60 protein-coding genes (2 of these 60 running past the window's edge) are annotated in these 55,763 nt (G+C 60.9%); 29 read left to right on the plus strand and 31 right to left on the minus strand.

Going from position 1 to position 55,763, the window contains the following annotated elements:
- A protein-coding gene (locus tag GJ699_RS11425) for a flagellar basal body rod C-terminal domain-containing protein (protein WP_154376218.1) crosses the window boundary here: on the minus strand, positions 1–44 show its 5' end (the start). Its footprint begins 283 nt before the window's first position; 44 of the gene's 327 nt are visible here — the first part of the coding sequence; it begins with the start codon at positions 42–44; its stop codon lies off the left edge, out of view.
- 168 nt (positions 45–212) lie between these two features.
- Here GJ699_RS11425 and GJ699_RS11430 point away from each other — a divergent pair, with 168 nt between their 5' ends.
- From GJ699_RS11430 to trxC, 6 genes are all read left to right on the plus strand, one after another.
- Positions 213–1,076, plus strand: a complete 864-nt coding sequence (locus tag GJ699_RS11430) for a substrate-binding periplasmic protein (protein ID WP_229262065.1) — start codon at positions 213–215, stop codon at positions 1,074–1,076.
- A gap of 68 nt (positions 1,077–1,144) precedes the next feature.
- Positions 1,145–2,776, plus strand: a complete 1,632-nt coding sequence (locus GJ699_RS11435) for an OFA family MFS transporter (protein ID WP_154376220.1) — start codon at positions 1,145–1,147, stop codon at positions 2,774–2,776.
- A gap of 65 nt (positions 2,777–2,841) precedes the next feature.
- Positions 2,842–3,720 (plus strand): ABC transporter ATP-binding protein, encoded by an 879-nt coding sequence (locus GJ699_RS11440; protein WP_154376222.1) that lies wholly within the window; start codon positions 2,842–2,844, stop codon positions 3,718–3,720.
- Positions 3,717–5,285: a hypothetical protein gene (locus GJ699_RS11445; protein WP_154376224.1), complete on the plus strand. Its 1,569-nt coding sequence runs from the start codon at positions 3,717–3,719 to the stop codon at positions 5,283–5,285. The genes GJ699_RS11440 and GJ699_RS11445 overlap by 4 nt, the downstream gene beginning before the upstream one ends.
- Positions 5,286–5,402: 117 nt before the next feature.
- The gene (locus tag GJ699_RS11450; RefSeq protein ID WP_154376227.1) at positions 5,403–6,038 is read left to right on the plus strand and encodes a phasin family protein; all 636 of its coding nucleotides are present in this window, start codon (positions 5,403–5,405) and stop codon (positions 6,036–6,038) included.
- 111 nt (positions 6,039–6,149) lie between these two features.
- A complete protein-coding gene (gene trxC / locus GJ699_RS11455; protein ID WP_154376668.1) occupies positions 6,150–6,608 on the plus strand; it encodes a thioredoxin TrxC in 459 nt (152 codons plus the stop codon).
- Here trxC and GJ699_RS11460 read toward each other — a convergent pair whose 3' ends face one another.
- Genes GJ699_RS11460 through dctP form a run of 10 tightly spaced genes read right to left on the minus strand, consistent with a single transcriptional unit; the run spans position 6,609 to position 15,898 of the window.
- Positions 6,609–7,511, minus strand: a complete 903-nt coding sequence (locus GJ699_RS11460) for an ACP S-malonyltransferase (protein WP_154376229.1) — start codon at positions 7,509–7,511, stop codon at positions 6,609–6,611.
- Complete coding sequence (locus GJ699_RS11465; protein ID WP_371867547.1) at positions 7,508–8,632, minus strand: triphosphoribosyl-dephospho-CoA synthase; 1,125 nt, start codon at positions 8,630–8,632, stop codon at positions 7,508–7,510. The genes GJ699_RS11460 and GJ699_RS11465 overlap by 4 nt, the downstream gene beginning before the upstream one ends.
- A gap of 8 nt (positions 8,633–8,640) precedes the next feature.
- Complete coding sequence (gene mdcG / locus GJ699_RS11470) at positions 8,641–9,396, minus strand: malonate decarboxylase holo-[acyl-carrier-protein] synthase (RefSeq protein ID WP_154376233.1); 756 nt, start codon at positions 9,394–9,396, stop codon at positions 8,641–8,643.
- Positions 9,380–10,096, minus strand: a complete 717-nt coding sequence (gene mdcE / locus GJ699_RS11475) for a biotin-independent malonate decarboxylase subunit gamma (protein WP_154376235.1) — start codon at positions 10,094–10,096, stop codon at positions 9,380–9,382. Before mdcE ends, mdcG begins: the two co-directional genes overlap by 17 nt.
- A 1-nt stretch (position 10,097) precedes the next feature.
- The gene (locus GJ699_RS11480) at positions 10,098–11,000 is read right to left on the minus strand and encodes a biotin-independent malonate decarboxylase subunit beta (protein WP_154376237.1); all 903 of its coding nucleotides are present in this window, start codon (positions 10,998–11,000) and stop codon (positions 10,098–10,100) included.
- Positions 10,997–11,311 (minus strand): malonate decarboxylase acyl carrier protein, encoded by a 315-nt coding sequence (gene mdcC / locus GJ699_RS11485; RefSeq protein ID WP_154376239.1) that lies wholly within the window; start codon positions 11,309–11,311, stop codon positions 10,997–10,999. Before mdcC ends, GJ699_RS11480 begins: the two co-directional genes overlap by 4 nt.
- Before the next feature lie 11 nt (positions 11,312–11,322).
- Positions 11,323–12,975 carry a malonate decarboxylase subunit alpha gene (mdcA, locus tag GJ699_RS11490; RefSeq protein ID WP_154376241.1) on the minus strand — a complete coding sequence of 551 codons (1,653 nt, stop codon included), beginning with the start codon at positions 12,973–12,975 and terminating at the stop codon, positions 11,323–11,325.
- The gene (locus GJ699_RS11495) at positions 12,976–14,325 is read right to left on the minus strand and encodes a TRAP transporter large permease (protein ID WP_154376243.1); all 1,350 of its coding nucleotides are present in this window, start codon (positions 14,323–14,325) and stop codon (positions 12,976–12,978) included.
- Entirely contained in the window at positions 14,322–14,879 is a 558-nt protein-coding gene (locus GJ699_RS11500) for a TRAP transporter small permease (RefSeq protein WP_371867534.1), read from the minus strand. Before GJ699_RS11500 ends, GJ699_RS11495 begins: the two co-directional genes overlap by 4 nt.
- On the minus strand, positions 14,876–15,898 hold the full coding sequence (gene dctP / locus GJ699_RS11505) for a TRAP transporter substrate-binding protein DctP (protein ID WP_154376245.1): 1,023 nt from the start codon (positions 15,896–15,898) through the stop codon (positions 14,876–14,878). Before dctP ends, GJ699_RS11500 begins: the two co-directional genes overlap by 4 nt.
- A gap of 122 nt (positions 15,899–16,020) precedes the next feature.
- Between dctP and GJ699_RS11510 the strand changes: the two genes are divergently transcribed.
- Entirely contained in the window at positions 16,021–16,683 is a 663-nt protein-coding gene (locus GJ699_RS11510) for a GntR family transcriptional regulator (RefSeq protein WP_154376247.1), read from the plus strand.
- Between the two features lie 3 nt (positions 16,684–16,686).
- Here GJ699_RS11510 and GJ699_RS11515 read toward each other — a convergent pair whose 3' ends face one another.
- From GJ699_RS11515 to GJ699_RS11525, 3 genes are read right to left on the minus strand one after another with little or no spacing between them, the layout of a single operon-like run.
- Positions 16,687–17,262 (minus strand): cytochrome c, encoded by a 576-nt coding sequence (locus tag GJ699_RS11515; RefSeq protein ID WP_154376248.1) that lies wholly within the window; start codon positions 17,260–17,262, stop codon positions 16,687–16,689.
- Complete coding sequence (locus tag GJ699_RS11520; protein WP_154376250.1) at positions 17,259–18,173, minus strand: hypothetical protein; 915 nt, start codon at positions 18,171–18,173, stop codon at positions 17,259–17,261. Before GJ699_RS11520 ends, GJ699_RS11515 begins: the two co-directional genes overlap by 4 nt.
- Before the next feature lie 26 nt (positions 18,174–18,199).
- Positions 18,200–19,183 (minus strand): hypothetical protein, encoded by a 984-nt coding sequence (locus tag GJ699_RS11525; RefSeq protein WP_154376253.1) that lies wholly within the window; start codon positions 19,181–19,183, stop codon positions 18,200–18,202.
- Between the two features lie 160 nt (positions 19,184–19,343).
- On the opposite strand from GJ699_RS11525, the gene GJ699_RS11530 reads away from it, so the two are divergent.
- From GJ699_RS11530 to GJ699_RS11550, 5 genes are all read left to right on the plus strand, one after another.
- Positions 19,344–19,787, plus strand: coding sequence for a DUF6152 family protein (locus GJ699_RS11530; RefSeq protein WP_154376255.1), 444 nt, complete (start codon positions 19,344–19,346; stop codon positions 19,785–19,787).
- Between the two features lie 132 nt (positions 19,788–19,919).
- Positions 19,920–22,547, plus strand: coding sequence for a TonB-dependent receptor plug domain-containing protein (locus tag GJ699_RS11535; RefSeq protein WP_195763522.1), 2,628 nt, complete (start codon positions 19,920–19,922; stop codon positions 22,545–22,547).
- Positions 22,548–22,558: 11 nt separating this feature from the next.
- Positions 22,559–23,047, plus strand: a complete 489-nt coding sequence (locus GJ699_RS11540; protein WP_154376259.1) for a hypothetical protein — start codon at positions 22,559–22,561, stop codon at positions 23,045–23,047.
- Between the two features lie 10 nt (positions 23,048–23,057).
- Positions 23,058–23,528 (plus strand): DUF6644 family protein, encoded by a 471-nt coding sequence (locus GJ699_RS11545; RefSeq protein WP_154376261.1) that lies wholly within the window; start codon positions 23,058–23,060, stop codon positions 23,526–23,528.
- Between the two features lie 12 nt (positions 23,529–23,540).
- Entirely contained in the window at positions 23,541–24,641 is a 1,101-nt protein-coding gene (locus GJ699_RS11550; protein ID WP_154376263.1) for a dipeptidase, read from the plus strand.
- On the opposite strand, the gene GJ699_RS11555 is transcribed toward GJ699_RS11550, so the two are convergent.
- A complete protein-coding gene (locus GJ699_RS11555; protein ID WP_154376265.1) occupies positions 24,642–25,088 on the minus strand; it encodes an RrF2 family transcriptional regulator in 447 nt (148 codons plus the stop codon).
- 109 nt (positions 25,089–25,197) lie between these two features.
- Here GJ699_RS11555 and GJ699_RS11560 point away from each other — a divergent pair, with 109 nt between their 5' ends.
- Positions 25,198–25,449 carry a hypothetical protein gene (locus GJ699_RS11560; RefSeq protein WP_154376267.1) on the plus strand — a complete coding sequence of 84 codons (252 nt, stop codon included), beginning with the start codon at positions 25,198–25,200 and terminating at the stop codon, positions 25,447–25,449.
- Position 25,450: 1 nt separating this feature from the next.
- On the opposite strand, the gene GJ699_RS11565 is transcribed toward GJ699_RS11560, so the two are convergent.
- Positions 25,451–26,635, minus strand: coding sequence for a multidrug effflux MFS transporter (locus GJ699_RS11565; protein WP_154376269.1), 1,185 nt, complete (start codon positions 26,633–26,635; stop codon positions 25,451–25,453).
- Between the two features lie 149 nt (positions 26,636–26,784).
- Between GJ699_RS11565 and epsC the strand changes: the two genes are divergently transcribed.
- The 3 genes from epsC (at position 26,785) to GJ699_RS11580 (ending at position 29,519) form a co-directional block, all read left to right on the plus strand.
- Positions 26,785–27,708, plus strand: coding sequence for a serine O-acetyltransferase EpsC (gene epsC, locus GJ699_RS11570; protein ID WP_154376271.1), 924 nt, complete (start codon positions 26,785–26,787; stop codon positions 27,706–27,708).
- A 49-nt stretch (positions 27,709–27,757) separates the two neighbouring features.
- Entirely contained in the window at positions 27,758–28,639 is an 882-nt protein-coding gene (locus GJ699_RS11575) for a phosphatase PAP2 family protein (RefSeq protein WP_154376273.1), read from the plus strand.
- A 583-nt stretch (positions 28,640–29,222) separates the two neighbouring features.
- Positions 29,223–29,519, plus strand: coding sequence for a hypothetical protein (locus tag GJ699_RS11580; RefSeq protein WP_154376274.1), 297 nt, complete (start codon positions 29,223–29,225; stop codon positions 29,517–29,519).
- Between the two features lie 3 nt (positions 29,520–29,522).
- Here the strand turns inward: GJ699_RS11580 and GJ699_RS11585 are convergent, their stop codons facing one another.
- The 5 genes from GJ699_RS11585 to GJ699_RS11605 are packed head-to-tail and all read right to left on the minus strand — an operon-like array spanning position 29,523 to position 34,371.
- A complete protein-coding gene (locus GJ699_RS11585) occupies positions 29,523–30,857 on the minus strand; it encodes an LLM class flavin-dependent oxidoreductase (RefSeq protein WP_154376276.1) in 1,335 nt (444 codons plus the stop codon).
- Positions 30,854–31,669, minus strand: coding sequence for a MetQ/NlpA family ABC transporter substrate-binding protein (locus tag GJ699_RS11590; protein WP_154376278.1), 816 nt, complete (start codon positions 31,667–31,669; stop codon positions 30,854–30,856). Before GJ699_RS11590 ends, GJ699_RS11585 begins: the two co-directional genes overlap by 4 nt.
- Positions 31,670–31,682: 13 nt before the next feature.
- Complete coding sequence (locus tag GJ699_RS11595) at positions 31,683–32,375, minus strand: methionine ABC transporter permease (RefSeq protein WP_154376280.1); 693 nt, start codon at positions 32,373–32,375, stop codon at positions 31,683–31,685.
- Positions 32,368–33,165, minus strand: coding sequence for a methionine ABC transporter ATP-binding protein (locus GJ699_RS11600; protein ID WP_154376282.1), 798 nt, complete (start codon positions 33,163–33,165; stop codon positions 32,368–32,370). The genes GJ699_RS11595 and GJ699_RS11600 overlap by 8 nt, the downstream gene beginning before the upstream one ends.
- Positions 33,166–33,174: 9 nt before the next feature.
- Entirely contained in the window at positions 33,175–34,371 is a 1,197-nt protein-coding gene (locus tag GJ699_RS11605; RefSeq protein ID WP_154376284.1) for an acyl-CoA dehydrogenase family protein, read from the minus strand.
- Positions 34,372–34,565: 194 nt separating this feature from the next.
- Here GJ699_RS11605 and ssuE point away from each other — a divergent pair, with 194 nt between their 5' ends.
- The 6 genes from ssuE (at position 34,566) to GJ699_RS11635 (ending at position 39,677) form a co-directional block, all read left to right on the plus strand.
- On the plus strand, positions 34,566–35,153 hold the full coding sequence (gene ssuE, locus GJ699_RS11610; RefSeq protein ID WP_154376286.1) for an NADPH-dependent FMN reductase: 588 nt from the start codon (positions 34,566–34,568) through the stop codon (positions 35,151–35,153).
- A 10-nt stretch (positions 35,154–35,163) separates the two neighbouring features.
- Positions 35,164–36,150, plus strand: coding sequence for a sulfonate ABC transporter substrate-binding protein (locus tag GJ699_RS11615; RefSeq protein WP_154376288.1), 987 nt, complete (start codon positions 35,164–35,166; stop codon positions 36,148–36,150).
- Positions 36,151–36,166: 16 nt separating this feature from the next.
- A complete protein-coding gene (ssuD, locus tag GJ699_RS11620) occupies positions 36,167–37,312 on the plus strand; it encodes an FMNH2-dependent alkanesulfonate monooxygenase (protein ID WP_195763533.1) in 1,146 nt (381 codons plus the stop codon).
- A 1-nt stretch (position 37,313) separates the two neighbouring features.
- Positions 37,314–38,075, plus strand: coding sequence for an aliphatic sulfonate ABC transporter permease SsuC (ssuC, locus tag GJ699_RS11625; RefSeq protein WP_154376292.1), 762 nt, complete (start codon positions 37,314–37,316; stop codon positions 38,073–38,075).
- Positions 38,076–38,084: 9 nt separating this feature from the next.
- Positions 38,085–38,903: an ATP-binding cassette domain-containing protein gene (locus GJ699_RS11630; protein WP_154376294.1), complete on the plus strand. Its 819-nt coding sequence runs from the start codon at positions 38,085–38,087 to the stop codon at positions 38,901–38,903.
- 207 nt (positions 38,904–39,110) lie between these two features.
- Positions 39,111–39,677, plus strand: a complete 567-nt coding sequence (locus GJ699_RS11635; RefSeq protein ID WP_154376296.1) for a YceI family protein — start codon at positions 39,111–39,113, stop codon at positions 39,675–39,677.
- A 36-nt stretch (positions 39,678–39,713) separates the two neighbouring features.
- Here the strand turns inward: GJ699_RS11635 and GJ699_RS11640 are convergent, their stop codons facing one another.
- Together GJ699_RS11640 and GJ699_RS11645 are read right to left on the minus strand one after the other, a co-directional pair.
- Entirely contained in the window at positions 39,714–40,727 is a 1,014-nt protein-coding gene (locus GJ699_RS11640; RefSeq protein WP_154376298.1) for an FUSC family protein, read from the minus strand.
- A complete protein-coding gene (locus GJ699_RS11645) occupies positions 40,727–41,305 on the minus strand; it encodes a hydrolase (RefSeq protein ID WP_229262066.1) in 579 nt (192 codons plus the stop codon). The genes GJ699_RS11640 and GJ699_RS11645 overlap by 1 nt, the downstream gene beginning before the upstream one ends.
- A 48-nt stretch (positions 41,306–41,353) precedes the next feature.
- Between GJ699_RS11645 and GJ699_RS11650 the strand changes: the two genes are divergently transcribed.
- The 3 genes from GJ699_RS11650 (at position 41,354) to GJ699_RS11660 (ending at position 45,682) form a co-directional block, all read left to right on the plus strand.
- Entirely contained in the window at positions 41,354–41,962 is a 609-nt protein-coding gene (locus tag GJ699_RS11650) for a TetR/AcrR family transcriptional regulator (protein WP_195763523.1), read from the plus strand.
- A gap of 74 nt (positions 41,963–42,036) precedes the next feature.
- On the plus strand, positions 42,037–42,555 hold the full coding sequence (locus tag GJ699_RS11655) for a GNAT family N-acetyltransferase (protein ID WP_195763524.1): 519 nt from the start codon (positions 42,037–42,039) through the stop codon (positions 42,553–42,555).
- Between the two features lie 133 nt (positions 42,556–42,688).
- Complete coding sequence (locus GJ699_RS11660; protein WP_195763525.1) at positions 42,689–45,682, plus strand: sensor histidine kinase; 2,994 nt, start codon at positions 42,689–42,691, stop codon at positions 45,680–45,682.
- 213 nt (positions 45,683–45,895) lie between these two features.
- Here GJ699_RS11660 and GJ699_RS34965 read toward each other — a convergent pair whose 3' ends face one another.
- Positions 45,896–46,024 carry a hypothetical protein gene (locus GJ699_RS34965; RefSeq protein WP_267877715.1) on the minus strand — a complete coding sequence of 43 codons (129 nt, stop codon included), beginning with the start codon at positions 46,022–46,024 and terminating at the stop codon, positions 45,896–45,898.
- Positions 46,025–46,148: 124 nt separating this feature from the next.
- Between GJ699_RS34965 and GJ699_RS11665 the strand changes: the two genes are divergently transcribed.
- Entirely contained in the window at positions 46,149–47,354 is a 1,206-nt protein-coding gene (locus tag GJ699_RS11665) for a tetratricopeptide repeat protein (protein ID WP_154376305.1), read from the plus strand.
- 191 nt (positions 47,355–47,545) lie between these two features.
- On the opposite strand, the gene GJ699_RS34535 is transcribed toward GJ699_RS11665, so the two are convergent.
- Positions 47,546–48,301 carry an HNH endonuclease gene (locus GJ699_RS34535; RefSeq protein WP_154376307.1) on the minus strand — a complete coding sequence of 252 codons (756 nt, stop codon included), beginning with the start codon at positions 48,299–48,301 and terminating at the stop codon, positions 47,546–47,548.
- A 692-nt stretch (positions 48,302–48,993) separates the two neighbouring features.
- Positions 48,994–50,181, minus strand: coding sequence for a hypothetical protein (locus tag GJ699_RS11675; protein WP_154376309.1), 1,188 nt, complete (start codon positions 50,179–50,181; stop codon positions 48,994–48,996).
- Between the two features lie 266 nt (positions 50,182–50,447).
- On the opposite strand from GJ699_RS11675, the gene GJ699_RS11680 reads away from it, so the two are divergent.
- The gene (locus GJ699_RS11680) at positions 50,448–51,188 is read left to right on the plus strand and encodes a hypothetical protein (protein ID WP_154376312.1); all 741 of its coding nucleotides are present in this window, start codon (positions 50,448–50,450) and stop codon (positions 51,186–51,188) included.
- 40 nt (positions 51,189–51,228) lie between these two features.
- On the opposite strand, the gene GJ699_RS11685 is transcribed toward GJ699_RS11680, so the two are convergent.
- Positions 51,229–51,768 (minus strand): DUF4431 domain-containing protein, encoded by a 540-nt coding sequence (locus GJ699_RS11685; RefSeq protein ID WP_154376314.1) that lies wholly within the window; start codon positions 51,766–51,768, stop codon positions 51,229–51,231.
- 52 nt (positions 51,769–51,820) lie between these two features.
- Here GJ699_RS11685 and GJ699_RS11690 point away from each other — a divergent pair, with 52 nt between their 5' ends.
- On the plus strand, positions 51,821–52,342 hold the full coding sequence (locus GJ699_RS11690; protein ID WP_154376316.1) for a DUF3592 domain-containing protein: 522 nt from the start codon (positions 51,821–51,823) through the stop codon (positions 52,340–52,342).
- Between the two features lie 9 nt (positions 52,343–52,351).
- Here the strand turns inward: GJ699_RS11690 and GJ699_RS11695 are convergent, their stop codons facing one another.
- The 4 genes from GJ699_RS11695 to GJ699_RS11710 all read right to left on the minus strand — a co-directional run bounded on the left by GJ699_RS11695 (position 52,352) and on the right by GJ699_RS11710 (position 55,349).
- Entirely contained in the window at positions 52,352–52,969 is a 618-nt protein-coding gene (locus tag GJ699_RS11695) for a pyridoxamine 5'-phosphate oxidase family protein (protein ID WP_154376318.1), read from the minus strand.
- A gap of 9 nt (positions 52,970–52,978) precedes the next feature.
- On the minus strand, positions 52,979–53,659 hold the full coding sequence (locus GJ699_RS11700; RefSeq protein WP_154376320.1) for an isochorismatase family protein: 681 nt from the start codon (positions 53,657–53,659) through the stop codon (positions 52,979–52,981).
- Between the two features lie 81 nt (positions 53,660–53,740).
- Positions 53,741–54,457, minus strand: coding sequence for an alpha/beta fold hydrolase (locus GJ699_RS11705; protein ID WP_154376322.1), 717 nt, complete (start codon positions 54,455–54,457; stop codon positions 53,741–53,743).
- A 1-nt stretch (position 54,458) separates the two neighbouring features.
- Entirely contained in the window at positions 54,459–55,349 is an 891-nt protein-coding gene (locus tag GJ699_RS11710; RefSeq protein ID WP_154376324.1) for a LysR family transcriptional regulator, read from the minus strand.
- A 192-nt stretch (positions 55,350–55,541) separates the two neighbouring features.
- On the opposite strand from GJ699_RS11710, the gene GJ699_RS11715 reads away from it, so the two are divergent.
- On the plus strand, positions 55,542–55,763 hold the beginning of the coding sequence (locus tag GJ699_RS11715; RefSeq protein WP_154376326.1) for a hypothetical protein. It continues 453 nt past the right edge of the window; only the first 222 of its 675 coding nucleotides appear in the window; the start codon lies at positions 55,542–55,544; the stop codon falls past the right edge of the window.

The raw sequence follows: 55,763 nt of genomic DNA on the forward strand, positions 1-55,763 counted from the left end.
GCGTTGAGACCGGTAACTCCAGAACTAAGGACGGCGATGGCCATGATTGATATTTCCACTCGGCAATATCGCTAGTTTACACGTTTGCCGGCCAAAATGCACGCGCTGATGAAAAATAAGGCAGATCCGTGGTGCAATCGTTCTTAATGCCTTGATAACGAGCAACATTTAGCGTACGATGAAAGTAGATTCATAAAAAGAAGTTACTTGCCATGTTATTGCCACGTCTCCTGCTGATCGCCTGCTTGTGCTGGTGTGGCGCGGCCGCCGCCACGCCACAGGCGGTGCATTACCCGCGCGTTGACGGTGACGGCGAACATGGCGATTACGGCATCGCGCTGCTGCAACTGGCGCTGGAAAAGGCTGGCGGCCATTACCGCGCCGAGCTGTCGCCGACGCGCATGCAGCAGAACCGCGCGCTGCTGGAGCTGCAGACCGGTGGCGGCCGCATCGACGTGGTCGGCACCATGACCTCGGCCGAGCGTGAAAGCAAGCTGCTGCCGGTGCGGATTCCCATGACGCGCGGCCTGATCGGCTGGCGCATCGGCCTGCTGCGCGCCGACCGCGCCGAGCTGCTGCAAGGCGTGCGCAATCTGGAAGACCTGCGACATTACGCCGCCGTCCAGGGGCACGACTGGCCGGATCTGCAAATCCTGCGCCGCAGCGGTTTGGCGGTGCAGCCGGTGACGGTCTACAACACCATGTTCGGCCTGCTGAGCGCCGGCCGCGTCGACTGGGCGCCGCGCTCGGTCAACGAGATCTGGCGCGAGGCGGCGCGCCATCCCGAACTGATCGTCGATCCCTATGTGGTGGTGCGCTATCCCACCGCCGACTATTTTTTCGTCAACCGCAGCAACCCGGCGCTGGCGGAGGAGATCCGGCGCGGACTGGAGGTCGCGTTGGTCGATGGCAGCTTTGAAAAGCTGTTCAGCTATCATTACGGCCCCCTGATTCGCCAGGCCCGGCTCGATAAACGGGTGGTTATCACCCTGCCCAATCCCTTGCTAACCCCGGAAACGCCGCTGAACCGCAAGGAATTATGGTTCACGCTGGACGACCTGAAACGGATGCCATAAAAGTTGCCCCTGTGCTATTCTTGCGCCCGGATGTTATTCGTAAGAAATACAACATGGGGAAAAAGTGAATGGCTTTGTTTGACTTTCTGGAGAAGGAACGCACCGTTGCCGGTGCCGGTTTCAATCGTTGGCTGGTGCCCCCGGCGGCGCTGGCGATCCATCTGTGCATAGGCATGGCCTATGGTTTCTCGGTGTTCTGGCTGCCGCTGTCGAAGGCGCTGGGCATCAAGGAATCGATCGCCTGCGCGGCCGATATCGGCCTGCTGGAGCGCATCCTGTCGAGCAGCTGCGACTGGCAGATTTCGATGCTGGGCTGGATGTACACCATGTTCTTCGTCTTCCTCGGCCTGGCGGCCTGGCTGTTCGGCGGCTGGCTGGAACACGCCGGTCCGCGCAAGGCCGGTGTGGTGTCGGCGGTATGCTGGTGCGGCGGCCTGGTGATCTCGGCGCTGGGCGTGTACCAGCATCAGATCTGGCTGATGTGGCTGGGGTCCGGCGTGATCGGCGGTATCGGTCTGGGCCTGGGCTATATCTCGCCGGTGTCGACCTTGATTAAATGGTTCCCGGACCGTCGCGGCATGGCGACCGGCATGGCCATCATGGGCTTTGGCGGCGGCGCCATGATCGGCGCGCCACTGGCCGACAAGCTGATGAAATTCTTCGCCACCCCGGATTCGGTGGGCGTGTGGCAAACCTTCCTGGTGATGGCCGCGATCTACTTCGTGTTCATGATGGCCGGCGCGCTGGCTTACCGCGTGCCGCCGACCGGCTGGAAACCGGCCGGCTGGACGCCGCCGGCCACCAATGCCAACACCATGATCACCACCCGCCACGTCCACGCCAGCAAGGTGTGGGGTATTCCGCAGTTCTGGCTGGTGTGGCTGGTGCTGTGCCTGAACGTGACGGCCGGTATCGGCATTCTGGGCATGGCTTCGCCACTGCTGCAGGAAATCTTCGGCGGCCAGCTGCTGGGCGTGGCCGTGGCCTTCAATGAGCTGACCACCGCGCAGAAGGCGCAGATCGCGGCGATCGCGGCCGGCTTCACCGGTCTGCTGTCGCTGTTCAATATCGGCGGCCGCTTTGTCTGGGCCTCGTGCTCGGACTTCCTGGGCCGCAAAGTCACCTACGGCATCTTCTTCGTGCTGGGCTTTGCGCTGTACGCGTCGATTCCATCGATGGCGCACGGTGGCCAACTGGCGCTGTTCGTCGGCTTCTTCTGCATCATCCTGTCGATGTATGGCGGCGGCTTCGCCACCGTGCCAGCCTACCTGGCCGACTTGTTCGGCACGCAGATGGTGGGCGCCATCCACGGTCGCCTGCTGACCGCGTGGTCGGCGGCCGGCGTGTTCGGTCCGCTGGTGGTCAACTACGTGCGCGAATATCAGATCGAACACGGCGTGCCGAAGGCGCAGGCGTACGACATCACCATGTACGTGCTGGCCGGCTTGCTGGTGGCGGGCCTGATCTGCAACCTGCTGGTGCGTCCAGTGGCCGACAAGCACTTCATGAGCGACAAGGAACTGGCGGACGAGAAGCGCCTGGCGCATGAGCGCGACGCGGCTGCCGCCAATGGCAACGTGGTGGCGTCGAACGGCGTCACCAGCCCGCTGACGGTGGCGCTGGCCTGGCTGGCGGTCGGCATCCCGCTGGCGATCGGCATCGTGCTGACCATCCAAAAGGCAGCTGTGCTTTTTAAATAACAAAGCTTAGAATAAGTTTCCAGCTTACGGGGCCGGTAGCGGCCCCGTTTTTATTTAGGGATGCCATGCTCGAATTACGCCATGTTGTGAAGACCTATGGGAAGAACGTCCGCGCGGTGGACGATGTCAGTGTGCAGCTGCCGGCCGGCGTGGTCGGGCTGGTCGGCCATAACGGCGCCGGCAAAACCACGCTGATGCAGATGATCGCCACCATCAGCAAGCCGACCAGCGGCCAGATCCTGCTGGACGACGTCGACATCGTACGCCAGCCGGAGGCGATGCGCGCGCGGCTGGGCTTTCTGCCGCAGGACTTTGGCGTGTATCCCAATTTGAGCGCGCTGGAATTCATGCAGTACTTCGCGGCGCTGAAGGGTGTACGCGACCCGGCCCGCATCCGCCGCCTGCTGGAACTGGTCAATCTGCACGATCACGCGCACAAGCAGGCGGCCGGTTTTTCCGGCGGCATGCGGCGCCGGCTCGGCATCGCGCAGGCGCTGCTCAACGATCCGGATGTGCTGATCGTTGACGAGCCGACCGCCGGCCTCGATCCGGAAGAGCGGCTGCGCTTCCGCCACCTGCTATCGGAAATCGGCTTCCGCAAGCTGGTGATGGTGTCGACCCATATCGTGTCCGATATTGAAAACATGGCGAGCCGGCTGGCCATCATGAACAACGGCCGTCTGGTGGCCTGCGACACGCCGGACAGCTTCGTGCAGCGCGCCCGTGGCCAGGTATGGTCGGTGACGGTAGCGCCGCAGGATTACGAGACGTTGCGCGCGCAGGTGCAGGTGCTGCAGGCGCAACACCATGCGCAAGGCATCACGCTGCGCATCGCCCATCCCACGCCGCCGCTGGCCGAGGCGGTGCCGGCCGAACCGACGCTGGAAGAAGCGCTGATGACGCAACGCTATGCGCTGCGCGAGCGCATGGACGCGGCGGCATGAGGGCGGCGGTCATCGGAACACTGCTGCTGACCGAGGTGCGGCTGCGCATGCGGCGCGGCGGCACGCTGGCGGCGGTGCTGGCGTTGATCGTGCTGACCTGGTTGATGGTGGGCGATCCGTCGCGCGGCCAGGCGATGATCGTCAGCGACGATGCGCGCGTGGCCTACACCAGCAGCGCGCTGGCGATCGGCAGCGCCGCGCTGACGGGCTTGTTCTTCGGCCTGGCCGGCTTTTATCTGGCACGCGGCCGCATGGGCGAGGACGTGCGCAGCGGTCTGGGCGCCGTCATGGCCGCCACGCCGCTCGGTTCCGCGACTTTTCTGCTGGCGCGCTGGCTGGGCAATGTGGCGTATCTGTGCGGCCTGCTGCTGATCTTCCTGGCCACCATGCTGGTGCTGCACGGCTTGCGCGGCGAAGGACCGGTGCGGTTGGGCGTCTACCTGCAAACCTATGCGCTGGTGCTGCTGCCGCTGGTGCTGTTCACCGCCTCGATGGTGCTGCTGTTTGAAGCGTGGTCGCCGCTGATGGGCAAGGGCGGCGACGTGCTGTATTTTGTGCTGAGCATGGCGCAGCTCAGCGCCGGCGCCGTCGCCACGGCAGGACACAGCGGCTGGACGCCGTGGCTCTTGCTGGACTTTTCCGGTATCGGCGCCGTCATTGGGGCGGTGCAGCGGGTGCTGCCATCGCAAGGCCTGGTGATCGGTGGCGGCGAGTTCGATCCAGCGCGCGCGGCGCTGCTGTTGCCGGACGGCTTATGGAGCGTGCAGACGGTCGCCACCCGGATCGGTTGCGCACTGATCGCCGTGCTGCCGTTGCTGCTGGCGCTGCCGTTGTTCCATCGCTTTTCGCCGGATAGGGTGAAGGCGCGCGCGGCCGGCCAGGGCTGGTCGCCGCTGGCGCTGCTGAACCGCTGGTTGCGTCCCTGCGCGCGGCTGGCGCGGCCGCTGTTGCCGCTGGCGGCGCGCGTGCCCGGCGTCGGTGGCCAGGCGCTGGCCTTGCTGGCGCTGGTGCTGCTGTCGAATCCGGCGGCGTCTCTGACGGCACTGGTGCTGCTGGCGCTGGGCTGCGGTGTGGCCGACGCGGCGCTCGGGCCGTTGCTGATCGCGGCGATGCTGGTCTGGGGCGTGCTGGTCAGCGAAATCAGCGTGCGCGATGGGCAGCACGATGTCGATGCGCTTAATGCGGCGGCGCCCGGCGGCCGACTGCGCGCGTATGTGGCGCAGTGGCTGGCGTCCTGCCTGCTGGCGCTGCTGTTCACCGCGCCGGTGCTGCTGCGCTGGCTGTTGCACGCGCCGTTACGCGCGGCCGCGCTGGTCTGCGGCGTGTGGGCGCTGGCGGCCGCAGCTGGCGTGCTCGGCGGCCTGACTCGCACCTCACGTGCCTTCCTCGCGCTGTTTCTATTTGCTATGTACGTGGCCACGCAGGCGCGCGGCGTGGCGGCGCTGGATGTGACCGGTTTCAATGGTGCGGCCACGCTGCCTTCGGTCACCGGCTATTTGCTGACGGCGTGCGCATTGCTGGCGCTCGGTGGCTGGCTGGAGCGGTGGCGACAGGTCGGAAAGTAGGTCACGTTTGACAAAGATCAAACGTGACAAATCGAGCTAACGTAGCCTTGACGTTCGCGCTGCTTTCGGCGGCGTGGACCCATTTACTCCCAAGGCACTTAACTTTCGAGGCAATCTATGTATCCATTTTCCCAAACTGTCAGCCCAGCAGCAAAGACCCATCTGGAAGCGCAACTGTCGTTCTTCAACGACTTGTCCAAGTCGCTGTTTCACACCGTTCAGCAATACAGCGACCTGAACATCCAATTGGCGCAGACCCTGCTGGAAGAAACTACGCAGGCTGGCCAGCAGGTCATCACCGCCCATCGCCCCACCGAGGCGATCGCTGCGGCCGCCGCGCATGCTCAGCCAACGGCTGAAAAACTGCGCGCCTATCAGCAGCATCTGTCGCGGATTGCCGCCGATACCCATGTCGATCTGTCCAAGGTGGCGGAAGAGCACGTGCAGGAAACCAGCCGCACCGCCAAGGCGTTGGCCGATGAGGTGGCGCGTGTGACGTCGGAAGAAACGGAAAAGACCTTGCGCAGCCACCAGGACGCGGTGGAGAAATTCACCGATCCCTTCCGCACCGATGGCGCCCGCCAGTCGCGCGGCAACGAAGTGCGCGGTAGCCAATCGCTGCAAAGCGGTCAGAACGGTTCCGAAGGCCGCGAAAGCGGCAACCTCCAAGGCGGCCAGGCCACCCAGGCCCAAACCGCCGCGCAAGCCGCCACCCAAGCCAGCAAGCAGACTGGCGCTCGTAAAGAGACCTGATCTCGATCATCCGTAGCGCCCACTTTTGCCGCGCCCGCGAAGTTGTTTCGCAAGGCGCGGCATTTTTTTTGTCGGTGGATTATCATGTCGAGCTTGTTGCAGGAGATGATGATGACCAATTCGACCAACCCGCAGCCAGAGTCGCTGCATATTGTGTGTCCGCATTGCGATGCGGTGAACCGGGTGCCGACGGCCAAGCTGGCGGCGCAGCCGGTGTGCGGCAAATGTCAAAAGGCGTTGTTCACCGGTGCGCCGGTGGACTTGAGCAGCGCGCGCTTCCTCAAGCAGATTGAGCGTAGCGATATTCCTGTGCTGGTGGATTTCTGGGCGCCGTGGTGCGGGCCGTGCCGGACCATGGCGCCGTTTTACGCGCAGGCCACGCAGCGGCTGGAGCCGCAGTTCCGTGTGGTGAAGGTGGATACCGAGCAGGCGCAGGATCTGGCGGCGCGTTATGCGATCCGCAGCATTCCGACGCTGGCGCTGTTCAAGCACGGGCGCGAGGTGGCGCGTCAGCCGGGCGCGATGGATGCGCAGAATATCGTCGCCTGGGCGCTGCAGAACAATCGCTGATTATTCTTCGCAGGCGCGTTCCAGCCATTTGCGGATGCCGTCCAGCGTGCGGAAATCGGCCACGGAGCGGGTCTGAATGTGTGGATGGCGGTTTTGCAGCATCTTGGCGAGAGCGCTGCCGGGACCGAGTTCAAGCGCGACCGTGATGCCGGCTTCGGCGGCGGCATCCATGCAGGCCAGCCAGTGGATGGTTTGCGCCAGCTGGCGCGAGAGGGTGTCGATGGCGGCGTCGCGGCTGCTCACCGGCGTAGCGCTGATGCCGGCCAGGACCGGGATGTCGATGTGGCCGAACGCGGCTGCGCTCAGCGCCTGCGCGAACGGCTGCACGGCGCTTTGCATGTAGGGCGTGTGCGATGCCACTTCCACCGGCAGGCGTTTGCTGCGCGCGCCGGCTGCTTCGATGGTCAGCTGCAGTGCGTCTGCCTGTGCGGCGGGACCGCCGGCAATGCAGGTGTCTTCGCCGGTTTCGATGCCGATGTGGTAGTCGTAGCTGGCAGCCATTGTGCTGGCGCTGGCGAGCGGCAGGCCGGTGATAGTCAGCAGGGTCTGGCCGGGGTGGGTTTGCTGGCATTGATCCATCAGCGCGGCGCGTTGGGCCGCCAGGGCAAGGGCATCGTCTGCGGTGATTGCGCCTGCAACCCCGTAAGCGGATAGTTCGCCGATGCTGTAGCCGGCCACCAGCGCAGGAGCCGGCGCGAAATCGCGGATGGCTTCCCACATGGCCAGCGTGGCCGCAACGATCAGTGGTTGGGCGATGCGGTTGGCATAGATGTCACCGCTGGTGCTGGTCGGCAGGCGGTCGAGCAGGACGCTGGCGGCGGGGCTGGTGCGGGCCAGGTCGAACATGGCCGGATGCTGGTCGCCCTGACCGGGGCACAGTAACAGCAGGCGTGCACGGCTCATGGCTGATCCAGTGTGGCCAGCGATTGCACGAAGCAGCAGGCGGCAAGCAGATCGGCCGCACCGCCGGGTGACAGCCGGTGCCGCATGAAGGTGTGATGGCCGGCGAGGGCGGTCGCGTGCCAGTTGGCGTGGGCGGTGCCGCCTTGGGCGAGAAAATGCGTCGCGTGTTCGCGGACGATTTGTGCGCCTTGCGGGCCGGCGCGGTGATAGACGTTGCTGTCGCTGATGTGTGCCATCAGCGCGTACAGCGTATCGATGCGCTGCTCAACGATGCCGGCGCCGCGCCGACGTGAAGCCAGCAGCGCCGGCATGCCGATCTCAAATACCGACGGCAACCCCAGCGCCCCTTCCTCGCGCGCGCCACTCACCGCATACCGCGCCGCCACCCGCAAGCCATTGCTCAGCGATGCTGAGCGCGCGAGACCGCCGCCCGCAACGTTACCCTCCGCGCGAGCCGGCTGCGCGTCCACGCCCCGAGCGGCGATGCCCCAAGCGAAGGCGGTTGCGATACCTGCCTCCGTCGCCGCAGGCCCGACGCCAACGGCCGTCGTTTGCGCCAGTGGCACAGCGGACGCGGCTCGCGTCGCCTCGGCGCTCGTGGCTGGCGCAGCGTGGTGGGCGAGTTCTTCGCCCCAGCGGATCAGCAGCGCGGCGCGCAGGGCGGCGGGCGTCATCGGTGTGCCTTGGGCGCGGGCGCGGCCGGCGGTGGCGCACAGCAGGCCGAGGCTGAAGATCGCGCCGCGATGCGTGTTGATGCCGCGCGTCGCGCGCAGCATTGCCGTCTCTGCCGCGATGCCCAACTGCTTGAGCTGCGCAAACGGCGCATCGTTCAATCCTGCCAAACAGATTTTTTTAAAGTAGTGCCGCAACGCGAACATGCTGCGCATGAAAGTACCCGCGTCCATATCGTCATGGCTACCCGTGTCCACCGGTGACACCAGTCCCGGCTTCGGATACAGGCACAACTCCGCGTGCAAACTACGCACCGCCAGTCGCGCCACCTCGCCCGCAAACACCAGCTTCGCGGCCTGATTCAGACGCGGTGCCAGCGCGCGCGCCACGCTTTTGGCGCCGCTGGCGGACTCGCGTCCTGGTGCCTGCCAGGATTCGTCCTGCATCATCCGTCGCATCAGCGATCCTCCAGCAGCGCGAGCAGCGACGCCGTATCGGCCAGCCGCACCGCCTGCATATCCTTGACCAGCACTTTTGCTGGATGCCGCATCGCCATCCGCCACTCCTTCCACGACACCGCCTGCCCGCCGGGGAACACGATCTCGCCATCCAGCGGTAAAAGTTCCTCATACCGCGTCAGCAGCGCCAGCGCGTGATCCAATTGCTGCCGGCCGGACGGCTCGAACAGCACATCAATATCCGAAGTTGGCGACACATACTGCAAGCCAGTCAGCGACTGCATCGCCAGCGAACCGTAAACGCGCAGCGACGGCACAGCGTCGCACAACGCCGCAAGACCATCACGCCACACACCAGCAGTGGACAGCGTGTCGCGCAGTGCGATCGGCGGCGTGCGGCGCACAACGTCCGCTGTGCGCGCGCGCAAGGCGATGCGCAGCTTTGTGCCGCTGACAGCATCCGGCGGCAGCGGCAGGCCGAGGCAGACTTCGTCGACGTCGGCGTCGGCGTCGGCGTCGGCAGCATCGGCAGCGGCAGCGGGGCCGGTGCCGGCCCCGGCCCCGGCCCCGGCGTTCGCATCGGCGTGGGCGTCATGACGACGCACCACCACCGGCCAGTCGTGACGACGCCACAAAGCCAGGCCGGCGAGATGCGCTGCCGGCGCGGCGTCGATGGCCGCTTGCCAGCCAGCGTCGCTCAGCCACACCAGCATGTGCCGCGCGATGGGCGTCAGACTGTCAGCCACGAACGACATCGCCACCCGACAGCACCGCATCGATCACCGGTTGCGCCAACCGCCGCCCGCCGCGCTGCAAGCCCAGCGCACTACGCTTATCGCCACTACGCTGCTGCGCCAGCGAAGCTCGCAACTGCGCCGCCAGATCACCCTCCCAGATCGACTCCACACCACCCATGCGCAGATAATTCTCCGGCCCTGGCGCAAACACCGGATTACTCTCCGCCAGCTCGGTCAGCAATTCTTCCGGCACCTTGGTGATGCGCGCCATCGCCGGCAATCCCATCACGCGTATCGTCGCATCAGGCAGTGCGTGACAGGCATCCGCCATCAAACCACTGGTGATAAAGCCGCCCGACAGAGCCTGGTCATAAACCAGACCGATGATCTTGTGCCCCTTGCGCCGCGCCAGATCCACGCACTTGCCCAGGTGCGCCATGTAGCTGTTAATGCCCAACATCTCATCGCGATGGCGCAGACGCTGGCCCTGTGTATCAATCAGCATCAGAATAGGCCGGCCTGGGAAATCCCGCACCGTGCCCAGAATCGCCTTGGCCTGCGCCAGCGCGATCTCCACGCCGATCGGCGTGTGACCGGTAGTGCCGATCACCGCCACCGTTTGCCCATCCACCTGGGCCGCGCCACTTAGAAAATCATCCCGCTCGACGATGGTATGCCCCTCGGGGAACAGCGTCTCTGCCAGTTTTTTCCAATCCATCTCAGACTCCCTGGCGGCGCGTTGCCGCCGCCGCGATAAAGCTGTCCACGTCCAGCATGGGGATATTGGCCGCATCCGGCATCTGCATCGTCGTCCAGATGTCGACCGGATCGGGCAGGGCGCCGTAATTCTGCAGGCGCGCTTCCAGCATGCGCTGCTCGGCTTCCAATGCTTCCAGTGTCAAACCGGTCGGCTGGCCGGCCAGCGTGGCCACCGCCTCTTGCGCGGCGATGCGGAAGGCTGCCACATCGTCGGCCACGATGCGCTGGCAGTCACCCAGCAGATAACGATGCTTGCCGCCCGAGGTGCGCCACACCAGCGCACGGTCGCGCGAATCGAATTCCTCCACGCCGTTGGCGGTTTCGATTACCTCCGGACCGGACATCGCGAGACGACCTTCCTCCGACATCACCACCACATTCGCGCAACGCGTGACGATACCCATGCCACCAAACGCGCCATTGGCGCCGCCCACCAGCGCGATCACCGGAATGCCGGCATCGCGCGCGTCGAGCAGGGCGCGCATCACCTCGGAGACGGCGATCAGGCCAGCATTGGCTTCGTGCAGCCGCACGCCGCCGGATTCCACCAACAGCACCACTGCGGCCACCCGGTCGGCAATCGCTTTGCGCAGCAGGCCAACCAGCTTGGCGCCATGTACCTCGCCGACCGCACCACCCATGAAAGCACCTTCCTGCGCCGCCACGTACACCGGAACGCCGCCCAGCAGCGCGCGGCCGATCGCCACGCCGTCGTCAAACGCCACCGGCGCGTTCAACTGCGCCAGATGCGGGCTGGTGACGCGCTTCGCCGGTGGGATGAATTCCTCAAAACTGCCGGCGTCGAACAAAAGCTGCAGGCGTTCGCGCGCAGTCGCTTCCTGATAGCTGACGGGGCGGCTCATGCGGCGTCTCCCAGCATGGTTTGCACCGCCTGGTCGAGGCGCAGGCTGACCACGGCCGGCGTCGCGCCCATGTCGTTGATCGAGATGCGGGTGTCGGCCAGCAGCCAACGCTGGTGGAAGTCGCTCATCACCGCTTCCCAGATCGCGCCAAAGCCGACGGCGGCGGTACTGATCTCGATGGTGCAGGCGCCGTCCAGCGCGGCCGGCTCGATCAGCACTTCCAGATTACCCGAGCCGACCACACCCACCACCTCCGGTGCTGCGTTCAGGCGGCGGGTGCCGTCTTCAAATCGATAGTTCAGAGTTTCCATGTTCGTGCTCCTTACCAGTTGCGGAAACGCTTGGGCGGGTTGTACAAACCGCCCGATGCGCGCACCAGGTCTTTCATATTGCGGGCCGCCAGCAGGTCGCGCGTGGCGAGCCGCTTGTCGATGCCCAGATCCTCGGCACGGGTGATGATGCCGCGGTCACGCAGATTCTCCACCATGCGCTTGTCGCGCCCCAGACCCACCGGCGTGTATCCGGCCACGCCGCGTATCGCCTGCTCGCGCTCCTCGTCGGTGCGGCACAGCAGCAGATTGGCGATGCCTTCCTCGGTCAGGATGTGGGTGACATCGTCACCATAGATCATCACCGGCGGAATCGCCATCTTGGCCTGCTCCATCAGCGTCCACGCATCCAGCTTCTCGACGAAGGCCGGTTGCATATGCTCGCGGAAGGTCTCCACCATCTGCACCACCAGCTTCTGGCCGCGAGGGATGGTGTTACGGCCGGCGCGCGCCTGTTCGCCCGCCTTGAGCCACGCAGGACTGGCATGACGCCGTCCACGCGCATCCGCCCCCATATTGGAAGCGCCGCCAAAGCCGGAGATGCGGCCCGCCGTCGCGGTCGACGAATTGCCTTGCAAATCGATCTGCAAAGTCGAGCCGATGAACATGTCGCAGGCATAGTGGCCAGCGGCCTGGCACATGGCGCGGTTGCTGCGCATGGTGCCATCGGGGCCGATCGCAAACACGTCCGGCCGCGCGTGGATGTATTCCTCCATGCCCAGCTCCGAACCGAACGAGTGCACCGAACTGACGAAGCCCGCCTCAATCGCCGGGATCAGCGCCGGATGCGGATTCAGCGCCCAATGCTTGCCGATCTTGCCGCGCAAGCCCAACGACTCCGCATAGGTCGGCAGCAGCAGCTCGATGGCCGCCGTGTCGAAGCCAATGCCGTGATTCAGGCGCTGCACCTCGTATTCAGCGTAGATGCCTTTGATGGCCATCATCGCCATCAGCACCTGAATCTCCGAAATCTGCGCCGGGTCGCGCGTGAACAGCGGTTCGATATAGTAGGGGCGTGGCGACTGCACCACGAAGTCGACCCAATCGCCCGGCACGTCGACGCGCGGCACCGTGTCCACCACTTTGTTCACCTGGACGATGACGATGCCCTGCTTGAACGCGGTCGCCTCCACGATGGCCGGCGTGTCCTCGGTGTTCGGGCCGGTGTACAGATTACCGTGACGGTCCGCCGCCTCCGCCGCGATCAAACAAACACGCGGCGGCAGATCGATGAAGTAGCGGCTGAACAGCTCCAGGTAAGTGTGGATGGCGCCGATATTCAGCTTGCCGGCTGACGCCAGCCGCGCCACCCGCGCCGCCTGCGGGCCGGAGAACGAGAAGTCCAGCTTGGAGGCGACGCCACGCTCGAAGACATCCAGATGCTCCGGCAGCGCCAGCACTGACTGCAGCATGTGCAGGTTGTTGACGCGCGCCGCATCGAGATTGGCCAGCGCATGGCCGAGGAAATCGGCCTGCTTCTGGTTATTCCCTTCGAGGCAAACGCGGTCGCCGCATTCGACGACCGCATGCAGCAGATCGGCGATGCGCACCGCCGGCAGGCTTTTGCCGTCCAGCGAGTTGCCTAGTGCCGCGCGGGCGCGCTGCAGTCGCGCATCGCGATTTTGCTGCAAGGTGTTCCAGGACATTTATTTAGCTCCCATAATCATGTCAGGCAGGCCGGTGGCGATGGACGGGAAGAAGCATAGCAGCAGCACCGCCAGCACCATCAGCAGCAGGAAGGGGAACACGCCCCAGATCACATCCTTCAAAGGAATGTCCGGCGCGATGTTCTTGATGACGAATATATTCAGTCCCACTGGCGGGTGGATCAACCCCATCTCCATCACCACCGTCATCACGATGCCGAACCAGATCAGGTCAAAGCCGGCTTCGCGCAGCGGCGGCAGGATAATCGGCGCCGTCATCAGGATGATGGAGACCGGCGGCAGGAAGAAGCCGAACACCACCACCATCAACAGTATCACCGCCAGCAGCACCCATTTCGACAGGTGCATGCTGACCACCCAGGCGGCGGCCGATTGGCTGATGTGCAGGTAGCTCATCACGTACGAATACAGCAGCGACATGCCGATAATCAGCAGCAGCATGGTGGATTCGCGGATTGACGAGCCGAGAATCGGCGACAGGTCTTTCGGCTTCCACACGCCGTAGATCACGGCCAGCAGGACCAACGCCAACAGCGCGCCCAGGCCGGCGGTTTCGGATGGCGTGGCGAAGCCGCCGTACAGCGCCACCATCACGCCGATCAGCAGCACGATGAAGGGCAGCACGCGCGGCAGCATTTCCACTTTTTCCTTCAGCGTGAAATGCTCGTCTTCCAGATAGGCCGATTTCTCGCCGCCTTTCTGGTAGATGTCCAGCGCCAGATGGTATTCCTTGCGGGCGCGGTAGACGGCGTAGCCGGCAAACAGCACCACCAACAGGATGCCTGGACCTATCCCGGCCAGGAACAAGCGGCCCAGCGACTGCTCGGCCGCCACCGCATACAGAATCATGGTGATCGATGGCGGCAGCAGAATGCCCAGCGTGCCGCCGGCCGCGATGATGCCGGCGGCGAAGCCCGGCGAGTAGCCGCGCTTGCGCATCTCAGGGATGCCGGCCGAGCCGATGGCCGAGCAGGTGGCCGGCGACGAACCGGCCATGGCGGCGAACAGCGCGCAGGCAAACACGTTGGCGATGCCGAGACCACCGGGGATCTTGTGCATCCAGGTGTGGATCGCCGAGTACAAGTCCTTGCCCGCCGGTGATTTGCCGATGGCCGCGCCCTTCAGAATAAACAGCGGAATCGACAGTAGTGTGATCGACGCCATCTCTTCGTAGACGTTCTGCGTGATCGTGTCCAGCGAGGAGGGCGGCATGAAGAAGTACATAAAGCCGGTGGCGACCACGCCCAGCGCGAATGCGATCGGCATCCCGGAGAACATCACCACCAGCGTTACGGCGCCGTACAGCGCGCCCAAGGTCAGATCGCTCATGCCGCACGCTCCGCTTTGTTGGTGAGACGGGCCAGGGTTTGCAGCAGCAGTTGCATTGTCAGCAGCGTCATGCCGGCGGCCATCATCGAGTAGGGTATCCACAGCGGTGGCGCAAACGTCGAGGAGGTGGTCTGGCCGTCGACCCAGGCTTCATGGAACAGCAGCCACGATTTCCAGGTGAAGAAGGCGACAAACAGCAGCGACACCAGGTCCACGATGAACAGGCGCACCGCGTTGACGCGGCGCGGCAGCAAGCCGGCCAGCGCCTCGATGCCGATGTGGCCACGGTGGTACTGCACGTAGGCGGTGCAGAAGAAGGTGACGCCGACCAGCATGAACACCGACGCTTCATCCTGCCAGTCGGTGGGCGCCTGGAAGAAGTAGCGCGACACCACCGAGTAAGTCAGCACCAGAGCGGTCAGCACCAGCGCGATCATCGATAGCGTCATCAGCAGGCGATTCAGCTTGTCCAGCGCCGCTGTCAGTGCCGCGACGATGGCATTGTCCGGCGGCGCCGGGCCGCGCGGCGGCTGCAGTTCTACGCCGTGGCTCACAGCGTTTTCTCCGCCAGTTTAAGCAGGTTGGCGCAGCTGGCGTTTTTCTCGCCGTAGTCCTTCCAGGCGGTGGCGCGGGCGATGGCCTGCCACTTTTTCAGCGCGGCGGGATTCATGTCAGCCACCTTGGCGCCGGCTTTCTGGTAGACGGTGGCGACTTGCTGGTCGTCTTCCTTCGACGATTTGAGCGCGAAGGCTTCCAGCTCGGCGCCCACGGTCAGGATCAACTGCTGCTGGTCTTTCGGCAGACGGTCGAATATGGCCTTGGACATCATCAGCGGCTCCAGCATGAACCAGTAGGAGCCGGCACGGCCGGTGGTCAGCGCCTTCGATACTTCTTCGAGGCGGAACGAGATCAGCGAGGTGGAGGAGGTCAGCGCCGCTTCCATCGCGCCGGTCTGCATGGCGGCGTAGATTTCATTCGACGGCAGCGTCACCACGGCGGCGCCAGCGGCCTTCAGCATCAGGTCCATTTCGCGCGAGCCGCCACGGATCTTCATGCCTTTGGCGTCTCCCGGATCGATCACCGGCTTGGTGCGCGAGGCCATGCCGCCGGCCTGCCAGATCCAGCTGACCATGATGATGCCTTTTTCGTTCAGGATGCGATTCAGCTCCTTGCCCACTTCCGCGTTCTTCCAGCTGTAGGCTTGGTCGTAGGAGGTGACCAGGCCTGGCATCAGGCCGATGTTCACTTCCGGGACTTCGCCGCCGGCGTACGACAGCGGCACCAGCGACAGGTCCAGCGCACCTTTGCGCATGGCCGAGAACTGGGCATTGGTCTTCATCAGCGAAGAGCCGGGATAGATGGAAAACTTGAGCGCGCCCTTGGAGCGCTTTTCGACTTCGGCCGCAAACATGCGGGTCAGGCGGTCGCGGAAATCGCCTTCGGTCACGGTGCCGCCGGGGAACTGGTGCGAGATCTTAAGCCCGGTCTGGGCCCAGGCCGGTAGCGACAACAGGGGGCTGGCTGCCAGTGCTGCGAGGGATGCTAGTGCGGTCCTGCGGGTGGTAACAGTCATACGTCCTCCAAGGGGTTGATGTCGGGAAATATTATCGTTATCGCATTCGATATGCAATCAACTTGTTTGTGTATACAAGAATAGCGGTTGCGAATACATTGTCAAGCGTTATAATGAGCCTCATGACGACCCACTCCGCTACCCTCCGCGAACAGATCGAAGAATTGATCGCCGTCGGCGAGCTCAAGCCCGGCCAGCATCTGGACGAGACCGAACTGGCCACGCGCTTTGGGGTGTCGCGTACGCCGATACGGGAAACCTTGATACAGCTATCGTCAATGGGACTGGTGGTGATACGGCCGCGCCGTGGCGCCATCGTCGCCGAGCTGGGACCGCAGCAGTTGGTGGAGATGTTCGAGGTGATGTCGGAACTGGAAGCGACCTGCGGCCGTCTGGCAGCGCGCCGCATGACGCCGGAAGAGCAGAAGGCTTTATTGATGGCGCATCAGGCTTGCCAGGCCGCGCTGGAAGCGCAGGAGCCGGATGCCTATTACTACCAGAATGAGATTTTTCACGAGGCGATCTACGCCGGCAGCCACAATCAGTTTTTGATCGAGCAGACGCGCGCGCTGTATCGCCGGCTGCGTCCTTACCGCCGCCTGCAACTGCGGGTGCGTAATCGCCTGGCCAATTCGTATCACGAGCATGATGGCGTGGTTAAAGCCATCCTTGAAGGCGACGGTGAACTGGCCGCGCATCTGCTGCGCGAGCACGTGATGATCCAGGGCCAGCGCTTCTCCGACCTGATGGCGTCCCTGCCGCAGCTGCGGCAGGATGCGGCATAAGCGTTACGGCGACGGTGGTCTCGCCGGCGGACGCGGGACTTTTTCAGCCGGGTACCAGAACGTTTTGTGGCAAGCCTCGCACGCCTGATCCAGAGCGTCGCCCAATTCCAGCAGCGAAGCCACATCGCGCTTGTCACTGGCCGCGAGCAGCCGTTGCGACGCGGCGCGCAGGTTCAGGGCCAGCGCATTGAAGGCGGCGCGATTCGCATCAATCTGATGCTGCACCTCCGCCGAGCTGTAGACACCGGGACCGGCCGATTCAAACGGCGTTTGGCTCACTATCCGATCAGGTATCAGCAGCACATTACTGGCTTCCAGCAGACGCAATGCCGCGCGGCGTTGCGCCTCCCAGTCTTCATCGGTTTTAGGCGAGTACTCGACCACGCCCTTCGTGGTGGAGACGGTGCCGGTGGCATGCCAGATCACGTCCGCCTCCGGATCAATGATGTGGTTCATCGTATCCTGCAGCGTGATCTGTGCCGCGTACGGCGGCGCAGTCACCGGTGCGGGCTCCGCTTGCGGTTTGCAGGCCGCCAGCAGCGCGAACGCCGCCAGCCCTGTCATACGTCGAATGGTCATAAATCGTAAGCGTCCGGGCCAGGTGGGGTTTTAGGCAAGGGCGCGTTGTAGCCGAAACCACGGCCGCCGTCCGGCCCGATCACACCGGCGCCCGGTCCGATATGCTCGCGCTCCACATTGTTCTCATTGCAGGAGTATTCACCCACGCCGCGGCCATCGCCGCCGTAATTCCACTTGCGCGTGAACTTGAACGGCTCGCGGTAATACTTCAAGTCGATCACGGTTTCTTCCAGTTGCAGATGGTGATAATCCGGACGCGACCAGCGCTCGATCACTTTGGTCTGATCGCTGGTGGGGTTGCCGTTTTCATCCAGCCAGATTTTTTCGAACGAAGAATCGCGCAAGCCGGTGGTTTCAATCACCAGCGTATCGCCGTCCCAGTACGCCACATTGGTGCCGAAATAGGTCTTGGTAATCTGGTCCTTCGGCGGCAAGTCGCGCTTGGGGCCAACCGTCGCCGAACGGTGCGTGGTGTAGTGATAGAGCGTGCTGAAGCGATCGGTGGTCTGCAAGATCTCAAACGGCAGCCCGCTGCTATTGTGGCGCGGAATGCCGCCATTGATGCAGACCGCCTCCGGGTCCGGCGCATGGTTTTGCGAATAGATCATCGCGCGCTTGCCCTTTTCGCTCAGCGGCAAAATAAAGCCAGGCTGGTCCTTGCCATGATTCCCGCCAGGGACGCCTTTCTCACGCACCCCTTGCCAGAACCCGCTCAAGTCCGGCTTGCCATCCAACAGACGTGGCGTCGCCACCGGCGGGCCGTTGTAGATGAACGGCTTGAACATTTCGGTTTCCGCATCGCCGTTATCCGCTGCGGCCGGACGCGTGGCGGCGGGCCGGGTTTGCGCCAGCGCGTTGCCACCCAACGCGGCCAGCACGCTCAACAACAAGACACTCTTCGCCCACGTCATGCACTTGATCTCCGTATTCATACTGTTCACTTGGCCTCCGGCTTGGGTGGCAGATCCGATGGTTTCGGTTTGTTTTTGCGATACAGCCAGTAGCCGGTGCCGCGACCATCATCGTCCACCGCGCCCAACGGCCAATCCGGCACGATTTGTTTGTCCGGCCCGAAGTAACGATTGCCATCGACGCCGATCTTGCCTGGTCCGGGCTCAAGCTGCGTGGTGACCCAGTAGGTGTTCCATTCGCAGGAGAATTCCTTCAGCGTTTCGCCCTCGGGCGCCAGTACGAACTTGCGCGAATACTTGATTGGCTTGCTGTAGTACTTCGGATCGGTCAGGGTGAATTCCAGATTCAGGTGCTGATAATCCGGGCGCGTCCAACGCTCGACCAGCACCGCGTCGCTGCTGATGGGATTGGCATTGTCGTCCGCCCAAACCCTGCCATCGCTGCTGTCCTTGAACGCATGCGAACGAATCACCAGCGTATCGCCTTCCCAACTGCCGATGCCGTTGCCGGTATAACGCGGGTCGGGGTCCGCCGCCGGCTTGCGGCCGTCCAGCCATGCCAGGCGATGCCAGCCCAGTTGATGGAAGCTGGCGAAGCGCACGCCGTTGTGCTGAATTTCAAACGGCAGCACCGCAGTCAAAGTTCGCGGGATACCGGTGACGATGCAACGCGCTTCCGGATCGACGATTTTGGTATTGGCGGCCAATGCGGCCTTGCCAGCTGCTGTGTAGGGCAGCTGGAAATTCGGTAAATCCTTCGCCAGATTTCCGTCCGGCTTGTTGGCTTCATGCAGCAGCTTCCAATAACCGTTGAGAAGAGGTTTGCCTTTGGCATCACGCGGTGTGCTTGCTGGCTTGCCGGTGTATTCCGTGCCGAGCCAAATTTTTTCAGACTTGCTGGTGATGCTATCGGGCTTGGCTTCATCGCGGTATTGCGCATAGGCCGACAAGGCTGCCGCGGATAGAGCCAAGCCAACCGCCATATGCAGCGGATTGATTCGAAGAGGCATTGGGTTCTCTTGGGAAGGTGATTTATGGAAGGCGTAATTTGCCAGCAAGCTGAGTTGCCGTCCAATAAGCTTATTGCATATCCATATCATAAGTGCGCGTTTGGTCGGGGGCATATTTGCGGGTAAGCTGCACCCACTTAATTAGCGATTGGAGTTCACCTTGAAGAAAATTTTTCCCCGCGCGCTGCTGGTGCTGGCGGCTTTGTCCATTGGCCCGCTGGCATCCGCTCACCACTCATTTGCCGCGCTGTTCGATGCCAATAAGCCGATCCGCCTGAAAGGGACGCTCACCAAAATCGAGTGGACCAACCCGCACAGCTATTTCCATCTCGACGTGGTCGACAGCAAGGGTGTCACCAACAGTTGGGCGGTGGAGGGCGCGGGACCGGGCGCGCTGTCACGTCGCGGTTTCAAAAAAGGTGATGTGCAAATTGGCGACACGCTGATTGTGGACGGCTACCTGGTCAAGAAGGCCGGCGTGCGTTTGATTGATGGCCGTGTCGTGACCTTGCCGGATGGCCGCGTGATCAATGGCGGCACTGATGGCGATGGCGGCCCTGGTGACAGCAAGCCTGCCGATGCGCAGAAGCCCGCCGGTGCTTGAGTCAGTGTCTGATCACGATTGTAATTAGCTTACGCTGCCGGAGCGTATATCGGTGTGAGGTTTTATTCTTCGACAGTGATGTGTGCCGCATGGAAAATCGGGCTTTCGTTATTGACAATTGAAAGCACCGAGATGAGTTCAAAGCAAAGAGATCACCACAACGTACCTTTAACCGCGCTGGCTCTGGCGGTTTCCCTGGCTCTGGCCGCTCCCGCGCAAGCGGCGGAGCCGGGCGAGGAGGGGAATGTGGTGGTCGTCACCGGTTCGCGCGTCAGTGGACGTACCGTAGAGAATAGCGCTTCGCCCATCGATGTTCTGACGCAGGAAGATCTGGCCAACAGCGGCTCGGACAATCTGCTCGGCGCCCTGGTGGCGCTGGTGCCGTCCTTCAATCTGCCTGGGCAATCGCCACAGCCCGACCTGGGCAGCATTGTGCTCGGCGTGCAGCAGCGCAATCTGTCGCCAGCCTACACGCTGGTACTGATCAACGGCAAGCGCCGCAACACCACCGCCGTGGTCAGCGAGAACGGCTTTGCCGGCTCGGCCGCCGTGGACCTGGGATTGATACCCACCAGCGCGGTCGATCACGTCGAAGTCCTGCGTGATGGCGCATCGGCCCTGTACGGCTCGTCGGCGATTGCCGGCACCGTCAACGTGATTTTGAAACACAACGCGCAAAGTGGCGGCGTCAGCGTCAAAGGCGGCTCCACCTTCAAGGGCGGCGGCGAGAACGGCAGCATTGCCGTTGACAAGGGCGTGGCACTGGGCGACAGCGGCTTCGTCAGCCTGTTCGCGCAACTGAGCAAACAGAAGCCGGCGATCCGCAGCTCACCCTTGAATCCGAACTATTTGTATTACCCTGCGGTGAAGGCCGACGGCACGCTGTCCACCACGCTTGGCGCCAACAACTCGCTGCCTGCCGGGACCACGCCGAATCCCAAGGAAGCGTCGCGCGACAGTGCGCCGTGGAAGAACAGCGGGCAAAAACTGGACGTCAGAAACGCCAGCGCGGGTTTCAATGGTGAGTATGATCTGAGCCGCGAGCTGACTGTGTACAGCTTCGGCACCTATGCCGACCGGCGCACTTATTCGGCGCAGAATTTCCGTAGCCCGTATTCCATCTATAGCAGCACGCTGGCCCGCACCAACGGCTGGTACGCGTTCTATCCCGACGGCTTCACGCCCAAGGAATCCACCTCTGATCATGAAGCGCAATTGGTCGCCGGTCTGCGTGGCGTCCTGGGCGGCTGGAATTGGGACTTGAGCACCAACTACGGCAAGGACAAGGTCGATGTCTACACGGTGGACTCCGCCAACTACGCGCTGCCCGCATCGGCCGGGCAAACCGATTTCTACATCGGCCAGAACGCTTATTCGCTCTGGTCGAACACGCTGGATTTGACCCGCAGTGTGGACACTGGCTGGACCGCCAAACCGCTGAATTTGTCCGCCGGTGTTGAATATAGTCAGGAACATAGCCAACTCAAACCCGGCGAGCCCAACGCCTATCTCGGCGTGATCCCTGGCGACGGCGGCAGCGGCAGCGGCGGCGCGCAATCGCTGCCCGGCTATCTGCCGCGTGATGCGTCCGACACCAAGCGCCATAGCTATTCCGCCTATGTCGGCGCGGGCGCCAATATCACCAAAGAATGGTTCCTCGACGGCGGCCTGCGCGGCGAGCATTACTCGGACTTCGGCAGCAGCGGAGCGATCGGCAAGCTGTCGACGCGCTACGACTTCAGCCCGGCGTTCGCCATTCGCGGCACGGCCAGCAATGGCTTCCACGCGCCAGCGCTGCAGACCGTTTCGTTCAGCAATACCTCCGGACGTCCTAACGGCCTGATCTCGTCGCTGGTCAGGCCGGACTCGGCGGCAGGCATCGCTCTGGGCGCGGTGCCGCTGGCACCGGAAAAGGCAACTGGTTTCACACTGGGCATCACCGGCGACATCTCGCCCCAGTTCAACTACGCGGTCGACTTTTATCAGACTGAAGTGAAGCATACCCTCGGCACCTCGGCGTCGGTCGGCCTGGATCACACCAACGCCGATGGCCAAATCCGCGATGCCTCCGGCGCGGTGCTGACCCCGGCGCAGCTGGCGATTTTGCAAAGCTACTTTACTGCCGCCGGGCTGGCGATTCCGCAGCAAGGCAATGGCCTGACGGCGCATTACTTCACCGATGTCGGCGACGTCCGCAGTCGCGGCCTGGACCTGACCATCGACGGCAAGCACCGGCTGGGCGATGGCGTGTTGAAGTGGAACTTCGCCGCGAACTTCAACACCAGCGCCTTCACACGCATTTCCGGCATTCCAGCGAAGCTGCAGGGACTGCCGAACATCACCACCTTGTCGCTCACCAATCAACAGAGCACGCTGTATCTCGCGCCACGGGACAAGCAAATCTTCAACCTGAATTACAAAAGCGGTGCCTTCTTCGTCAATGTGGTTGAAACCCGCATAGGCAAACTGCGCCGCTTCTGGACCAACGCCGACAACGCCGCCTTGGGCCTGCCCACCACCGGAGAATGGAACGCCGGCAAGCTCTGGACCACTGACTTGACGCTGGGCTGGAACCTGGGACACGGCTTCGACGCCAAAGTCTCCGCCTTCAATCTGTTCAACGAACGCGCGCGACGCGTGCCGGACATCTCGCGCACCAACGCGTCCAAGGCCCAGTATCTGTATGCCTTCGACATCAGCGGACCGCTGGGCGCCGACCTTGGCACGCAGTATGCCGCAACCCTGAATTACAAGTTCTAAGGAGGGACGTAATGCCTGTTGGTGTGTTTTTTGAAGAACTGGCCGCGCTGCCGCTCAGCCAGATCATTGGTGAATCGCTCAATCTGTTTAACGCGCTGGATGTGATACACGTGGTTGGCGTGCTGCTGCTGGCGGGCAGCATCGCCGTGGTGGATTTGCGCTTGCTCGGCTTCGCGTTTCCCGAGGTCGGGCTTGATACGCTGCAAAAGCAAGTCTTGCCGATCACCGTAGTCGGTGCCTTGCTCACCATCCCCAGTGGTATTGGCCTGTTTTTGCCGCAGGCGGGCAGGATATGGGAAAACCCGGTGCTGCAAGCCAAGGCGGGGCTGCTGATCCTGGCCGCGCTGAACATCGGCTATTGGCACTACAACTTCTCGCGCCATGCGCAATGGAGCAGTGCGCCGGCGCTGCCCTGGCAAGCCAGATTCGCCGGGGCTTCCTCGCTGCTGTTATGGACAGGGACGCTGATCGCGGGCCGTCTGATCGCGTTTTATATCTGAGGAGCCCACGATGTCTGTTCATACTCATCCAGCGCTCATCGAATGGCTGGCGCACACCTCGGTCGCCCATGCTTTCAACGAAGCCGATCCCTGGATCTTCGCCGCCGTCATGAGCATCCACTTGCTCAGTCTCGCGCTGGCATTCGGCACCTCGCTGGTGCTGGATTTGCGCCTGGTCGGCATCGGTCTGCGCGCCAGTTCGGCGGCGAATATCGCAAAAAACCTGCAGCCGTATTTGCTGACCGGATTGAGCGTCGGCTTGCTCAGTGGCTTGTGGCTGTTCACTGCCGATGTATTGAAGTTTTGGGCGAACCCGGTATTCAAAACGAAACTGGTGCTGCTGATCTTCATTACGCTGGCTCAGACATGGCTGCTGTACGGCGCAAAGAATAACGCCGCGCCGGTACGGACGGTTGCCGCGCTCACGGTACTGACATGGTTCGCAACCATTATCGCGGGCCGCCTGATAGGCTTAATTTAAGGAGTTCACTGAATGAACAAAATACTGTACGGCCTGATAGCAGGCCTGCTGCTGGGCGCCGTAAATGCCGGCGCGGCGGATGGCACGCTGGAGGAGCAAGCCCGCCAAATCCACCAGCGTATCATCGCGATTGACAGCCATGTCGACCTGCCGTTCGATTACCCGGGCGCTGCGGCGGATGGCAACACACAGATCGACCTGCCCAAGGTGGCACGCGGCCAGTTGAAGGGCGCGGCGCTGGCGGTATTCGTGCCACAAGGTCCGAGGACTGCGGAGGGCTACGCCAAAGCGCAGCAGGACGCCGACAAGAAATACCAACTGATCAAGGCATTCGCCGAAGATAATCCGGACAAGGCGGCGCTGGCGTACACGCCGGCGGATGTGCAGCGGATTGCGGGACAAGGAAAGTTTGCGGTGTTGATCAGCGTCTTGAACGCCTATCCGCTCGGCGCCGACCTGGGCCAGCTCGACGTGTGGTACCAGCGTGGCGTGCGGGTGCTGGGCTACACCCATGCCGGCAACAATGCCTGGTCGGATTCATCCCGTCCGAGCAAGACCCTCAACGATAGGCCGGACGAAAACGGTGGTCTGTCGGATCTCGGCAAGCAAGGCGTGGCCCGCCTGAATCAGCTGGGCATCCTGATCGATGTCTCGCAGCTGACCACGCCGGCACTCAAGCAGGTGCTGAGTCTGACCAAGGCACCGGTGGTGGCGACCCACTCAGGTCTCAAAGCGATCGTCGATGCGCCCCGTAATCTCAGCGACGAGGAGCTGGATCTGATCAAGCAGAATGGTGGTGTGGTGCAGGTGGTCGCCTTCAGCAATTACCTGCGCAAGGCGCCGGAGGGCGTTAAAGCTGCGCCGGCGACCGTAGCGCAACTGGTGGATGCGATTGCTTATGCCACCAAGCGTATCGGCGTCGACCACGTCGGCATCGCGTCGGACTTCAATCACGGCGGCGGCGTGGAGGGCTGGCAAAACGAAGGTGAAGCGCAAAACGTCACCGTCGAACTGCTGCGGCGCGGATACTCCGAGCGCGACATCGCAAAACTATGGGGCGGAAATTTCCTGCGCGTGCTGGGCGAGGCGCAACAGCGGGCCGCAACCCGTTAGCTAGACAGCTTTGCGTACGATGCGAACCGGCTTGGTCGCCGGTTCGGCGGTTGGCAGCATATCTTCCAGCGTCTGCTGGTCCAGCACATTCAGGAAGGCTTGGGTGGCCGCGTTCAGCGTGTATTTCAGCTTGCAGTCGCCGGTCAGCGGGCAGGTATCGTGCTCGCGGTCGAAGCATTCGGCCATGAAGAAATCGGTCTCGGTGGTGCGCACCAGCGCGCCGATGTTGATGTCTTTCGGCTCCTTGGCCAGGCGCAGGCCACCATTACGGCCGCGCACCGTCTCCACCAGTCCGGACAGGCCTAGCTGATACACCACCTTCATCAGATGGTTTTTTGATATCACATGCAGATCGGCGATGTCCTGGATGGTAACCAGTCGATCCCGATTGGCCGCCAGGTAGAGCAGCGTGCGCAGCGAATAATCGGTAAAAGAGGTGAGGCGCATTCGGGTAATTCAAATAGTTGAATGCACCATTTTACATGTTCGGGGTGATCTTGCGCACGGACGCCACCGTCGCCAGGCCGCACACTGGCCTCACACAGAGGGAGGCCGTATGGATGACGAAGATGCACGCCGCCGCTTCATCGGCGAATTGTGGCAGCGTTTCGAGCAGTTGCAGGCGTGGGCGGTGGAAAACTGGCCGGACCGGGAAAACCCGCTAAGCAGCGCGGATTTTGTGGAGTCGCGCAAGGAGATCCTCGGCTTGCGCAACCCCTCGCAGGCGCCGTCGCGACCGGCCGGCGAACCGGAACCCGAGCAGGGCGGGGCGCAGTATGTCGACCTGAATCCCGCGCCCTGGCCCTGAATCAGTCGTGGATGACCGGCTTGCCGATCTGCGCCAGCACCCAGGCCGCCAGACTGACCAACAGGCTGGCCAGCACGCCCCAGGCCAGATTCAGCGCGCTGTCGAACAGCAGCGGCGCCACCAGGCCAGACACCAGCGCAAACAGCAGCATCTGGATAAATGACTGCATCGACGACGCCAGCCCGCTGTTATTCGGGAAGTACTCCAGCGCGATCAGCGTGGCAGGCGTCATCGCCAGCGCGAGGCCGAACGAGTAGATAAACAGCGGCATCACCGCCCACGGCACCGCCGCCACAAACACGCTGTTGTAGGCGACGTTGATAATGCCAGCGGTGATCATCACCACAAACCCAAGCCACACCTGCTGCTTGCGCGAGTAGCGGTGCGCGACTTTGCCCGACAGCGCGGAGCCGATCACCATACCGCTGATCAGCGGCACGAACATCCACGCAAACGCGGTTTCCGGCAGGTGCAGAATGTTCATCACGAAGTAGGCGGCGGAGCCGATGTACAGCGCCACGCCGGCGAAGCTCATGCCCACCGCCACCGCCAGCAGCAGGAAGTGGTGGTGGCACAGCACCTTCCAGTAATTTTTGGCGATCACGCCCAGATGGAAGGGATGGCGGTCCTTGACCGGCAGGCTTTCCGGCAGCGCGCGGTATACCGACAGCAGCATCAGAATGCCGAAGGCGCTGAGGAACCAGAAAATCGAACGCCAGCCGAAGCTGACTTGCAGCCAGCCACCCAACACCGGCGCGATCGCCGGCGCCAGACCGAATACCATCATGATATGCGACAGGATCTTCTGCGCCGCAGCGCCGGAAAAGCGGTCCTGCACAATCGCGCGACCCACCACCGAACCGGCGCCGGCGGCCAGACCCTGCACAATGCGGCAGCCCAGCAGCACGCCGATGGACGGCGCCAGCGCCGCCACTACCGAAGCCACGATATACGCCACCAGCGAGATAATAATGACCGGGCGGCGGCCGAAGGAATCCGACAGCGTCCCGTAGAACAGCATCATGAAAGCGAAGCAGAACAGGAACATGGACAGCGTCTGCTGCACCACCATCGGGCTGGCGTCGAAGGCGTGGGTGATGGCCGGGAAGGACGGCAGATAGGTATCGATGGCCAGCGGACCGACCATGGAAAGGCCGGCCAACAGCAGCGTCAGCAAAATATTCATGAATAGCGTATTGTTCGTTGGACCCGGCATTTTACGCGATATACGCTTGTCGCATAAGAAACGCTACAATTCTTCGTTGGGCCGTGCGGGCGCCAGGTTTATGCTTTACAGTGGGCTGTCACGCCCGCGTTTTTCGAATTCGAGACATTATGACTAGAGATACCTTTGACGCCACCACCGTCAAGCCATCGCACTGGAATCTGTCCAGCGTGATCGAACAGCTGCGCGTATCGCGCGAGGCCACCCACAATATCCGTCACCACGGGCGGGTGCGTGAACTGCCATCGCGCGAGGCGCTGACCACCATCGTCAACGGCTTGCAGGCGGTGTTGTTCCCGACCCATTACGGCCGGCCCAACCTGACCGACGAAAGCATCGACTTCTTCGTCGGCGACACCCTCAACACCACCTTGAATCGGCTGGCCGAACAGGTGCGGCGCGGCCTTCAGTTCTCGGCCGAGGAGGCGATTCCGGACGAGGAAGCGCTGACACGGCAAGCGCACGACATCACGCGCCAGTTCGCGGCTGGCCTGCCGCAGATTCGCGCGCTGCTGGTGTCCGACGTGCAGGCGGCGTTTTCCGGCGACCCGGCGGCGACCTCGGTGGCCGAGATCATGCTGTGCTATCCGGGCACTATCGCCATCCTGTACTACCGGCTGGCGCACAGCCTGCACTCGTTAGGCTCGCCGTTCCTGGCGCGTCTGATATCCGACATCGCCCATTCGCTGACCGGGATCGACATCCACCCGGCGGCGCAGATCGGCGCCAGCTTCTTCATCGATCACGGCACCGGCGTGGTAATCGGCGAGACCGCCATCATCGGCCAGCGCGTGCGGCTGTACCAGCACGTCACGCTGGGCGCCAAACGCTTCCCAGCCGACGAGCAGGGCGTCTTGATCAAAGGCGTACCGCGTCACCCCATCGTCGAAGACGACGTGGTGATCTATGCCGGCGCCACGATCCTGGGCCGCATCACCATCGGCGCCGGCTCCACCATCGGCGGTAACGTGTGGCTGACCCAGGGCGTCCCGCCGGGCAGCAACGTCGCCCAGGCGCAGATGCGCAACGACTGAAGCAACGCCCGTGGAGCGCGCGACTTTTCCAGAGCCGGACTATCGAGGATTGAAAGCGCTGGCCGTGGTGTCGACGCTCTACCTCGTCATCATGCTGGCATGGGGGCATCAGGCGCATTGGGGACTGCACGCTCCCGAGCGCGCGGCGGTGTTGCTGGCGGTGGTGCTGTCGTTCCTGACACCGCTGGTGTTCCCGCGCTGTTGGCGTAGCCATCGCGTGCGCAGCATGCTGTTCACCTACGTGATGCTGATCGTGTTCAGTAATTTTTCCGCCGCGCTGGGCTACTTCCTGGTGACCACCGATGCTCCGCTGGTGGACGCCACGCTGGCGCGCTGGGACCTGATGCTAGGCTTCGACTGGGTGGCCTTTTGCGGCTGGATCCAGCAGCATGCGTGGGCCGACCTGTGGCTGAAGTACGCCTACAAAAGCTTCATCATCCAGTTTCCGCTGATGGTGGTGTACCTGTCGCTGACGCGGCGCTTCACGCAGTTGTCCGATTTTTGCGGTGGCATGGTGGTCAGCATGATCATCACGCATGTCAGCAGTTGGTTCTATCCGGCGGCGGGTGCGGGCAAGTACAACGCCGCGCAGCTGGCGGTCGACATGTCCGCCCTCAGCGACTTCGAGCCTTTGCGCTCCGGCGCGCTGCGCCACATCGACCCGACCGCCTTGCAAGGCTTGATCTCGATCCCGTCCTACCACACCGTGCTGGCGGTGCTATTCACCTGCGCGTTCCGGCACACCCGCATCTTCTGGCCGATCCTGATCGCCAACATCAGCATGATCCTCGCCACGCCCAAATTCGGCGGCCACTACGTCATGGACGTGCTGACCGGCTTCCTGACCGTGGTGGTGTCGATCTACCTGTGGCAACGCATCACCCGCCCCAATCCGGGGTCAATCCTCCCAATCGCACACGAGCTCAAGTAGAAAGCGGTGTATCCTCTGGCAGGACGTTCGTTCAGGAGGACAGCTTATGTATTCTCGTGTTGATAAAAGAGCGGAGCACGCCCAACGCGCCATGCAGGCACCTGGGCAGGGCAAGTTTATCGTGGACAATCGCCAGCGCGCGCTGGTGCAGCGGCGACAAAATTCCCGCCGATCAGGAGTTGCCAACCTCCGGTGAGCCGCAAGTCAAGAACATGTGGCGTGTGGATGGCAAGTATCATGTGGACTTGCTTGGATCGGTATCTGTGCCGCGTCGGTCGATCCGCGACAAGCAGATTAGTCCAGCCTATAACTCAGAACGCCGCGATGGCAAACTATGGGATGGAGATAAGTTCGATACCGTTACGATGAGCACTGACGGAAAGGTGCTTGACCAATATCGGGTGGATGAGTCGCAACTGTCCGGCAAGAACATGCCCGATACGACGACCCGAAAAATCAGCCAGGCACCTGGTTATAACAAGGGAAACGGCGAGGTTCGAGAAACCGAGCTATTCGACTATCCCAAGGGCGGCAAACCCTGTATCGCCACTTTTCACACCACGGTCTACGCGGATGGGGATTCATGGCGAACAAACAGTCGTGGGGCTCTCCCGAGGCTATCGAGGAAACGGAAGGTCTACTGAGGTCCAATAAAAGCAGGCAAAAAGGCATTGCAAACCTGCAGAAGATAGCCAAAACGCTTCGCTGGGCGATCCGTTGCATCGATCATCAGGCCGAGGACAAAGAGGTGCGGCGCAAATTCCTTAGACCGCACCTGGAGACTCTGGAGACTGTCGTTGGACTGTTCCGCAAGTACGCTCTGACAAAAGATCCTTTGATGGAGGATCTGCTTGAAATTCAGCGCAAGGTGTTTGTGTAAGAGCTAGTTCGTGCTACGCCGTTTTCTCGCAAATAGCTTCTCGCGCAGCGTGCCGGCGGCGTATTCGCGCGGATAGCGGCCGCGCCGCTGCAGTTCGGGCACGATCAGGTCGACCACGTCGCGCATGGTTTCGTGGGCGAGGGCGTAGGCCAGATTGAAGCCATCGATGCCGGTTTGGTCTTGCCAGTGTTCCAGCTGGTCTGCCACCTGGCTCGGATCACCCACCAGCACTGGACCGCGTCCACCCAAGCCGATGAATTGCGCCGCCTCGCGCACGGTCCAGCGGCGCTCGGGATCTGCGGCGCTGAAGGAGGCGAGGGCGGTGCGGCCGGCGTCGGAGTCGATGTATTCGATGGTGGCGTCGAGCGGGAAGCGGCTGAAGTCAACGCCGGTCCAGCCGGACAACAGGGCCAGCGCGGCTTCGATATCGATGTACTGTTTGAAGTCCTCGTATTTGGCGCGCGCCTCGACTTCGGTCGGTGCTGTGATGATCAGCGCCTGGGCGTAGATTTTGAGATCGTCTCCATCGCGGCCGGCCTCGCGCACGGCGGCGCGCAACGTGTCGGCATATTTTTTCACGACCTTGATGCTTGGGCCGCTGACGAAGGTGCACTCGGCATGCTGCGCCGCGAACTTCACACCGCGCGGCGAGGTGCCGGCCTGATACAGCAGCGGCGTGCGCTGCGGCGACGGTTCGCACAGATGGAAGCCGGGCACCTTGTAGTATTTGCCTTCGTGCCGGATCGGATGAATGCGCGACGGCTCGGCATACACGCCGCGCTGTTTGTCGTTGACTATCGCGTCGTTATCCCAGCTTTGTTCCCACAGCTTGTACACCACGTCCATGTATTCGTCGGCCAGGTCGTAGCGTTCGTCGTGACTGAGCTGCTGGTCCAGCCCCAGATTGCGCGCGGCCGAATCCAGATAGCCGGTGACGATGTTCCAACCGATGCGTCCACGCGTCAGGTGGTCCAGCGTCGACATGCGGCGCGCGAAGGTGTAAGGATGTTCGTAGGTCAGCGCGCTGGTGACGCCGAAGCCGAGATGCTTGGTGGCCTGCGCCATCAGCGGCACCAGCGCCAGCGGATCGTTCAGTGGCGCTTGCACGGCGTGCCGCAGCGCGGCGTCGGCGCTACCCTGATAGACATCGTAGGCGCCCAGCACGTCGGCCAGGAAGATGGCGTCGAAGCGGCCGCGCTCCAGCAGTTGCGCCAGCTCTACCCAGTGGTCTGGATCGGTGTAGCGATGACTGCTGTCGCGCGGGTGAGTCCACAGTCCGGGCGACTGGTGACTCACTGTGTTCATGTAAAAGGCGTTGAAGCGGATTTGCCTGGTCATTGCTTTTCTAGCGCGAGCTGGTAGTCCGTCTTGGCGTAATCGGCGAAGTATTTGTTGGTCACAGCAAGGAATTCGCGCGAGCGGTAAGCGGCGGCGAGGTCTTTGGCGAACTGCTTGTCTTTGTCTGCGGTGCGTATCGCTACCAGGTTGATGTAGTTGGGCGAGATCTTCTCGGTGATCAGCGCTTCTTTCAGCTTCAGGCCCGAGGCCAGCGCGTAGTTACTGTTGACGAAGGCGTAGTCGGCGTCCTGCAGGGAGCGTGGCAACTGCGCGGCTTCCAGCGGCAACAGCTTGATCTTCTTCAGATTGACAGCGATGTCCTTTTCGGATGCCTTGATCGGGTCCGTGTTCGGCTTCAGCTTGATCCAAGCCAGTTGGTCCAGCAGCACCAGCGCGCGCGCCTGGTTGGTCGGATCGTTCGGCAGGGCGACGGTGGTGCCTTCCTTGACGTCGTTCAGCGTTTTGTGTTTTTTGCTGTAGATGGCGATTGGCGCGGTGGGGATCTTCACCAGCTCGGACAGCGCCAGCTTGTGGTCGGCCGAGAACTTGGTCAGGTAGACGATGTGCTGGAACACGTTAGCATCCAGCGAACCTTCGGCCAGCGCGAAGTTGGGCTGGATGTAATCGTTGAATTCCACCAGCTTGATTTTGTAGCCCTGTTTTTCGAGGATAGGTTTGATGCCCAGTTTGACTTGGTCGGCATATGGGCCGGAGCTGGTGCCGATCACCAGTTCTTTCGGATCTTTGGCCTGGGCGCTGAAGCTGATGACGGCGGCCAGCGTGGCTACCAGCAGGGTGCGGCGGGTGTTCATGTGTGTTCCTTGTTTAGCGTTTGTCGATGCGTTTGGCAATGCGGTTGCCGGTGAACTGGATGGCTTGCACCATCACGATCAGGACGGCCACGGTGGCGATCATGATGTCGGTCTCGAAGCGGTAGTAGCCATAGCGGATGGCGAGGTCGCCGATGCCGCCGCCGCCCACCACGCCGGCCACGGCGGAGTAAGACAGGAAGCTGATGGCCAGCACGGTCAGCGCCAGCACCAGGCCGGAGCGGGCTTCCACCAGCAGCACGTGCAGGATGATCTGCAGTTCGGAGGCGCCCATGGCGTGGGCGGCTTCGATCACGCCGCGTGGCACTTCGCGCAGGTTCTGTTCGACCAGTCGCGCGAAGTAGGGGATGGCGGCGAATGACAGCGGCACGGCGGCGGCCAGCGGCCCGATCGAGGTGCCGGCGATGACGCGCGTGAACGGCACCAGCGCCACCAGCAGGATGATGAAGGGGAACGAGCGCACCGTGTTCACCAGCCAGCCCAGTACCAGCGCGGCGGGGCGGTTCTGCAGCGATTGGCCGTCGGCCACCAGGAACAGCAGGATGCCGAGCGGGCCGCCGATGAAGATGGCGGCGGACAGGCCGATCCCCAGCATCAGCAAGGTCTGGCCAAGCGCGTCCCACATTTCGGGCAGCATGGCGATGATGGCGTTGGCCGAAACGCCCAGCGAGGATAAGAGTTCAGACATGGGCGGTTTCCGTGAGTGGGGCGATGGCGTTCAGCGTATTGGCCGCGACAGCGGCGGCGAGTTCGCGGCCAAGCGCGGTGTGGCGTGGCGCGGTCAGGCTGGTGGCGTCGTCGAGGGCGAATTGTTCGGCGATGGCGCCGTTTTCTATCACGGCCACGCGGTTGCAGATCTCGCCGATCACATCCAGTTCATGGCTGACGATGACGATGGTGACCTCCAGCCGCTGGTTGATGTCCTTCAGCGTCGCCAGCAGCGCGCGCGTGGTCTCGGAGTCGAGCGCGGATGTCGGCTCATCGCACAGCAGAACGGCCGGCTTGCTGGCCAAAGCGCGGGCGATGGCCACGCGCTGTTTTTGTCCACCAGACAGGCGCGATGGATAGCTGTCGGCCTTGTCGGCAATGCCCACCAGTTCAAGACAATCGGCCACCCGTTCAGTAATCTGCTGTTTGGTGTAGCCGCCATGGATGCGCAGCGGGAAGGCGACATTGTCGAACACAGAGGCATTCTGCAGCAGATTAAACTGCTGGAAGATCATGCCGATATTGGCGCGCGCGTCGCGCAGGTCACGTTTGGACAGCGAGGTCAGTTCACGGCCGTCGACGTTGATCGCGCCTTCGTCCGGGCGCTCCAGCAGATTAATCAGGCGCAGCAAGGTGGACTTGCCGGCGCCGCTCTTGCCGATCAGGCCAAAAATATCGCCCTGGGCCACGTCCAGCGATACGTCGCGCACCGCGTGGAAGTCACCAAAGGATTTGCTCGCATGCTCGATGCGAATCAAGGGAGTAGTCATCAGGAGTAATCAGGAATAAGCGGTAGGTTCAGGCAGCGTACCGTCGAGCGCATAGCGTCCGAGGTCGCGGATTTTGTAATCGACAGGATCGTGCAGTGTGTGCACGCGGGCGTTGCGCCAATAACGGTCGAAGCCATATTTGGACGACGTCGAACGGGCACCGGTCAGCTCGAAGATCTCGCTGCTGACTTCCACGCCGGCACGGTGAGCCAGCACCTTGGCCTCGGCCACGCTCACCGCCAGCTCGCCGCGCTGCTGCGCGGTGACGGCGGCGCCAAGGCGGAACACCCGCTCCAGCTCCTGCGCCGCCTGATCGGCCAACACCGACGCCGGCCGCAGCTTGAGCCACAACTGGCCGAAGCGGTGCTGCACCAGCGGATCGGCGCCGGCGGCATCCGCCCCGGACGCGAACCACGGCCGCGCCTCATGCGCCAGATAGCCGCGCGCCGCTTCGAACGCGCCTTCACCGATACCCAGATACAGATTCGCCATCACCAATTGCGCCACCTGCGAACGCAGGCTGGCCTGCGCGTTTGGCGTAACGCCCGGCGCTTGCAGCACCTGCGTAGATGGCAGCGACACCTGATTGAAATGCACATTGCCGCTGTCGGTCTGCTTCTGACCGAAGGCATCCCAGTCGGCCTGCACGCTGACGCCCAGCTGGCGCGTAGGCACCACGCCGATCAGCGCCGACTGCGTCGGCTCGTGCCAGGCCGAGATGGTCAGCCAGTCCGAGCCCACCGAGCCGGAGGAAAAGCTCTTCACGCCATCCAGCTGAAAGCCGTAGTCGGCGTCGGTGGCGAGGGTGCGCTTGTCGAGCGGATTAAGCGCGTTACCCCAGAACAGATTCTGTTCCACGGTCTGGGTCAGGAAGCGGCGCTGCTGCTGGGCCGAGCCATATAACTGTATGCCCGCCAGTTGCAAATGATGGAAGCCGAACAAATGCGCCAGCGCGCTGTCGGCGCGCGCCAGTATACGTATTACTTGGTAAACCGTGGTCCATTCAGCGCCCTGGCCGCCATATGCGGTGGGGATGGACAAAGTTAGCAGGCCGGAGTCGCGTATCCATTCGCGTTCCTGCGCCGCGTGGCCGCCAGCCTGGTCGCGCGCATTGGCGGTGGTGGCCAGCCGCTGCGCCAGTTCGGTGGCGATGGCCAACGGATCGTGCGCACGGTTGTGCGACGTTTTGCGTAGTGCTTGAGACATGGTATGTCCGTCGTCTTGGTATCGGTGTTTTTAGTATGTCATCCCGTCCTAAACGCAGTACACGAAGAATTCCGGCTTTTCATATGCGGAAAACGCATGCATCGGATTCTGCATATCAACGTGTAAAACTATTCGTTTTGATTTCATTAGTACGGATTTATGCTAAACGCCACCATTTAGATTAGGGGACAACCATGAGCATTCTTCTCGTCAGCGGCAGCCCGGCTGCACCTTCCAGCACCGGTCGTTTGCTGGAACACGTCGGCGACAAACTGGCCTCGCTCGGCCATCGCCACAGCAAGCTGCAGGTGCGCGAGCTGCCGGCGAAGGCGCTGTTGCACGCGGATTTTGCCGACCTGGCGATCAAGCGCGCGCTGCAGGCAGTGGAAGAAGCGGATGCGATCGTGGTGGCCACCCCTATTTATAAAGCCGCTTACACCGGCATTCTGAAAGCCTTTCTCGACCTGCTGCCGCAGGATGGCCTGAAGGGCAAGCTGGTACTGCCTTTGGCTACTGGCGGCAGTCAGTCGCACATGCTGGCGCTGGACTATGCGCTGCGCCCGGTGTTTCAGGCGCTGGATGCGCGCCAGGTGTTCACCAGCGTGTACGCCACCTCGCAGCAGCTGACCTGGAACGATGTCACCGGCCTGACCATCGATCCGTCCATTGCGTGGCGCGTGCAGGCCGGCGTGGATGATCTGTCGGCGGCGCTGAACGCGCTGCGCGGCCAGCAGGACGATGTATTCGTGACACAGCCGCAGCCAGTGCGTCTGGCCCGTTAAGGAGCTGACGATGGGATTCGATCAGAAGCGCGCTTCGCGCCGCCATACTCTGGGTCTGCTGTTCGCGGCGGGCGTGATGGCCGCTGCCGGCGGCAACGCTCAGGCGCAGGCGGCGGGCAAGCAGGAAATCCGTATCGGCTACCAGAAATACGGCACGCTGACGCTGCTGAAGGGACGCGGCACGCTGGAGCAGCGTCTGGCCGCGCGCAACGTCACGGTGAAGTGGACCGAATTCCCGGCCGGCCCGCAGCTGCTGGAAGGGCTGAACGTTGGCAGCGTCGATTTCGGCACGGTGGGCGAAGCGCCGCCGATTTTCGCGCAGGCGGCTGGCGCCAATCTGGTTTATGTCGGCAACGAGCCGCCATCGCCGGCCAGCGAAGCGATCGTGGTGCCGAAGACGTCAACGCTGCGCAGCGTGTTCGAACTTAAAGGTAAAAAGGTCGCGCTGAACAAAGGCTCCAACGTGCATTACCTGCTGGTGAAAGCGCTGGAGAAAGCCGGCCTGGCCTACAAGGATATCGAAGTGGTGTATCTGACGCCGGCCGACGCGCGTGCCGCGTTTGAGCGCGGCAGCATCGACGCCTGGGTGATCTGGGACCCGTTCCTGGCCGCCGCCGAAAAGCAGCTCAGCGCGCGCGTGCTGGCCGATGGCAAAGGGCTGGTGGCCAATCACCAGTTCTATCTGGCGGCGCGGCCATGGGCCGAGAAGAACGCGGATCTGGTGCGCATCGTGCTGGAGGAAATCGGCAAGGTGGATGACTGGGGCGCCAAGAGTCCGAAGGAAGTCGCGACCATCCTGTCGGCCCAGACCGGGCTGGATCTGGACGTGGTGGCGCTGGCCGCCAGCCGCTATAGCTACGGCGTGAAGCCGATCACCGTCGAGGTGCTGGAGCAGCAGCAAAAGCTGGCCGACGCTTTCGCCAATCTGAAATTGATCCCGAAACCGATTGCGGTCAAGGATGCACAACTGCCAGCCAAGCAGCTGGCGGCGCAATAAGGAAGTCAAGATGTCTTTGAATTTGTTCTGGTTTATCCCTACCCACGGCGACAGCCGCTATCTCGGCACCTCCAAGGGCGCGCGCGCCATCGACGCCAACTATCTGAAGCAGGTGGCGGTGGCCGCCGACACGCTGGGTTATGACGGCGTGCTGCTGCCCACCGGCCGCTCCTGCGAAGATGCGTGGGTGGTGGCGTCGTCGCTGATCCATGTGACGCAGAATCTGAAGTTCCTGGTCGCGATCCGGCCGGGCCTGACCACGCCGGGACTGGCGGTGCGCATGGCGTCGACCTTCGACCGCATGTCGAACGGCCGCCTGCTGATCAACGTCGTCACCGGCGGCGACCAGGGCGAGCTGGAAGCGGATGGTTTGTATGCGGACCACGCCAAGCGCTATGAGATCTCGGATGAATTCATCCGCGTGTGGCGCGCCTCGCTGGCCGGCGAGGGCGGCGACAAGGGCTACGATTTCGACGGCAAGCACATTAAAGTGAAGGGCGCGAAGACGCTGTACCCGCCGGTACAGAAGCCGCACCCACCGCTGTACTTTGGTGGCTCGTCGGAGCCTGCGCACGAACTGGCGGCCGAGCAGATGGACGTCTACCTGACCTGGGGCGAGCCGCCGGCCGCGGTGGCGGCCAAGCTGGCCGATATCCGCGCCCGCGCCGCCAAGCGTGGCCGCACCGTCAAATTCGGCATCCGGTTGCACGTCATCGTGCGTGAAACGAATGAGGAAGCCTGGCGCGCCGCCGATGAGCTGATCAGCCATCTGGATGATGAAACCATCACCAAGGCGCAGGCGTCGTTCGCCAAAATGGATTCGGTAGGACAGCAAAGAATGGCAGCTTTGCACGGTGGCCGCCGTGACAAGCTCGAAGTATCCCCCAACCTCTGGGCCGGCGTGGGACTGGTGCGTGGTGGCGCCGGAACCGCGCTGGTGGGGGACCCCGACACCGTGGCCGCGCGTATCCGTGAATACGCCGACCTGGGTATCGAGACCTTCATCTTCTCGGGTTATCCGCACCTGGAAGAGTCGTATCGTTTCGCGGAGCTGGTGTTCCCGCTGCTGGGCAAGGGCAAGGATCATGGCGAACAATCGCTGACCGGACCATTTGGTGAAATCATGGCCAGCGATATCCTGCCCAAGCAGAAGGCGGCATAAGATGAAGCACAAGCAAAGTGTATGGACGCCGTGGATACTGCCGGTACTGCTGATCGTAGTGTGGCAGCTGTCTTCTCAACTGGGTTGGCTGTCCAGCCGCATCCTGCCGGAGCCATGGGCGGTGGCCAAGGCTTTCTGGACGTTGGCTGTATCGGGCGAATTGTGGGTGCATCTGCGTACCAGTTTGTGGCGCGCCGCCAGCGGCTTCGCTATCGGCGCCGGCCTCGGTCTGGCGCTTGGCCTGCTGACCGGCAGCTTCCGCCGCGCCGAAACGCTGCTCGATACCACGCTGCAGATGATCCGCAATATTCCGGCGCTGGCGCTGATACCGCTGGTGATTCTGTGGTTCGGCATCGATGAAACGGCCAAGCTGTTCCTGCTGGCAGTGGGCGTGTTCTTCCCGGTGTATCTGAATACCTTCCACGGCATCCGCTCGGCGGATCAGGGACTGATTGAGATGGCGCGCAGCTATGGCCTGTCCGGCTGGCCGCTGTACCGTGACGTGATTCTGCCGGCGGCGCTGCCGTCGATTCTGGTGGGCGTGCGTTTTTCGCTTGGCCTGGTGTGGGTGCTGCTGATCGTGGCCGAAACCATCTCGGCGCAAGCCGGCATCGGCTACATGACCATGAACGCCCGCGAATTCCTGCAGACCGACGTGGTGCTGGTGGGGATATTGTTGTACGCCTTGCTGGGCAAGGCTGCCGATCTGGTGTCGCGCGGGATGGAGAAGCACTTCCTGCGCTGGAACCCGGCATACCGTTAAGGAGAACGCATGTTTATATCGACCGCTTTATTCGACACCGGCGCACTGCCGCGCGAAAGCGCCACCTGGACTTCGGCGCAACCACCGCGCCGCCAGGGCGTGTCGCTGGCACTGGATGGCGTCAGCAAATCGTACGGCACGCGCAAGGTGCTGAAGGATGTGCAACTGGATCTGCAGCCAGGTGAATTCGTCGCCATCGTCGGCCGCAGCGGCTGCGGCAAAAGCACGCTGCTGCGCGCGATCGCCGGGCTGGAGACGGCAGAAGAGGGCAGCATCAAGGTCGGCACCGGCAGTCTGGCCGCCAGCATTCGCATCATGTTCCAGGAGGCGCGTCTGCTGCCGTGGAAGACGGTGCTGGAGAATGTCGCGATTGGCCTGCCACGTTCGTTGAACGCGGCGGCGGCCACGCTGGCCACGGTGGGGCTGGCCGAGCGTGCCGATGACTGGCCTTCGGAACTGTCCGGCGGCCAGCGTCAGCGCGTGGCACTGGCGCGCGCGCTGCTGCACGAGCCGCAGTTGCTGCTGCTGGATGAGCCGTTGGGCGCACTGGACGCGCTGACCCGCATCGAGATGCAGCAGATGATCGAAACCCTGTGGCTGCAACGCGGCTTCACCGCAGTGCTGGTCACGCACGATGTGCAGGAAGCGCTGGCATTGGCCGACCGCGTGGTGCTGATTGAAGAAGGGCGCATTACGCTGGATCTGAAGGTTGACCTGCCGCGTCCGCGCGCGCGTGGCAATGCCGGCTTTGCCGCGCTGGAGCAGCGCCTGCTGAGCCGCATCCTGAATCAAACTCCCGCCGATCCGGCCATCGCGGCCGCCGCCTGACCCGTCGGCCGGCTCCCCGGGAGGGTTAGCCGGCCGCACGTCTAAAGCCAGATACCACTTTGACATCGCTCCGTTATCATGACGGCCAGCCGTATGATCGATTTTCTCGATAGTAAAGCGGTAAATTTTTCGTTTTACAACTTTAGATGTCGCGAGCATAATCGTCCTCACTCGAACAATCTTGTTCCCCACTTTAGGAGTTGCTAAATGAAAAAAATCGTTGCCTTGCTGATCGCCGCTGGTGTTTCCATGACCGCGTTTGCCGCGCCTGATACCTTTACCTCGGACGACAACCACACTTTCTCCAGCTTCAGCTACAGCCACTTCGGCTACTCGACTCAGCAAAGCCGCTTCAACAGCACCAAGGCCAAGATCACCCTGGACCGCGCCGCCAAGACCGGTTCGGTAGAAGCCACCATCGACGCTAAATCGGTCGACACCGGCTCCAAGCTGTTCGATCAGCACATCCAGGGCGAAAACTTCCTGGACACCGCCAAGTTCCCGACCATCAGCTACAAGTCGACCAAAGTGAACTTTAACGGTGACGTGCCAGCCAGCGTGGAAGGCAATCTGACCGTGAAAGGCGTGACCAAGCCAGTGACCCTGACCATCACCAACTTCCACTGCGCGGATCACCCAATGGCCAAGAAACTGGCTTGCGGCGCCAACGCCACCGCCAAAATCAAGCGCACCGAGTTCAACGCTGGCGCCTACGCACCTAACGTTGGCGACGAAGTGACCCTGAGCTTCGCCATCGAATCGCTGAAAGACTAATACAGTCTAAGTAGGTAAAAAAACGGCGCGGTATGCTTACCGCGCCGTTTTGCATTGGGCCGCCGTCCAGCGTGCGGCCACCAGGGCACACGCCAGTCCGATGGTGCTGCCCAGCGCCACATTGAGCAATCGCTCGCCACCTAGTAGCCACGGGCCGCCCGTCAACACCAGCGCCATCGCGGCGCAGGCGCAACGCAGGCCGAAGGCCAAACGGTAGGGGCGCACGCACACCAGTGTCAGCATGGTTGCCAGCGCAATCATCAGGCGTACCGGCAGCAGGTCGGGCAGTAGCACGCCGGCAAGTATGCCGAGGCAGACGCCACCGATGGCGCCCAGCACACGGTCGCTGAATTTCTGTCGGGCGCTGATCGCATTGCCCGTCACCACGCTGACGGCGGACCAGATCACCCATTGGCCATGATCGACATGACGCCACTCGACCAGCACGGCGGCGCAGGCAACCGCGCAGCCGACGGTCATGGTTTGTTCCAGCATGGCGCCGCGTTCGCTGGCGTCGGAGTGCTGGTGACGCAGTGCCAGCCGAGTGCCATTACCGGCTCGGATCTGTTCGGCCCAGGCCAGAAGTAGCACCGGCAGTGCCGCGATCAGCAGCATCGGCAGCATCGCCAGGCTGCGGCCAAGCAGCGCTTGTGGCGCTACGCCGGCCGCGCTTTCACATGCCAGATACAGCGTAGGAATAAATGTGAAGTTGCCGAGCGAGCGCAGCCCATTGCCACCGGCCGTCACCAGCACGGATGCCATTCCCAGCAGCACGATCGTCAGCACAAACAATAGCGGCTGCGCGCTGGCCAGCGTCAGCAGCACAAAGCCGGCGCAAATGGCCAGCGCATGCATCAGCACGCCGAGTGGCGCCAGATGCGAGCGGTCCAGCGCGATCAACATCGCCACCGGCACGATGGCGGCGCTCAGCCATTCGGTATTGCCGGAGCTTGCCGCCAGCGCCAGCGGCACGCTCAATGCCAGCAGGGCGCGACCCAGCGCGCGGCCGTCCAGCACGCGTTGCAGCAGGGTGCCGGCGGCGTTGGACATCAGTCCGCCAATGCCGCCAGCACGTCGGCCGATTGACGCACCAGACCCAGCCTCGGGAAAATGAAGTCCAGCGATGCCTGGTGGTGTTCGGCGGCCGAGCAGCTCATCGCATCCTCCGCCAGCACTAGCGAGTAGCCGTGTTCATATGCTGCGCGGGCGGTCGATTCGACGCCGATATTGGTCGAAATCCCGCCCAGCACGATGGTCTTGATGCCGCGCCGGCGCAGTTGCAGATCCAGCTCGGTGCCGTGGAAGGCGCTCCATTGGCGCTTGATGATTTTGATATCGCGTTCTTCGACGGCCAGTTCGGCGGGGAAATCCCACCAGTTGGCCGGAAGGCCGCCGGACAGCGACATTGGCGCATCCACCGGCTGGCTCAGCGCATCGGCAAAATCGGCGCTCCAGCCGACGCGCACCATTACCACCGGCGCGTTCACGGCGCGGAAGCGTTGCGCCACCTTGGCGGCGGTGGTGACAACCTGTGTAGCTGGTCGCGGCGCTTGGCCAAAGCCGAGAATGCCCTCCTGCAGATCGATCAGGACGAGGGCGGTGGTGTGGGGATCAAGTTTCAGTGTCATAGTGGTTTTCCTGTATTATGAGGGAATACTCACAAATATTATATGAGGATGGACTCACAAAAGTCAACGCCGAATGTTGGGGAGGTTAAGGCCCCCAGCCGCGCCCGTGGCCACGCGCGGGTTGCCGCGCTGCTGGAAGCCGCCAGCGCGGAATTTGCCGAAAAAGGTTATGACGCGACCACCATGACGGCCATCGCGGCCCGCGCCAAGTCATCAATCGGCTCGCTGTACCAGTTCTTCCCGACCAAGGACAAGGTCGCGGGCGCGCTGATGGAGCAGTACGTGACCGAGCTGGAAGCAGCATTCGAAGCACTGCGGCAGCAGGTGGGAACGCCGCAGTTGGCGGAGCGGCTGACGACCTTGTTCGTCACCTTCCGCGCCACACATCCAGCCTTCGTTGTGCTGGCCGAGACACCGGCCGTACTAGCGGTGGGCGGCAGCGGGGTGCGTGAACGGATGCGCAGCGGCGTGGCCTCGATTCTGACCGCGATTGCACCGCAGCTGCCGGAGCAAGAAGCCGTGCTGCGCGCGACCGTGGTGCAGCACCTGATGAAAGCGGCCGTCGCACTCAGCTACGACGCCAGCGTCAGCGAGCCGAAGGCGGCCATGCTGGAACTACAGCGCATAGTGCGGGCTTACCTTGAGGAGCTAGCCTAGCTATTGGTTCACCGATGACCATTTGATGACCTACCTGATTTCCCATGGCTTTAAATATAAAGGATGCACTTCTCATGAATCACGCACTCACGATTTCCGTGCCACACCTTCACACAGAACGGCTTACGCTTCGGGAATATCGGGTTGAAGATTTCGATTTATTTGCAGACCATTTGTCGAATCCTGAAAGTTCCGCTCACTTAGGTTCGGCAGACCGCCAGACCGCTTGGCGTATCTTTAGCTCGCATGCTGGATTATGGATGCTGCACGGTGCTGGCTGGTGGTCAATAGAGGATAGGCAGACCGGGCAGCTAGTTGGCTGCGTGGGCGCTTTCTTTCGCTCCGACGCAACAGTAATGGAGCTGGGATGGAATACCTACAGAGCATTCTGGGGGAAAGGAATTGCGAACGAAGCGGCGGCGGCAGTTTTGAATTATGCGTTTGAGGTTCGACGCGAGTCGATGGTTCGGGCACTCGTCGCTCCTGGGAATGACTCATCGCTGCGTGTTGCCATGCGCCTGGGAATGAGCTACGAAAGGGCGACTGAACTGAACGGCAAGGCAATCAATAGTTATATGCGGAAGCGTACGTGAAGCGGCGGTGCGGCGCCTATCCGGCCACGCCACGAGGTAGGACTATCGAGGTATTGAGCTAATCGTCTGCCTGCTTTAAGCTGTTGTCTTTTAGGTATCGCAGACTTTAAACATGGGTTCATCCTGGGATAGGTTGTCGGTTACTCCGCAGCCTGGGCGGCAAGGTCGCGCCTGGTGGATGGCGGCGTTGCTCGCCATCGCCTGTCCCGTATGGTCTGTCGCATCGGCCAGCGATCCGTTGCCGTTCTGGCGCTCCAGCCTGTCGCACCAGGCATGGACCAAGCGGGACGGCGCACCGTCCAATCCCCGCGCAGTGGTGCAGGACAGCACCGGCATGTTATGGTTTGGCGCTGCCGACGGCCTGTTCCGATTTGATGGCGTACAGTTCGAGCGCGTCGAGACTATTGGCGGCAACAAGCTGCTGTCGTCCAATGTCAGCGCGCTGGCCGTGTCCGGCGATACATTGTGGGTGGGCTATACCTTTGGCGGCATCAGCGTATTCCGGCATGGCGCGGTACAGCACTACGGCGAAGCGGAGGGCGTTCCGCCCAGCGGCATCACGCAATTTGGTTTGACCGCCGATGGCACGCGCTGGTTTTCCAGTGCATCCGGCATCCATTGGCTCGACGGTGCCCGGTGGCGGCGGGTAACGCCTGCCGATGGTTTGCCGGATGGCGATCAACCCAACTTCAATGTCTTGCACGATGGCAGCCTGCTGGTCACCCAACTCGCCGGCCTGTATCGCAGCGTGCCCGGCACGCATAGCTTCCGCAAAGTTGAAGGGACGGGCAGCATGCAGCCCAGTCAGGTGGGCCCCGATGGCACGGTGATCGTGATCAAATTCGGAGAAACGCTCAATCTCTTCGACCCAGTCTCCGAAACCTCGAAGCCGCTGCGCTTGCCTGAAACCGGCGTCATGCCCTATAGCGTCCATCGGGATCGCCGCAACGCGTGGTGGATCGGCCTTGGGGACGGCATGCGCGTTTACACCCCCGACTTCAAACTGAAGAAGCAACTGCTGGCGCCGTTCGGTTTCAGCGCCGTGCGCGTCTTCAGAGCACCATTTGATGATCGTGAAGGCAATCTCTGGTTCATGACCGAGAATGGCGTGGACCGGATACGCGAGAGCCGTTTGTCGGTGCAAGACATGCCGACTGGCAGCACCGATTTCAGCATCACGGCCGGCCCCGATGGCGAGGTCTGGATTAGCAGCCATTCGTCATTGGACCCGATCTCGCCCCCGACCTTCGCCATCGCCGCCGACGGCCATCGCATTCCGAGCAGTATGGAGTCCGCCACCGCCGGCACGCTCGCCGCCGACGGCAGCCTGTGGTTTGCCAACGTGCACGCGGTGTGGAACCGGCGCGGTGACAAGGTACAGCGCTGGCCGCTGCCACCCGAGCTGATACAACAGCCGGCACAGGCGGTGGCGATGGCGGACGACGGACGGCTGTGGGTTTCGATCGCGCGGCGCGGCGTCTATACCATCAAGGACGGTGCCTGGCAGGCCGGCGGTGGCCATGCCGCGTTGGCCACGCGCACCGCGAATGCGCTGCATGCCGACGCTGATGGGCGGATCTGGTTCGGCTACCCCGGCAATCTCATCGCCATGCTGCAGAATGGCAGTATCCAACAGTTTGGTCCCGACGACGGCCTGGCGGTCGGCAACGTGCTGACCATGTTCAGCCGCCGTGGCACACTGTGGGTCGGCGGCGACCAAGGGCTGGCGCGCTTGCACCAGGGACGCTTCGTCACACTGAGCGACAGTGCTGGCCGGCCCTTTGTCGGCGTCTCCGGCATCGTGCAGACGGCGGCCGGCGAGCTATGGCTGCAAGGCGTCGACGGCCTGTTCCGAATCGACGCCGCCAACCTGGCTGCCGTGCTGCGCGGCGGCCAGTCGCGGGTCGCCGCAGAGCGGTTCGACCACCTCGATGGCCATGCGGGCGCGGCCAGCCAGGTGCGTCCGCTTGATACGCTGATCGAGGCTGGCGATGGCCGTTTGTGGTACGCGACCTCCGCCAGTGTGGGCGTGATCGATCCGCGTCAGATCCCCCGCAACCCGGTACGGCCAACGCCGCTGATTACCTGGCTCAACACGGATAGCCAGCGCTACCGCGCCGTCAATGGCCTGGGCCTGCCCAAACATACCCACAATCTGCGGATCGACTTCACCGCCGCCGTGCTCTCAGTCCCGGAGCGGGCGCGTTTCCGCACCCGCTTGATCGGACAGGACCACGAATGGCGTGACGCAGGCGCGCTGCGCCAGGCGTTCTACACCAACCTCGGTCCCGGTGACTACCGCTTCGAAGTGATGGCCTCCAACGAGGATGGGCTGGCGAGCATTGCTCCCGCGAGCCTGTCCTTCAGTATCGAACCGGAATTTTATCAAACCACCTGGTTCAAACTGGCGTGCGCGGCAATGATAGCGGGCGGCTTGTATTGGCTGTATTTACGGCGCATGAGGCAAATGACCGCCAGCGTGATCGAGCGCATCAACGCACGCCTGGAAGAGCGCGAACGCATCGCGCGCACACTGCACGACACCTTCCTGCAAAGCGTGCAAGCGCTGATCTTTCGTTTTCAAGGCATCAAGGCGGCGTTGCCCCGAAATGATTTAGTCCAGCAGCAAATCGATGCCGCGCTCGACGCCGCCGATGCGGTGCTCGACGAGGGCCGTGACCAGTTGATGGACCTGCGCGTGAATCGCGCCTGCAGCGGCGATCTGGCGCCGACGCTGAGCGCGGTGTGCGGCGCAGCCGGCGCGCACCATGGCGTGCTGTTCTCGCTGCGGGAGCAGGGCACCCGACGCGCGCTGAAAGCCGAGGCCCAGGATGAGTTGTACGCCATCGCCAAGGAAGCGGTATTGAATGCGATGCGCCATTCCGGCAGCAACGCGGTAGTGGCCGAGCTATCGTATGACGCAGCCAGCTTCACCTTGCTGATCCGCGACCAAGGCAAGGGGCTCGATGATGCGGTGCGAAAGACCGGTCGGCGCGAGCGCCACTGGGGCTTGGTCGGAATGCGGGAGCGCGCCGCCCGCATTGGTGGCCAACTGCAGATTCATAGCGCACCTAGTGATGGGACCTCCGTCATGGTGACGCTACCCGCCAGCCTGGCCTACTGTTAAGCGGAGCAGGTTCGTTATTGACGATATTATTCCCCACTCCAGCTTGGTATTAAGAAGTACCTCTTCCATTAAAATCACGACTGCATTTAGATGGAAACTAAAGGGCCAAGTTCCATGCAATATAGAACTCAGCCCTTGGCTGGCTAGCAAACCAAACCGTCCAACTATTGGAAGCAGTTCAAATCCACAGGCCGTTATAAATTCAGTAGCGAGTTACTTTGGTTTGCAAGGTGCCCATGGTGCAGGGTTGTCAGCAGAGCAGTCGAATGCCATCACAGGCGTAGCAGAAACAACAAAGCCTACAGCCATGAAGGCGGCAATCAGTTTGATAATTTTAGCCATTGTTCGCTTTCCGGTTGAGATTAAAGAAGTCACCAATTTTTGAAATTAAAAAGGCAACATTTGAATGATATTCAAAATTCTACCGTCGCACAAATTGTTTTTAAAAAATTAATAAAGTGATTTCTTGGAAAAGATTGGTAGTGGTATTTACTGTAAAGTAGAGAGTAAATTGGAGCTTGCCATGTTCAGATGCATCACTTCCTTGTTAGCTTGGACCTGCCTGATTGGTCTGCTGGCTAGCGCGCGTGCCGCTGATTGGCAAGGGGATCCTAATGTCGAATACAAAAAAGGCCATTATGAGCTGGCATTACGTGGGTTTTCCTCGCGCGCATGGGAGGGCGATGAGGTGGCGCAAGATAACCTCGGCATGATGTACGCCAACGGAGAGGGAACGCCTCGTGATTTCCAACAGGCGGCGGTCTGGTATCGGAAATCAGCACAGCAGGGTTACGCGCCGGCGCAGCGTCATCTTGCTGGCCTTTATGAGAATGGTAATGGGGTTGCGTTCGATATTAGCGCTGCGCTGGAGTGTTATCGCAAGGCGGTTGCCCAGAATTTTGTGCCTGCGCAGCGTGATATGGGCATTCTGCTGTCTGCTGCGAAGGCCGGAGCATTTCAGGACCTTGATACCGCAAAAATATTGCTAACTCAAGCGAAACAACATGGTGATCCAATCGCTGAAGAGCGATTGGAGGCGATGCAGATGCAAGCAAATGAGCAAGCCCATGCACAGCGTCTGCAACAGGATCCATTAGCTGATTTGCGAGCACGCGCCGCTGCCAACGACGCCGAGTCCGCGTACCAAATGGCGGTAGCTTACGCAAGAGGGCAATTGATAAATGAAAATTGGCAAGAAGCTGAACGGTGGTATCAGAAGGCTGCAAACCACGGCCACGCTGCAGCCCAGTTTGAACTTGGCTTGGAATATAGCAGCGGCAAACACCGCGCTACCGATTATGTTGAGGCAGCCTACTGGTACCGAAAGGCGGCAAGTCAAGGTTTGCCGAAGGCTGCGAACAACCTTGGGGCACTGTATGACCAAGGATACGGTGTCGCGCTTGATCGTACTCAGGCCGCTGTCTGGTTTAGCAAAGGTGCCGAAGGCGGCGACGCCGATGCCCAGTTTAATTTGGGCAGTATGTACTGGTTGGGCCACGGAGTGCAAAAAGACATTGGACGTGCCGCGCACTGGTTCCTGCTTGCTGCTCAACAAGGGCACAGCGCGGCGCGGCAAAAGCTGGCCTATCTCTATAGCAATCGTATTCCGCTCCCGGCGGAAGTGACGCAGAGCCAGGTATGGGCCGAGCTCGCACGAGAATCAGCAGGGTGAATTCGCTCGTGTCAATCACGCAGCCTCGCGTTGATGTTTAAGCAAGAAGGCATGGGCAAGATAGCCTGAGCTTTGGACAGGGAATGATTGGACTCACTTACACTAGCTCGTACTTGGCCAGACACACAGCGTCCGATTACTGACCGGCGAAATCCGCCCCATTGCGGAAGTCTGGACTTCAATCACTATAATCAGAAGTCAAATTCATTTTCTTGAAAAACAGAATTCAGATGCTCTGTCAAATAGTATGCTTGCTCAAGCGTTGGCGGCTTACGAAGGGTTCGTGGAACACCATTCAGCAGTTCATTGTCCTGTAGATTCTTCGAGATATGCATGTCCCCATGTTCATCAAATCCAATTAATCCAGAATCGAACAGCGCATCCAAATTCGCAACGAGAGGCAGGCCGTTATTCGGATCCAGGCGCTCGTCATCATCGGATTCTCGCCATGGTTTTGCATGTGATGCTCTGAGAACGGGCAGCACAGCACATCCGGTCAGCGCGCATTGATTGTTCCACAGTTCTAAAAGTTCTTTACGATATTTCCCCTGACCGAGTCGAGCCATAATTAATGTTGCTCGCATGGTCGGGTTTTTACTATATTCTTCTTCTACCTTCTCAATGTCTGTGTCAATCGACGCAGACTCCCCAAGCTCTTTAAATTCCGTCACGATTACCCCTTTCGGCACGATACGAAATCCAAGATTCTGTAACATACCGTGCCATTTGCCATCTTTTGCCCCTGCAAAATCCGATGGAAGCATGCCACCCAATTTTGCGAATTCACGAGAAATTGAGACTATTGCTTTGGGAGGATATGGTTCACCGTTAATGATAACATCATATCGAGTGCTGTCTCGAAACCCGTTGTATCCTGGGTGTTGCTTCCAGAACTCTGCGGCTTTTTCGACATGAGATGCGCGAACTGTGTTTTTCTTTATTGGCACTTTTGAATTCCTTGTTCCGGACTAAATTATCTTCTCACCTTGCTCAAATCCTTAGCAATATCTTGCTGACGCCGCCCCAACGCAGGATAATCTGAATATCAGACGTCCGGGTCTTTGTTTTGGATAAGAGTTGTAAGCACCTTCCGGTGGATGATCTACATAAATCACGACAACGCGGAAAGTCTTTCCGCTTGTATCGGGTCTTTGTTTAACCAAAGCTCCCGAGCGAATCGCAGTGCCGTAGAAATCTAGTTTCTTTTTCAGTAGGATCGTTCATGTAGTTTGGCTATAAAAGGTAATTTTTTAAACCGCTAGTTTTAACGTTCTTTTGTCTGATGTTATTGGCCCTGACCACGGCTATCGCGGAGGTTGGCGATATGACCGTAATCGATGCGATTGGCACTAAGCCGAACTCTTCAGAAGCTGTGCTATTGCTACATCAGATGCGGCCTTGGGATACTGAATCAATGACCGGCCGGTATTGGCAGAACTCGCCGATGTGGAAGAGCATAGCATCCTGCTCATCTGAAATACGCCAAAATCTCATAAGCTTGGGGGGCAATATTCCTCCATTCGCAGTCCTCTAATATGAAAAGTATTTCTCAGTTAGCTAGTGGTGCTGGGGCCGCCCCCAGGCCTCCGTCAAGCTGGCCCCATCAGGCGCAATAATCTGCCGCTGGGCCGTCACGGGACTACTGCCCATAACGTTCTTTTAATAACTTCTCAATTTTCTCGGGAAGTTGCAAGAAGTTATCTGCAATTAGAGTTGAAAATGGCAATTTGCATTCTTCAAGCATTCCAGCTATAAAGCTATCTGCCCGAAAAACATCAACGTAAGGCAAATAAATTGCATGATAACAATCGGGGAAATCGCTTGCCATCGGACGCCTCGGCATTTTTGTTGCAACTGATCTACGTGCTATATGCATTGCCAACGTAACCGAGCAAGTTAGGCCTGGTGTGGCTTTCCAGGGATCATTCATCGGCTTGGGTGTTGAGCCGATTTGCAGAGCCATGCTATTTGCTAATTTGTTACTGCTTTCCGCTAGAACTTCTTGAAATGCCCGATGAGACATTTCAAGAAGGGTTTTATTATTTATTCCAATTTCATTCTGTTGTTTTTTAAATAAATCAAATTCCTGTCGCGCGCTAGAAAGTGCAGCTTCAAATTCCTTCCCTAAGAATCGAAGATTACTCGAAATAGCAAAAGCACTTTCCCAATCTTTTTCGTACCATTTGCCAAAAACTTCCAAATTATTTACCGAATTGTGCAGCGCTCTCACAGCGTCATTTCGGGATGATTCGCCCATGAAGTATTTCTTAACAATCCGAACAGCTTCTAACGTCAGGGGCAGATTGTTTGCCACAATGTTGCCACTCGCGCTATTTGCAGCACGCATCTCGCCATACCAAAGAGCTGTGGGCTTTCCATCTTTTAAATATTTTCGTTTTGCCTCCCGCCCCATTTTTTCAACATCCTTGCGTACCGAATCCTCAACATCCGGAACAATTTCAGATAGATCGAATAACGCCGGCAACCAACTGCCGTCGTTGCGGAAAATTCTCATATAATCTTTCTTAAGATCTAAAGTGTTTGATGAGGATACCTCGAATTCGATTAGATCTATGGGGTGAATTAAAGAATTATTTCCGCAAATAAGATTAATGGTTTTTAATCTATCAAGCGCAAAATTAATAGCATCTTGTGATTTTGGGGAGGCTTCAACAACATGTGCTTCGCTAAATCTAATTTGAATTAGTCCTAAATCTCGTTTTTCAATAAGATATCGAATTGTATTGGAATAATCTTTAGATTTTTTATTGACGTTCACAACGTCAGAAAAATCGCTACTGTCCAAATATATTTGAATTGGTCGCACATTAATCCTTTATTTCGATGAGAGAGATTCCCATGCCAGTATTATCATTGCTCCGCTTGAGATGCGTCTGCTATTGGCCGCATGCAGCCTAAGTGGTCAGGATAGCATCTTGCTTGCGTGCAAAATTCACGATTTGTCACACGGGGTAGATAGACCCCAAACCGGTTCTTCCCGACAGCGTTCATGTGGACCTCAAGAGCCTTGCCTACTTACTCCCCGGGCTCGTTCTATCAAGCATCGTAGTGGCTGCCCATGCAGCGTTACCCGTGGAACAACCATCGCCAATTTCTGGCGAAACCGAAGTCGTCAACGTTATCGGTACCAGAGACCCGGCAATGCGCACTTATCGCAGCGTGTTCCGAGGCCTCGACGCTTTTGAGGAACATCGGCAATTAGCACCCAACGCAGTGCTACGTTTTCGCTTCGCGCACAAGGCTACTGTGCTCAAACCGGGTACCGTCGCCAACAAACTGGAGGCCGGCCCAGCAGCCAGTTATGCCGATGGGCTGTTGCTCCGCTTGGCGAGCGATGATGTATCGATTCCGATAACCGTTGATGCTGACGGTCGGTTCGATATTCCACGCAGCCAGGCGGCTTATGACGCAGATGCAACCTTTGTTCTGAATAAGAGGAACGGACTGTTCACGTATTATCCCGACATTCGCACGCCGGGTCTCCCGGAGAACGTGCGTCGTCTAGGAGACCTGCGACTTGAGTGTTTCGTGTGGCAGGCTGTCGCGCAGGAAGAGATATCGATGGTGACAAAATTAATGCTCAAGGCACTGTTTCGGTCGAGCGACTTGTGCTCCAAAAGAAATTTCCGTCTGGGTATGCCTGCGTATGGCCAACTGGCTAGGGTGACGATACGAGATGGAGCAGGGCGGGGCGAGTTCTCCTTCGACAGCACGACCTATTCGGCCCCGATTGGTCCGGGCGATTTCAGCGACGATGCCTTGATCGAGCTGGAGTACGCTCCTAAGGAAACTTCATCGTCGAGTGCTCCATAAGGAACATGAAGGTCCGGCTTTGACTCCATTATTGCCTATGCTAGTTAGACACTCGCATCAAAACGTCGGCATGGTGATGTCCAGTAAAGGCTGAGAATATGTTCCCTTGCAGCGTAACTATACTCCCGAGCTTTGGTCGAAGTATCGCGTACTGTTTTTCGTTAAGTACCAGCTGAATTTCACGTACAGAGTCAAATGGCACTTGATCCGCACCGCCATCGCCCACCGTACAAATCGGTGACTCCAGTGATAAGTAGAAACCTGTTTCGGCTTCATCACCATTTGCCACACTTTCAAAGTTGGGAGGACCAGGAAACGTCTCCCTGTGTAACTTTCCAATGATCGTTACCGTCTCAGGCTCATACTTCAAGCAGCTTGAATCTCCGGCGAAAGCCGTGGATGCCTCTACTAGCAATAGTGCGACGAGGTAGAGTAGACGTGAGTTCATAAAATATTCTGGCACTTGATTCACGCTTCCGCCGGCCAGTCGATTTGGCCGCTGCATCGGAAGACCCAACATTCCTGGGTTTTGCCGAAAAGAGTGCCAGATGGAGTTGCCGCAGCTGGTGATGATTTGCAAAATAAACAATGCTAGTTTATTGTAATGCAGAATGCATTTACGAGGCTAGACGTTGAGATTTCATTGGAAAGAAAAGCTGCTTGAAGATATCAAGAAGTCGCCACACGAAAACCAGTTGGGTGGCTGGCTTATCGTGCTGTTTGGCTTCTTCCTCTTGGGGATGGCGGCATTCGATAGCGTTCCCAAACTACGAGCCTACCGCTGGATCAGCGGCATGGCGCAGGTAACGGCTACCGATATGTATGAGCGAACGGGTAGAAGCCATGACTGGTGCGGCCGGGTCAGCTATACCTACATCGTCAATGGCAACATCTACAAAAGTCGTAATCAAAGCACCTCGATTATTTCGGATGTGGGGTGTCGCCGAGACAAGGCCCAAGTTACCGTCAGACTCGCCAAGTTGCCTCCGGGCGCAAGCATCCGCATATTCTACGATCCGACAGCGCCCGAGAAGGTAGCCATCGTGCGCGAAAGCCTGAAATGGCATGACGGCTTCTTCGCGCTCTTCGCCGGACTGACTCTGGTTTTAGGAAGCTACTGCATCGTGCAAGCCAGACGTGTGCTTCGCCGCTGACCCCAAGATTTAAAGCTTGAGTTTTTCCCGCAACGAGGCATTCTCGCGCTCCAACTGCTCAATGCGCTCGCGTAGCGGTTGCGCCACGGTGGCTATCTGGGCTTCAGTGAAGCGTCGGGTAATGTGCTGCGGGCAGTTCCAATCGAATGCCTGTAGCCGCAACTTGAATATCCGCTCCGGTTTCCCCCCATAAGCCCGATCCAACACGCGGTTGGTGAGGTGCGGGTCAGCATCCAGCGCCAGGGTTTCCACGTGCGCGTAAATTTTCAGGCGAGCGCGGCGCGGATAGTCGACCAGAATCATGCACGCGCGATCACTGGCCTTGAAATTGCCGGTGCTGATGTACTGCCGGTTGCCGCGATAATCGGCAAAGGCCAGGGTTTGGTCGTCGAGCATTTTCAGAAAACCGGGCGGCCCGCCGCGATGCTGGACGTACGGCCAACCGGTTTCCGACACCGATGCCAGATACAAGGTATCTTGCTCCGCAATGAACGCTTCCTCCTGATCGCTGAAGCGATTGAATTCCCGATGCCCGCTGAAATCTGTCCACAGGTGATCGGCCCCCATCTCCGCCTGTGCGGCCTGCACACTGGGCGTGCGCGCAATATCCATGAATCCATATGCCATTACAAGCTCCTAAGTTGCGTCTCTGGCGGCCTGCTGCGCGCGCGCATAGCTTTCCATCACGGCCGCATAATTTGGCGCGACCAGCGCGTACAGCTGCGCCAGATCGGCGGCTTCCGGACGCGCCCAGGTACGGTGGAGTTCCGATAATAACGCGTTGGTGGTGGTGGGCTTGACGCCGCCCTGTACGAACCGCGCCAGCGAGACGCGGGACGCCATTTCGCTGGGATCGCCGGAGGCATCGATGACGGCATACACATCGTAGCCCGCCGCGATGGCGTCGAGCGCGGGGAACATCACGCACACACTGGTCCAGACCCCGGCCATCACCAACGTTTTGCGACCGGTCGAGCGGACTTGCGCGACAAAGTCCTCGTTGTCCCAGGCGTTCACTTCGCCTTTGCGTGGGGCGTACACAGCATGCGGCGCCAGCTCGTGAATTTCCGGCATCAGCGGACCATTGCTGCCAGCCGGTTCCGACGCAGTGGTGATCACGGGGATCTTCAGCAAAGTGCACAGCCTGGCGATCATCGCCACATTGCGCCGCAGGTCGGCGACTGCGATATCCTTGACGGTCTGGAACAGGCCGGACTGGTGATCGAGTAGCAGCACCAGCGTGTCGGCCGGGTCCAGCAGCCGCGCGCCGCCACCGGTTGCCAGCACGCTGGCTTTTGCGTTTGAAGTATTTTGCATGGTGATTCTCCTTTATTTGGTAAATGGTGTCAGAGGTCGTCCAGCTTGTCCTCCGGGGCGAAATGCCCGGAGCTGCTCATGTCATTCCGCCGGACTGGTTGCGGTCTCGATAAAGCTGGCTACCTCATCTGGCCGCGCCAGCATCACCGCATGACTGCTCGCGATTTCTATCGTCCGTGCGCCGGCCCGGCTGGCCATGCGGCGCTGCGCACTGGGAGGTATCATCAGATCGTCTAGCGCGACCAGATAATGGGTCGGCTTGTTGCGCCACGCGGCACGCGTCACCGTCCCGGTCACCGCCCCCAGTCCCCACGGCACTTGCGACGCCGCCATGAAGCGCGTCTGTTCCAGCCGGACATCCGCGCCAAACGCCGCTGGAAATTGCGCCGGATCGACCATCAGGAAGCCATCCTGTGGCGGTAGCACCGGCGCCTTGGCCTCGCCCGGTTCGGCCGGCTGCGCGTTGAGCGCCGCCACCGACTCGCCGACGTCGGGGACGAAAGCGGCGAGATACACTACCGCGATGACCTTGGGATGGTCGCCGGCTTCGGTGACGACGGCACCGCCGTAGCTATGGCCGACCAAAATGACCGGATGCCGGGCCAGGCCAATCACGCGCTCGGTAGCGGCGACGTCGCCTTCCAGTGTGATGGTCGGGTTCTGCACCACCAGGACCTCGTAACCTCGCGCTGACAGCATCCTATGCACCGCCTGCCAGCCGGAGCCATCGACAAAAGCGCCATGCACCAGCACGACCGACAGTTTTGATTCTTTAGACGTCAAGCTAACAGTGTTCATATCATCCTCTCATATGTGGGTGGGTGCGCAGCGACGCGGCCAGCAAGTCGATGAAGTGGCGCACCTTGGGGGATCCGAACTGACTTTCCCGGTGCAGTATGTGGACCGGCAACGGCGCTTCCTCATGCTCGGCCAGGATGATTTTCAGACGCCCGGCAGCCAGCGCGGCGTCGACCTGATAGCACATCAGCCGGCATATCCCCAGTCCGGCCAGCACCGCTTCCATCGCTTCATCATTGCTGGTGACGGTCAGGCGTGGTTTTATCCGCACCGCGGTCCGATTCCCGGCGGTGCCGAACTTCCACTCCACGCCGGCGGTCGCGACGATCGTATGCCGTTGCAAATCGCTGGGAGACTGCGGCACGCCGTGCCGGGCCAGATATTCCGGCGAGGCGCACAGCACCCGTCGCACTTGTCCGACGCGCAGCCCCTTGGCGCTGGAGTCCGGCAGATGCCCGATTCGTACCGCCACATCGATGCCTTCGTCCACCAGGTTGACGACCCGGTCCAGAAAGTGACCCGAGACTTCGACCTCGGGATAGCGCTTCAGGAACTCGACGATGCAGGGCATGATGAACAACCGTCCGTAGCCAGCCGGCGCGGTGACCGAAAGTTCGCCCTTGGGCGCGACATTGCCGCCGGCGGCGACCTCGTTGGCTTCGGCAATGCTGGCCAGGATCTCGCGGCTATCGCTGAGGTAGCGGCGCCCAACCTCGGTGAGCCGGACATTGCGCGTGGTACGGCGCAGCAGCCGGACGCCCAACAACGCCTCCAGCCCGCCAATGGCACGCGTCACCGACGCCGGTGACAAGTCCAGTCGCCGCGAGGCGCCGACAAAACTTTCTTGCTCGCCCACGGCAACAAAGACTTGCATGAGATGTATCTGATCCATAACTTAGCTTCTCCAGGAAGACCGTATCCATGGAAGCAAGTTTGCCCGATATTTATCTCGTCATCGCAGCCCGCTGCGAAGATGATGGCGCTCTCTCCCCCTGAACGGGGGGATGGATGATTGCGTGGTTTAAAGGTTATTGAGGGTATGATGTATTAAAATACCTTATATAACCCACTGAGGAGTGCAGCCATGAACGTCGTTGCAGACCATCCGAGTGTCTCGACCTTGGTCGGTACGCCGAAAGAGGTGCAGGCTCGGTTAGGAAAATCGCAAGCAGGCCAAGTGCTGGTGGTCGCGTTCGATCACATCCAGCCGAACGTTTTCCGAACGCTGGCGGAGAATCTCACCAACGTTGCAGCCAGCATGTTTGAGGTTTTGCAGTCGCACCAGGACCGGGAATCGTTGGAGCGC

It is taken from the genome of Duganella guangzhouensis, assembly GCF_009674535.1.
Lineage (GTDB): Bacteria > Pseudomonadota > Gammaproteobacteria > Burkholderiales > Burkholderiaceae_D > Rugamonas > Rugamonas guangzhouensis.

Bases quoted from the DNA above. Each gene is read 5' to 3' on its own strand.
- GJ699_RS11430 (WP_229262065.1), top strand. From the start codon at position 213: ATGTTATTGCCACGTCTCCTGCTGATCGCCTGCTTGTGCTGGTGTGGC.
- GJ699_RS11435 (WP_154376220.1), top strand. From the start codon at position 1,145: ATGGCTTTGTTTGACTTTCTGGAGAAGGAACGCACCGTTGCCGGTGCC.
- GJ699_RS11440 (WP_154376222.1), top strand. From the start codon at position 2,842: ATGCTCGAATTACGCCATGTTGTGAAGACCTATGGGAAGAACGTCCGC.
- GJ699_RS11445 (WP_154376224.1), top strand. From the start codon at position 3,717: ATGAGGGCGGCGGTCATCGGAACACTGCTGCTGACCGAGGTGCGGCTG.
- GJ699_RS11450 (WP_154376227.1), top strand. From the start codon at position 5,403: ATGTATCCATTTTCCCAAACTGTCAGCCCAGCAGCAAAGACCCATCTG.
- trxC (WP_154376668.1), top strand. From the start codon at position 6,150: ATGACCAATTCGACCAACCCGCAGCCAGAGTCGCTGCATATTGTGTGT.
- GJ699_RS11460 (WP_154376229.1), bottom strand. From the start codon at position 7,511: ATGAGCCGTGCACGCCTGCTGTTACTGTGCCCCGGTCAGGGCGACCAG.
- GJ699_RS11465 (WP_371867547.1), bottom strand. From the start codon at position 8,632: ATGATGCAGGACGAATCCTGGCAGGCACCAGGACGCGAGTCCGCCAGC.
- mdcG (WP_154376233.1), bottom strand. From the start codon at position 9,396: ATGTCGTTCGTGGCTGACAGTCTGACGCCCATCGCGCGGCACATGCTG.
- mdcE (WP_154376235.1), bottom strand. From the start codon at position 10,096: ATGGATTGGAAAAAACTGGCAGAGACGCTGTTCCCCGAGGGGCATACC.
- GJ699_RS11480 (WP_154376237.1), bottom strand. From the start codon at position 11,000: ATGAGCCGCCCCGTCAGCTATCAGGAAGCGACTGCGCGCGAACGCCTG.
- mdcC (WP_154376239.1), bottom strand. From the start codon at position 11,311: ATGGAAACTCTGAACTATCGATTTGAAGACGGCACCCGCCGCCTGAAC.
- mdcA (WP_154376241.1), bottom strand. From the start codon at position 12,975: ATGTCCTGGAACACCTTGCAGCAAAATCGCGATGCGCGACTGCAGCGC.
- GJ699_RS11495 (WP_154376243.1), bottom strand. From the start codon at position 14,325: ATGAGCGATCTGACCTTGGGCGCGCTGTACGGCGCCGTAACGCTGGTG.
- dctP (WP_154376245.1), bottom strand. From the start codon at position 15,898: ATGACTGTTACCACCCGCAGGACCGCACTAGCATCCCTCGCAGCACTG.
- GJ699_RS11510 (WP_154376247.1), top strand. From the start codon at position 16,021: ATGACGACCCACTCCGCTACCCTCCGCGAACAGATCGAAGAATTGATC.
- GJ699_RS11515 (WP_154376248.1), bottom strand. From the start codon at position 17,262: ATGACCATTCGACGTATGACAGGGCTGGCGGCGTTCGCGCTGCTGGCG.
- GJ699_RS11520 (WP_154376250.1), bottom strand. From the start codon at position 18,173: ATGACGTGGGCGAAGAGTGTCTTGTTGTTGAGCGTGCTGGCCGCGTTG.
- GJ699_RS11525 (WP_154376253.1), bottom strand. From the start codon at position 19,183: ATGCCTCTTCGAATCAATCCGCTGCATATGGCGGTTGGCTTGGCTCTA.
- GJ699_RS11535 (WP_195763522.1), top strand. From the start codon at position 19,920: ATGAGTTCAAAGCAAAGAGATCACCACAACGTACCTTTAACCGCGCTG.
- GJ699_RS11540 (WP_154376259.1), top strand. From the start codon at position 22,559: ATGCCTGTTGGTGTGTTTTTTGAAGAACTGGCCGCGCTGCCGCTCAGC.
- GJ699_RS11545 (WP_154376261.1), top strand. From the start codon at position 23,058: ATGTCTGTTCATACTCATCCAGCGCTCATCGAATGGCTGGCGCACACC.
- GJ699_RS11550 (WP_154376263.1), top strand. From the start codon at position 23,541: ATGAACAAAATACTGTACGGCCTGATAGCAGGCCTGCTGCTGGGCGCC.
- GJ699_RS11555 (WP_154376265.1), bottom strand. From the start codon at position 25,088: ATGCGCCTCACCTCTTTTACCGATTATTCGCTGCGCACGCTGCTCTAC.
- GJ699_RS11560 (WP_154376267.1), top strand. From the start codon at position 25,198: ATGGATGACGAAGATGCACGCCGCCGCTTCATCGGCGAATTGTGGCAG.
- GJ699_RS11565 (WP_154376269.1), bottom strand. From the start codon at position 26,635: ATGAATATTTTGCTGACGCTGCTGTTGGCCGGCCTTTCCATGGTCGGT.
- epsC (WP_154376271.1), top strand. From the start codon at position 26,785: ATGACTAGAGATACCTTTGACGCCACCACCGTCAAGCCATCGCACTGG.
- GJ699_RS11580 (WP_154376274.1), top strand. From the start codon at position 29,223: ATGGCGAACAAACAGTCGTGGGGCTCTCCCGAGGCTATCGAGGAAACG.
- GJ699_RS11585 (WP_154376276.1), bottom strand. From the start codon at position 30,857: ATGACCAGGCAAATCCGCTTCAACGCCTTTTACATGAACACAGTGAGT.
- GJ699_RS11590 (WP_154376278.1), bottom strand. From the start codon at position 31,669: ATGAACACCCGCCGCACCCTGCTGGTAGCCACGCTGGCCGCCGTCATC.
- GJ699_RS11595 (WP_154376280.1), bottom strand. From the start codon at position 32,375: ATGTCTGAACTCTTATCCTCGCTGGGCGTTTCGGCCAACGCCATCATC.
- GJ699_RS11600 (WP_154376282.1), bottom strand. From the start codon at position 33,165: ATGACTACTCCCTTGATTCGCATCGAGCATGCGAGCAAATCCTTTGGT.
- GJ699_RS11605 (WP_154376284.1), bottom strand. From the start codon at position 34,371: ATGTCTCAAGCACTACGCAAAACGTCGCACAACCGTGCGCACGATCCG.
- ssuE (WP_154376286.1), top strand. From the start codon at position 34,566: ATGAGCATTCTTCTCGTCAGCGGCAGCCCGGCTGCACCTTCCAGCACC.
- GJ699_RS11615 (WP_154376288.1), top strand. From the start codon at position 35,164: ATGGGATTCGATCAGAAGCGCGCTTCGCGCCGCCATACTCTGGGTCTG.
- ssuC (WP_154376292.1), top strand. From the start codon at position 37,314: ATGAAGCACAAGCAAAGTGTATGGACGCCGTGGATACTGCCGGTACTG.
- GJ699_RS11630 (WP_154376294.1), top strand. From the start codon at position 38,085: ATGTTTATATCGACCGCTTTATTCGACACCGGCGCACTGCCGCGCGAA.
- GJ699_RS11635 (WP_154376296.1), top strand. From the start codon at position 39,111: ATGAAAAAAATCGTTGCCTTGCTGATCGCCGCTGGTGTTTCCATGACC.
- GJ699_RS11640 (WP_154376298.1), bottom strand. From the start codon at position 40,727: ATGTCCAACGCCGCCGGCACCCTGCTGCAACGCGTGCTGGACGGCCGC.
- GJ699_RS11645 (WP_229262066.1), bottom strand. From the start codon at position 41,305: ATGACACTGAAACTTGATCCCCACACCACCGCCCTCGTCCTGATCGAT.
- GJ699_RS11650 (WP_195763523.1), top strand. From the start codon at position 41,354: ATGGACTCACAAAAGTCAACGCCGAATGTTGGGGAGGTTAAGGCCCCC.
- GJ699_RS11655 (WP_195763524.1), top strand. From the start codon at position 42,037: ATGAATCACGCACTCACGATTTCCGTGCCACACCTTCACACAGAACGG.
- GJ699_RS34965 (WP_267877715.1), bottom strand. From the start codon at position 46,024: ATGGCTAAAATTATCAAACTGATTGCCGCCTTCATGGCTGTAGGCTTT.
- GJ699_RS11695 (WP_154376318.1), bottom strand. From the start codon at position 52,969: ATGGCATATGGATTCATGGATATTGCGCGCACGCCCAGTGTGCAGGCC.
- GJ699_RS11700 (WP_154376320.1), bottom strand. From the start codon at position 53,659: ATGCAAAATACTTCAAACGCAAAAGCCAGCGTGCTGGCAACCGGTGGC.
- GJ699_RS11705 (WP_154376322.1), bottom strand. From the start codon at position 54,457: ATGAACACTGTTAGCTTGACGTCTAAAGAATCAAAACTGTCGGTCGTG.
- GJ699_RS11710 (WP_154376324.1), bottom strand. From the start codon at position 55,349: ATGGATCAGATACATCTCATGCAAGTCTTTGTTGCCGTGGGCGAGCAA.